The following is a 41,518-nucleotide window of genomic DNA, read 5'->3' on the forward strand; positions in this document are numbered from 1 at the left end:
AACGGGTGTAAGACCTGGCTCCGTGGGAGGTGTCTTCAGCCTAACCCCCAAGGTTCATGATATAGCGGAGAAGTTTAGTGTATTGGGCCCCGATGGTGTGCGATTGCTCGTTATGGGTACCGTTAAATCTGCCGGTTCGGGTTGTATGTGCCCCGCCAACTCGTTGCTGAGGGCACTATTTAGGCACTTGGTGATGGAGTCTAAAGATGTGGTAGTAGTCGATATGGAAGCAGGGTTGGAGCATCTGGGGCGGGGCATTGTAAAAGGTTTCGATTATATCGTGAATGTAGTCGAACCGAGTATTCAATCGGTAACTACTTCAGCGAGGATAGTGAAGTTGGCCAAAGATCTGAACGTTAAGAATGTGATCATCGTGGCTAATAAAGTTCGAAGTGAAAAGCAAAGGAAATTCTTAGAGGATGAGTTGCGAAAGAACGGTTTAAAGCTAGATTCTGTAATTCCTTACGATGAAAAGGTTCTGGAAGCGGGTATGTTGAACCTTGCGCTCATCGATTATGCTCCCACATCAGACTCGGTGAATGCGATTCGCTCACTCATGAGTCTACTAAAATAGCCTGCTAAAATAGCTATAAAGTTAGCTATAAAATCTCTCATAATTCATGTTTATCTAATTATCTAAATCTAAATTTAAGATTGGTAAAATTCAATATTGAAATCTCTTATAAAAGGTAGGCTCGGTGTATTTCAAAGAGCACTTCATAGCGCTAATATAGATAGGATGGCTCATGATCGCCAAAGATGTATAGTGTAATGCAATCATTACTTATGGAGAGAATCAAAGATATCTTCAAACTATAAACTATAAGCAATTGTGTGAAGGTTTTATAAGGAAATTTGTGATCTGAAAGGCTTAATTAGGAGTCTAAATTCGTAATTAAGAAGAAGAGGATCGGAGGATTATAAATCTCAGACCTATCGTTTGTAAGTTTGTAAAAGTAAGAACTTAGATAAATTTATCAATGAGTATATGAATATGAGAGGTGAATTGAGCTTAAACCATGATTACTTTCCTTCTCAAAATAAGTTACAATTACATCCTCCTTACAAAGGTGTTGATTCATGGATGTATTTATGGTCTATATTATAGGCATAGCCCTTTCATTTATGATTGCATGGAGCATAGGTGCGAATGATGCTGCCAACCCTACCGAGTGTGCGGTAGGGGCGGGTGTTATATCTATACGCAAGGCAGTCTATCTTTTTGCTGCTTTTACGGCTCTTGGAGCACTACTTCAAGGTTATATGGTAATGAAGACTTTGGATCGAGGTATAGTTCCTTACATCCCTGTCTCGGGAGCATTCATCATAACGCTCTCCGCAGTCATTTGGATCGGTTTATGTAGTTGGATAGGTATGCCAATCTCTACAACACATTCACTGGTAGGTGCCATAATCGGATATGGGATCGTTGCCTATGGTGTAGAGAAAATCAAGTGGGCTGTATTGGAAAAAGTATTTATCGCTATGATCGCATCACCGATCCTTTCATTGATCGTTGCAATAATTCTTTACTATATTTCGATTTCGATCTTTACAAGGTTATCATGGAGTATGCAAACTATAGATCGTGTAATCAAATGGTTATTGATAGGGGCGCTGTGTTTCTCCGCTTACTCTTTCGGTGCCAACGATGTAGCGAATGCAACGGGCGTATTCGTTACGGTAACGAAAGAAATCGGTAGAATTCCAGATAGCACGGCGATGTTCTTCATGGCTCTATTGGGCAGTATCGGAATTTTAATAGGCGGGTTGAGCTTAGGACCGAGGGTGATCAGAGTAGCAGGTATGAGGACCACTCGCTTGGTTCCAATTACAGGTTTTGCTGCAGAATTATCGAATGCGACCGTCATTTACTTATTCACCACACTACCATACCTCATCTTCGGTTATGGTATGCCAATCTCTACCACACAATCATCGATAGGGTCGATCATAGGTGTTGGTTTGGTTGGAGGTGGTGGTGTAGATAAGATGATCGTAATGAAGATCGTTTTAGCGTGGGCTTTGACGTTACCAACCACTATTATATTGAGCATAACCTTATATATCACGATGATACCATTTCTATCAGCTTGAAATTTAAGAGTTTTAGCTCTGCCATATGGTTTGGTAGGGAAAAAGAGAGGAAGATATTAAAGCTTTGTGAGGAGCATTTAAATAAGATTAAAGAAGTAGTGGTTGAATCGAGGGATTATATCTATGCTTTGCTTGAAGGTGATGAAGCTAACGCGAAGATTCATGCACAGAATATCTTTGTGAAGGAACGTGAAGGTGATGATATTAAGAAAAAGATCATGGCAGAACTCACAAAGGGCATCTTTCACCCTATAAACCGTGAAGATATCATTAAGCTATTAACTACAGCGGATGATGCAGCATCATTTGCTAAGGCTGCAGTGGGTAGATTGAAGTACATCCCGAATAGAGAGATCGATGAATCATTAAAAACCGATTTAAAAAAGCAATCAGAGATGCTTGTTGAGATGTCCAATTTAACGCTCGATGCCTTCGGTAAATTGTTCCTCGATCCTCAAGAAACTCTAAATATAGCCGATAGAGTTGAGAGGCTAGAGGAAGAGATCGATGATTTGAGGAGAGAATCCATAATACCTTCACTCATGGTTATGCTCGATGAATTGGACAAATTTAAGTATGCCTTTTTATTAAAAGATATTATTGAATTTTTGGAGAATATAGCGGATAGGTATGAAGATGTTATCGATCTAATTAGGAGCATGGCGATCGGTCAAATCAAGTAACAACCATGAATCGATGAAATGTGATCATTTCTCATTTATAATTCAAAGAAGGATGCTCACCGCTCTTTTATCCTTCCAACCTTCACATAATTCGTTATATGCTGAAGGAGGCACTAATCTTTTTTATTATCGTTGTTCAAATCAAGATGATGAAGGATCGCAACTATTCCCAACTCTGTGAGCTAATAATGAATGCTACTAATCTGGGTAGAACCGTCATCCTTCCAGACTTCTTCGTAGACCGTTTTGTAAAATTTGAATCACTGAAGGATATCTTTGAAAGGTTGAAGGTGAAGGTCGAGTATGGCGGGGGGAGTATTCACGGTATTGAACAATTTGAATGTAAAGGTGGTAATGCTGTGAATATCGCTTACGCACTCGGTAGATTGGGTGTAGAAACCACTCTGATCACGCTCGCCGACGACCAAACTTCTCCTCTACTTTTAAAGACCTTTTCGGAGTTGCAGAATGTAGAATTGAGAATTATAGATGGAAAGCCTGGCTATACGGTAGCTCTAGAGTTTAAAGAAGCGGGCCGTTTGGTGAATGTAATGTTGAGTGATTTAGGAGATATAGCTAGATTTCATCCAAGTCTATTGAGCGATTATGAGTTTAATAGGATCTGTGAAGCGAAGATGGTAGTAGTCACGAATTGGGCAGCTAATTATAACTTTGGAACCGAGCTCGCTTTAAAGGTCTTCGAATTTGGTAAGGGTGCGGGTGTAAGGACATTATTCGCTCCAGCCGACTTTACGACGAGGCTCTCTGATTTTAGAGGAGTGATAGATTCGATTCTGAAGAAAGGTTTGGTAGATGTATTAAGCATCAATGAGAATGAAGCCTCTGGACTGGCTAAGTTGATGAATATAGCACCATTACCAAGTAGATTTACAGAGCTCGATGTGGAAAGGGTTGCGAAAAACCTCTCCCTTCACTTAAATACGATTGTAGATTTACACACATCTATCTGCTCAGCTACCAGTGATGGTAAAGATGCTATTTGTGTACCTTGCTTTAAGGTCGATCAAAGGGTTTCAACCGGTGCTGGTGATGTGTGGGATGCTGGAAATATCTATGGTTACCTTGCGAATTTTAAAGCTAGAGAGCGATTGATCTTCGCGAATGCCTGTGGTGCTTTGTATGTATCTAAGGCAATACCTCCCGATAGATATATGGTGGTATCGTTCCTACGGAGTTTAAATGAGTAAAATCATTTTCGCTCTTTATCTACTCCTCGATCGTTATTCTTCATAAAACCTTCAATCATTCATCGCTTCATTTACTTTTCTTATTCATTCTTCATCTATTCTATATCTTCTCCTCACCCGGTAAAATTATATCGTGAGGCTTAAGTTCTTCCAGACCCGCTACGGTTACAGCACCGAATACCGCCTTTTCCCAGAGCTCGGGTATATTTCTTGCACCCACGTAACCAAAGGACGCTTTTAGCCCATTCACAAATTCTTCTACAACGGTTTGAACATCACCTCTATAAGGTACCACACCCTCCACACCCTCCACCACACCCTTTGCGGGATGGCTATAACGATCCAGAGCGTACCTCTTCATCCTCGCGGATAGGCTACCCATACCTCTATACGGTTTATAGTACTTTCCACCGATCTTGATCAACTCACCGGGAGACTCTGCACAGCCTGCAAATACATTGCCCATCATCACCGATGATGCACCAGCCGCCAATGCCAAGGCTGCATCCCCAGGGGTTCTTATACCACCATCGGCGATTATCGGAATATTCAGATTGTACTTCTGCAATGCTACTGAAACCTGTGCGATTGCAAAGAGTGTGGGCGCTCCAGCCTTCATCAATTCAGATGTTAGACATGATGAACCAGAGCCTATACCTACTCTTACACCATCGATTCTATCGATGGTGCTGATGGCATCTTCCATCGCTTTAGAAGTCCCTATATTACCTATAACGAAGTCTGCACTGACTTCTTTTACAAGTTTCGCAGCAGCCTTCAAAATATTACGATTGTGGAAATGGGCAACATCGGATACTAAAACATCTACATACTTATCGAGGCTCTTAGCCCTATTTATATCGATCGGTGATAGTGCAGCACCGACCAGGAGCCTACCTTCACGGTCTCTTGAGGCGAGTGAGTACTTCTCACGTGAATAAATATCCTTTATCGTGATCAATCCAAGGAGGCGTTTATCCTTACCCACTACTGGCAACTTCTCTATTCTATGCTTATGCATAATCCTCTTCGCCTCCTCTATAGTTACATTTTCATCGGCCGTTATTACATCCTTCGTCATCACATTCGATATCTTCTCATCTAGTGAAGCGAAGTTTACATCCCTCTTCGTCACGATCCCCACCAATTTATCTCCATCAACGACTGGCAGACCAGAGATGTTATGCTTCTTCATCAGATTTATCGCATCACCCACATTTTGATCTGGAGCGATCGTAACGACATCTCGAATGATGAACGACTCGGCCCTCTTCACACGCTTCACAACCTCTACCTGTTCCTCTACCGACATGTTACGATGGATGATCCCTATACCACCTTGCCTCGCCAAAGCTATTGCCATCTCAGCCTCTGTGACCGTATCCATAGGTGATGAGACTAGCGGTATGTTGAGCCTTAGATTCTTTGTGAAATTTGTAGATAGGTCTATCTGTGAAGGTTCTATCTCACTCAGACCGGGTATCAGAATGAAGTCTCTAAAAGTGTACGCAACTCCCGCTTCTTTGAGCTTCTTATAAAAGTCTATCGGCAAGGAGTATAACCCCTTGCCAAATATTTAGGATAAAGGCCAGTTATTAAGAATTTGGTTTGATCATCTCATGTACTGATTTTAAATCTCAATTGTAATTTACCAATACTACTATAACGAATAGATTGTAGTGGTCAACTATTGTGCCTTCTTCTCCAACATTCTCGTAAAGGCCCATATAGCGGTATTGATAATTTCGTTCAATCTGCCTTTATCCCGATAATTCTTTATCACGATCTTCTTTATTATACCATTTTCATCTTTCACTTCATAATTTATCACTTCATCACTACTCAACTTACCTTTATTCACATCTTCAGAATCTTTACTCTTCATACCCTCTAGAATTCTATTTATGAAGAATGATTTGAAAGGTGGTGTATCCACATTCAATAAAACGTTTTCAGCGGGCACGATCTCTACAGATTTGTTAGAGATGAATGCATGTCCCAGAAGGAAGCCATCTTTAGGTCTGATCAATGCCCTCTCTTCTTTAACTTCTTCGATAGGCTCGGCCTGTACCAACGATCTTTCTTGCTTAAAGAGATGTGGAGTGGTAATATCTATAGCACTCTTGAAACTCCCCTTTCTCAATATACTATCTACGAGTGATAAGGTCTCTTTTAATTTGGCAATTTCGCCCTCTAAATCTGCGATTCGCTTTTCTATCCATAACTTGAGCTCAGCGGCACGTTTAACCTCATCTTCTGTAAAACTCATCCCAAAGTTCTTATCCATAGCTGACTTAAAGCTTTTTCACTTCTGATAGTACCTTTCAATATAGTATCGATATACCGATGAAATCGATTTTTAATAGATGATTTCGAATGTGTCGAATTCGCCACGATACTCCTCCCAGTATACCTTTACATCTGAAACTCTCGCACCTGGAGGGCCAACTTTACACCATTCGACCATCTCTTGTACCATATCCTTACTACCCTCGAAGATAGCTTCCACCCTCCCATCGGGCAGATTCCTCACCCATCCACGCACGCCCCTTTTTAACGCCTGCTTTCGAGTGTTACTTCTAAAGAAGACCCCCTGAACTAAGCCCGAGATATACACATGTGCTCTAACATTCTCCATAAAGATCGATGTTAATTGGAGTCTAAGGGTTTTTAAAAATTGCTTCTAATAAACTAGCATCGATATGATGAGGGTTGGCCATTTTTCGAAATAGTTATATAGTATACACTATCTCGATTTATGTGATGACGAGTAGTATAGATAGAAGTGAGGTTGAGAAGGCGCTCGCCAATGTAATGGATCCCGAAATAGGTATTTCGATCATGGAGATGAATCTCGTGGAGCAGATAGATATCGATGATGGTAATATCTCAGTATACTTTAGACTTACCGCTCCCTTCTGCCCCCCGGTATTCGCTATGAAGATCGCGAAGGATATTAAGGAAACGCTGAGAAGGTTAGAGGGTGTAAAGTCCGTCAAGGTCGTATTGAGGAATCACTACATGGCGGAGCAGATAAACAAGATAATCAATGAGTTATAACCGAATTAAGACAGAGTATAGAGAGTATAGAGAGTTAAGGGGAGTTAAGATCTTCACACTCTAAAGAGGCTATAGGAGCTTTATTCATACCCGTGATTGAATTGGAGTTAAGATCTTCACACTCTAACTTCATAGGCTAATGCCATACCCTAACGATTCTTGGATAGTACTCATTTAACACTCTCTCGATACTTACTCTGGGGATGAATGTGAGTAGAGCGTTCAATGAGACTTTATAGTACTTCTCTGGGTTATTCTTGTACAATGCCACGATCTGCTGTAATTTACTTTTAAATGCATCGTAATCGAGCATATCTATTCTTTGGGCCGTCGCTGTCCCCGGCTTGCTGATATAATCCAATATGTGTAAGAAGAGCCAACCATTTATATCATCCATAATCAACTCCATAACACCACCATCTGGGGATGAAAGTGTCGGTACACCATTTACTGCAGCCTTCATGTAACTCGTTCCACACGCTTCTAAGCCGGGAGATGGTGTAAAGAGTAGAAGGTCTATCGATTTGAGTATTTCTCTTGCCGTCGCCACCGTATAATCGGGAATGTAGATTACATTCTCCCTCTCTTTATGTAATCTGTAGCATACCTTCATATTTTCTAAACCGACGATATCGTGTGGATGGGCCTTTCCACCTATAATAAAGACGGCTTCTTTATTCGATACTTCATCGATAGCTTTTATCACAAATTCGGGCCTTTTATATGAAGTAAAGCGCCTGCACCAGCCGATGATCATCCTATTACCAATATCCACATCCTTATACCGTCTGATGGAATCGATGAATCTCTCCCGAATAGATTTCCGTATCGCTATAAAATCATGCATATGCAGATCGCCCTTCCCATAACAGGCCTTTAAATCGCCATCCATCCACCTATCTATAAAGATACCGTTCGTTACGTAACGAAGCTTCTCCGAAAAGTGTGGTATGATCTTGCACATAGTCTCGTAATGCTTCGCCGAAACCGAAAAGGCCTCGCTGGAAGCTGCAAGTCCGATCTCCGTTAATGAGATGCTATCACTTATGAATGTATATCCGAATTCTTTCTCAAAGAGCTCTTTCGGGAAGATCGGATGGCCCCAAGGCCCGGCCGTATGAATCACAACTCTATACTTCCCCGGAATCTTCAAGATTAATGGTAAGATGCAGGCGTAGCTCTCTTGAAGGTCTATATAATCGATTTCATCAACGCCTATGAATCTCCTTATAAATTCGGCAGATGCCTTCGCCAAGAGTACGTACTTGAAGAATTTTTCCTCGATATCTCTTTCTATGTATAATCGATTCACTAAATGATATGCCCAGTCTGGCTCCAAAGGTCTAAAGAATACCGCCTCAGCACTACCCTTCTGGTATCTGAGCGCTTCTACCTTCACACTCTGGCCCTTTAACTCTATAGTGAAGGTATCACCTTTGGTGAATTTATCTAAAAATTCCTTCGGCTGAGGTTGAGGTTTTGGTAATGGATTGCCCTGATCATCAAACTCATAATCCACGTAGCCTTCATGGTAAAGTAAGCATAGAACTTTGTAAGGTATGCCCAACTTTGCTGCACCATAAAATTTATCACCCTCTAAAACCCCAAGACCTCCAGCATAGGTATATCCTTCATCTAAAGCCAGGTCTGGTGTTATGCTGATTATCATAACTCTATGTAACCTTCAAAAGTTAATAAACTTAATGGGTGCAGATCTCTAACTAAAGAGTATTGAATTATAGAAGGATCACGTTTCAAGGATGGTGAGTGTAAGAGGGTATGAAAACGCTTGTGGATTTAATATGATAAAAATTTTGGATGTATTGATAATAAAAGAGCTTCGTCATGAGACTCCTCCGTAACTTGCTTTCAAAATGCTTAATGAGAATATCATAATCTTATACTTAATAACGCAACACTAGTATTGTAATATCGATGGGCGAGTCTGGACCGATTAAAAATAGAGCACAATTACTAAGGAGTGAAGAAACCGATTTAGAAGCGCGCCATCTTATCCTCGGAGCGATAGAAGCTGCACTATCATCGATCGACCCCCAGAACTTGATCAAAGGGCATGTTAAAAGAGATGGTGACCGAATTCAGATCGATCATCTATCGATCGATTTAAAGGAGGTTGATAAAATCTATGTAATCGGTGGGGGTAAGGCATCGGCACCGATGGCTGAAGCATTGTACAGTATCTTAGGGGATAGAATTCATTATGGAATAGTCGCCATCCCCAAATATCAACATCGAAGGTTTTACACCGGATCGATAGAGTTGTTGAAGGCTGGCCATCCGATCCCTACGATAGAGTCTCTTTCTGCCGCATCGAAGATCTTAGAACTTACCGATGATCTGAATGAAGATGATCTTGTGTTCTGCCTTATTTCTGGTGGAGGGTCAGCATTGATGACATCACCTATAGAGGGTGTGACACTCGAGGATAAGCAGAGCATTACAAAAAGTCTGATACAATCGGGTGCGACGATCGATGAATTGAATATCGTTAGAAAGCATCTTTCAAATATCAAGGGCGGCAGATTGGCCCAGAAAATCTATCCAGCGAGGGTCATCAGCCTCATCATATCTGATGTTGTAGGTAATAGAATCGAAACTATCGCCTCAGGACCTACTGCCCCAGATCCATCTACATATAAAGATGCGGTCGAGATCCTTAAGAAGTATGATATTTGGAGTAAAGCTCCAGAATCTGTTCGTAAGGTACTCGAGAAAGGAGTAGATGGACTAATACCTGAGACCCCGAAATCTGGGGATAAGATCTTTGAAAGAGTACATAACTTTATAATAGGTAGCAATGATCTGGCATGTGAATCCGCCCTTAAGTATCTGGAATCGAACGGTTTAGATGCATGTATCTTAACTACACTCCTTGAAGGTGAGGCTAGAGAGGTCGGGAAGGTGGTATCGGCGATCGCAAGGTATATGAAGGTTAAGAAGTTGGGAGCAAGAGGTATTTCAATAGTACTGGGTGGTGAAACTACCGTGACAGTTAAGGGCAGTGGTAAGGGAGGGAGAAATCAGGAGCTCGTGCTCTCAGCCTGTAGATATATCGATAACGTAAGAGGTCTGGCCATAGCATCTGTAGGTACCGATGGTATCGATGGGTTTACAGATGCTGCAGGCGGTATCGTCGATAGCTATACTCTGAGTAGAGCGAAGAGGATGGGGTTGAATGTCGAATCTTTTTTACAGAATAACGATTCGAATACGTTCTTAGAAAGGCTTGGCGATACTATTATCACGGGCCCCACAGGGACCAACGTCAACGATATCATTATAGCAGTACGTATTTTTGAGTAATTCTTATCTCTAACGTGAATTTTAAGGACTTTAGGATGGACGATTTAAAAGACGATCTGAACTCTTATCAATATTGACAGAGAAGTTTAGAGGCAGGGATGGGATTTGAACCCATGTATAGTCGCTCTGCAGGCGACCGCGTAACCACTCCGCCACCCTGCCATTTTTAATTAAATAGCAAAGGCGTCTTATTTAATTTACTCTTTTACATTCAATATTCGAGTCGATATAATGAGTAGGGTTTTTCGCTGTTAATCTGATTATAGGCTTTACAACCAATAAGGAACGTACCAAATACCAGGATCTGAACGATTCAACAATACTATAGAGAACCGTTGATACCGAGATACCGATGTAATGATCTTTTGTATAATTTTGTGCAAAAAAATAAAGATCTATGCATGTTAATAGGATATAACTTTAGAAACTTTTCTGTGTGACTTACAAAAGATTTAAATAAAAAGAGTGTTAAGAGAAAGGTTAAGATGGTGGTGAAGAGCCTTATCATAAGGGTGGTTCGAGCTAGGGATGATTGGAGTGAACTTTGATCTCATCCTCACAGTACCGGTAATGTCTATCCTAGCGTTTGTAATAGCGGGTATCTCGCTATATCAATTGTTAAGGGCCGATGCGGGTACGGGAAGGGTGAGGGAGATAGCTGAGGCGATATGGGAAGGGGCTAACGCATACCTATCGAGGCAGTATAAGACCATATGGTTAATAGCGGTGGTCGTAGCTGTAGCCTTAGCCTTTGTCCCCGGATTTGGAGGATGGAAGGCTTCTGTGACCTATATCTTCGGTGCGGCCTGTTCGAGTGCAGCAGGCTTTATAGGGATGTATGCAGCTTTAAAGGCGAACTCTAGAACGCTACAGAGCGTGGTAAACTTTGGGATAGGCAGGTCCCTTCAATTGGCTTTCAGGAGTGGCCTTATTACGGGTATGTGTGTGGTCGGTTTTGGCCTACTCGGAGTATTTTCGTTTTATGTGATCTTTAAAGATCCTCACCTCGTACTCCCCTTCAGCTTCGGAGCCAGTACCGTGGCTCTATTTGCAAGGGTTGGTGGAGGTATATATACAAAGACCGCCGATGTAGGTGCCGACCTGGTAGGTAAGGTCGAGGCCAAGATACCCGAGGACGATCCGAGAAACCCCGCAGTTATAGCTGATAACATCGGTGATAACGTGGGTGATGTAGCGGGTATGGGTGCCGATCTTTTCGAATCTTACGTCGCGAGTATGCTGGCCGCCATGATCATAGGCTACCTACTATGGGAGAAGTTTCCAGGATTGGGTTTGGGGATAATAGTATTCCCGCTCGTGTTGAGGGGCTTTGCGATACTCGCATCGGCACTGGCCGCCCTCTCGGTAAGTTTAGGTGCACGAGTCCGTGAACCGAGCTACGTTCTAACCTTCGCCACCATACTGAGTAGCGTATTAACGGCGTTGTTCACTTACTTCATTTCACAGATCATACTGGAACCATCCTTGGGCCTTCGCATTACATGGGTTGTGGTAGTTGGTTTGATAGTCGGTATGGCTGTGGGCCTAACCTCAGATTACTTTACAAATAGAATCTATCGACCGGCCCAATCGATAGCCCATGCTTCTCAAAGCGGTCCAGCCATAACTGTGTTGACGGGTTTCTCAGTGGGTATGTTCAGCACTATCATTCCAGTAATATTCATCGCTGTAGCGATCATCGTGTCGTATTATATAGCGTACATCCCCGAGTACGGATTCTTGAGCGGGATCTATGGTATCACGATGGCCGATGTAGGGATGCTCTCCATAACCGGTATAGTTGTGGCCTCGGATGCCTACGGTCCGGTAGTCGATAATGCAGCAGGAATGGCCGAAATGTCGGAGATGCCCGAGAAGGTTAGAGACGAATTAGATATTCTAGACTCGGTCGGGAATACCACTAAAGCCATATGTAAAGGATTCGCGATAGGTTCGGCCGCTCTAACCGCTATCGTGCTCTTCGCAACGTATGCAGCCGTGACGAAGCTCGAACTCTCAGCCTTCAGCTTCCTTAACCCCCATACGTTCGCTGGGGTGTTCATCGGCTGTGCCCTTACGGTCCTCTTTATGGCGTTGGTAATACAGGCCGTCAGCAGGAACGCCTTCAGAATGGTCGAAGAGGTAAGGAGGCAATTTAGAGAGATACCGGGGATACTTGAAGGTAATGCTAAGCCCGATTATGCTAGATGTGTCGATATAAGTACGAAGGGTGCTCTGAAGGAGTTGGTAGCACCGGGTCTCTTAGCGTTGTTGAGTCCAGTGAGCTTAGGCATGATGCCAGAGGGTAAGATGATCCTGGGTGGATTCCTCGCTGGGAGTATCGTCGTAGGCCTCCTCTTCGGCCTCTTCATGGCGAATGCGGGAGGTGCATGGGATAACGCCAAAAAGTACATCGAGCTCGGCCACTTCGGAGGTAAAAGGTCACCAGCCCATGCAGCAGCTGTAATTGGCGATACGATTGGAGATCCCTTCAAGGATACCGCGGGCCCATCGTTGAACATAATGATCAAATTGATCGGTATCGTCGCCCTTCACGTAGTGCCCCTTATTACACTATAACGAATACGATGAATAGAAAGTATCGATACCGTTTACTTTAAGGTAACACTAACTTTTCGAATCGAAGATCTTCATCATCTATACCTCATTTCTTCCGAAGGCCCAACATCTCACATTTCACATTTAACATCTCATGATGAATCTTCACGAATACGAAGGCGCCCTCCACATCTTTCATGTACCTTTTCTATCTTTTCTATCTTTGAAGTATCGCTGCGATCATAAATGGTAGAAGGACGGTGGCATCCCCATAGATCGTAACTCTATTCGCCCTAGGCTTTACCTTACCCCACGAAACCGCTTCTCTAACACGTGCACCGCTCAGACTACCATCGTACTCCACCGCCGTGGTAATCTCTACTACATAATCCAAACCACCTTTGAATTGATTCCACCACAACGTATGATGTTTACTTATACCTCCACCTATGATGAGTGCTCCAGACCTTTTCGCTGAAAAGATGATATCTGCCAAGGTCTGCTCATCCTTAAGGATACTCACTTGCAGATCCCTTCTTTGTGAAAAGAGCCATATCTGACTCCCTATGGCTCCATCCATCAGACCGGGTATTATTACGGGGATTCTATTCTTGTATGCCCAGTAAAGTATCGATGATTCGTTATTCACGTAACTACCGAGGAGTTCACAAAGTTTTACCGATGAGATCTCTTTAATACCTTTGTTATAAAGCTCTTCAAAGAATGGTTGTAACTTCTTCTCTAACAGTATCCCATAGTTATCACGTGGAATAAGGATATTACCGAGGCGATGAAAGCCCCTTCGAAGGAGTTTCACATCATCGAGGTCCCAGCTACCTTCATAGTAATCTCCCCAGGAACGTGCTAGATCATGATCTATACTACCTGCAGTGGTTATTATAACATCGACCATTCTGCGCTTCACCATTTCTTTCAATACCCCTCTAACACCGGTGGCCACGATCGCTGCAGGGAAGGATAAGAATTTGACACAGATCGGGTCATTCATCATATTCATCAGTATATTTACGCCTTCAGCAAAATGCCTCGCTACAAAACCCCCACATTCGCTCATCTCATCTATTATACTTCTAACTGAAGATGGTTCTTTTAGTGAGATATCTCTTACCGGTTTTAATGTACGATCCATCTTATCAACGAGTTAAAGTGTATTGGTAGGAAATAAGGATTGCAGTTTTTGTAGAGATTCGCAGATCTTCCGCATCTTTCAGTTGTACTTTTAAGTCTTTATTTATAAATCAATTACGAATTGGGAGGGTCGATCTTGGAGGGATCTTGGATTACGATCGATGATATTTCGAGAATATTTAAGCCAAGGATAGTTACACAGAGGAAGGGTGAGAATGGTATCGTATGTGTAGTCGGAGGGAGCAAATTTCACCACGGAGCGCCCTTTCTGACTGCCTCAGCAGCCCTTCGAAGTGGTGTCGATCTTGTATACATAGCAGTCCCTCAGGTAATTTCATTGGCAATACGGGCACTATCACCAAACTTCATCGTTATACCTTATCCTGACGCAAAGTTAACAGTAGGTTGTGCCAACCGATTGTTAAAGTGGTTACCGAAGGTAGATTCATTGGCCCTAGGATCTGGTATGAGTAGGCAGAAGGCTACAGGCATGTGTATTCTGGTACGTGAGTTACTGTGGAAAGGTGTAAAGGTTTTACTCGATGGAGAAGCTTTGGTACATGATGTTGTTAAAGAGATCATCAATAAACCTTCGATAGTAACTCTTCACACCGACGAGTTTGAAAGGCTCTTCGGTGCTAAGTTGGGCGACTCGATCGATGAAAGGGTCGAAGTTGTGAAGAAGAAGGCCCTTGAATATGGTATAACGATTCTATTGAAAGGGGTTGTAGATATCATTTCGAATGGTGATAAGGTTACTTTGAATCGTAGGAGGAGCCCATTGTTAAGTGTAATCGGTACAGATAACGTACTTTCAGGTTTGGTAGTTGGGCTCATGGCGCGTGGTTATTCACCCTTTGATGCAGCCGTTATAGGAGCATTCGTAAATGGTTTAGTTGAGGAGAGGGTTGTAGAGAAATTCGGTCTTCATGTAGCTGCGACAGATCTGATCGATGAATTGCCAAACATTTTGAAGACCTTTGATAAGTAATATTTGAATGGTAATATAGTAATATCTGGTGCATAGATTTGAAGGTAGGGCTCGATAAAAGATGGCGAGAAGTGATCGATGTTTTAGATAGGCTCGTATCGATCTACGATAAAGGTAATTTTATAATCTCATTGGGCCGAGATATGCATTATCGGAAGGAAGGTGTGTTATTAGCGATTCGGGAAGGTGATTTACTACTCGATCTGGGTTGCGGCCCCGGTACGATGAGTAGAATCGTGAAGCAGAACTTCGATGTGAATGGAATCGTGATGTACGATGCTCTAAGATCGATGTTGAAAGAGGCGAAGAGGAGGTTTTCGGGTGAAGATGATGTATCATTCATTCAAGGCGTCTTCGAATATTTGCCATTCAGAGATCGTACATTTGATAGCGTAACGTGCGGATTTGCCCTTAGAGATGCTAAAGATTTGATCGCTACTATAAGTGAGATCTCCCGCATCTTAAAGGATGGCGGCAGGGTCTTGATCGTCGACCTAGGCAAACCGAACACCTATATAATTAGGGTCTTTATCGGCCTATACTGGAGGTTCATCGCACCTATCCTTGCATCTTTATTCCTCGGTAGTGTGGGCAGATACTACTCTGCACTTTATTTAACTTATAAGAGCCTTCAGATCAATAAGATGTTAGAATCTTTACTGAAGAGGGTATTTGATGAAGTTGATCTTCGTACTCGAATGATGGGTGGCGTGGTAATCATAATTGCGAAGAAGCTAAATACACCATAGGATACATGAAAGATATTCCGAGGGCTTTGAGGGCTTAGAGCCTTGAGAAAGCACAACCGTAGAAGATTTTTGGAAAGATTGATGAGGATGTACCCGAATTGCTCTCAAAGAGATGTCATGGATTTGGTAAATGCGATCGATGGTGATAAGTATTGGTATGTATATCCTAAGTTTAAAGATGCTATATATGTGGTAGCCTTGAGCCGTGCGAAGATCCCTTTAGCCAAGGGCTTTCAAGCCAGAGCTACGTACGTAGGAAAGATCAGTGTCGATGCAAGGGCATCAAGATTCTGTAGAAGAGGCAGGGTTTTAATAGCGATCAGAGAGGGTTCGAAATTCAGGGCTGTGAGTGTTGTAACTTGGCCCGCATTTATAAAGTTGATGCGTGAGAGGGCGGAGCGAGTGTACGATCTATTGATTCGTGGAGGATTACCCCCATTCATCGGTTTGAAGCAGATCTCTCGATTGAATATGGATGTAGAAAATGTAGAATAGGTATTTTAGGTATTTAAAAGGTTGATGTGAGAGTGTAATTTTGAATTTAATTCTTAATCACGGCTCTATGTTTCTAAACCCTATATAGATTAACTTTAAGAGTTGATATTGCACATTCTAACGATAAGATTATGATAAGGATCGTAAGATCGTTAACTTCAGAATTTATTTCATGAACATCTCATTCCATTTTTTGCAGATGTAGTACGCATTCCTCCAAAAACCGATCGCGGGTGGCTTCTGAGGTATATCGAAGATATTCCGTGAATAGACGTACAAAGTCCTCTTTCTTTTACTATCCCATACCGGAACATTTCTACTTATAAAGCCTAGATCGATCAATGTCTTCAATATAGTTAGATAGAAATTCCTCCGACTGTACTTGAAAGGGATACCATTTACTTGAAAGTTGCCTTCTTGCAGTTGGTTCGCAAAATGGCTGATGGCACTCTTTGTAGCCTGACCACCACGTTCATTGAGCCATTGAATGAAGATTGTAGCCGCGGTCCTTGTCTTACCCTTCGGGAATAGTATCTCAAGGGCGTTCGATGCGGAGCGAATCGTATCCTCTGAGAATCTTATCTTCAGACTTCGATGATCAGAGGATTTTTTAACGGCCAAAACCGATCGACCAAGGACTTACTGAAAGATATTAAAGTCCTTTGGCTTAAAATTACTTTCAACCAGATAAAGATTTTGTTGATTTTGTTAATTAGTTAATTAAGTAGATGTTAATACCAAATTAAGACCACTTTAACCTCGGCTGCACACTCCTCAACCTATTTAATTTTGATAATACAGAACTTCGAATCTCATCGATCCCCTTAAAGTTACGTACGATCTTACCATTCTCGATAAGTGGTGTGAGTAATGGCTTCCCCTTCTCTGGGGGTTGTTTTAAGGCCAATGTAACCGTATCCTCGAATGACTCCTCATCTCTATACACCTGTTTCTTTCCTCCCAGATCTCCACGCTTCGCTCTAAAGCTAACTTTCCCATCCAACTCTACTTGTACGATCTTCATGCTGAAGTCTATCACGGGTGGATTGCTAACGGTAGTGCCTATGCCGAAGCCATCTACAAGGTCACGAACCTTCATAATCGTATCTTCATCGATCGCACCAGAAGCGAATATCTTTACACTTTCACCTCCCCTTATATTCAATTCCCACCGAACCTCCTCTATGATCTTTCTAAAGTCACCCCTCCTCGACCTCGGTGTATCCAATCTGACACCGTACAACCTTTTGCCTAGGGCTTCGAGTGCCATAATTGCCTCTATCTTTTCATCGAATAGGGTATCGATCAGGGCGATTCGGGGCAGATCTTCGGGGAGTGTTCGATCGAAGGCCTTCCACGCTTCCCTCTGATCTTCGAATGATAGGATAAAGGCGTGAGGCATCGTACCGACCGGCCGTCTACCTATCAATCTAGCACCCAGCACATTGGAAACACCATCGAAGCCTGCAATATAGGTGGCCCGTTCGATCATCGGAGCTAGAGCTGGATGTGCCCTCCTTGTACCAAAGCTGAATAATAGTTTATCACCAGCGATCAGCCTCAACCTTGCGGCCTTCGTCGAAACACTCGTCGATGAGGTGATCAGACCGAGGATTACAGTTTCAAATATAGCTATATCGGTATACTTTCCCTCGATCTGCAGTATCGGTTCGTATACTGCCGATCCTCGAGATGCCAAGAATACCTCTCCTTCATCCATGGCCATTACATTCACAGGAAGACCTTCGAGAAGTTTGGCAACTTCATAGATCCCCGTAGCGATGGCCCAATTCTCCTGGTATGGCAACTCCCTCGCAAAGACCTCCATTACAACGTGAGGATCGGTACCACTTTTGCGAAGTGCATTTACAGTATGAATAAAGTAGACATCTGTAGTCTCAGCCTTCTTGATTTCATCTTCTTTGGCGATCCAAAATAACCTATCCTTTAAATCCATCGATTACACCTTAATCCTCATAGATGTTAAGAAGGTTAAAAATTTTTAATTGAGAGCTTCGCATAGAGCTTTATCAATCTTTATAAAGGTCGAAAAGGCCATCTTCGATCAGTGTAGAGCGATCTTAACATTGCTGAGTATAAGTTTAAAGTTAAAGTTACCATCTCCCTCGAACGTTACAGCGATCCACCCGCCTCCCTCTTGAATACTAATATTAATACCTCGTGGAGCGCTCGTTTTAAGAATATCGATGAGCTGAATATGGGCATTCTTTATCTTGAAAGTATGTGTAAAGTTCAGACTGAGTTTGGAGAAGCTGGATGTGATAGTCATGGTATCATCTTCGATGAGGTTTATCTTCACATTACCTACTCCACCGACCGAGCCCTTCATCCCCGTCATATTGAGTAAAGTAAAGGTCAATGTACCATTTATCCAGAATATCTGTGGAGATGTAGAGATGGAGGAGTTCCTTTCATCGAATGTGATTAAAGACCACGGTGTTGCCATATACGATAGTGAATAACCGCTCGACCGATAGATGATCGCACCTCTGATCGTGTAGATCCTATCTAAACGTATCTGCTCGAAGTATTTCAAGTAGAGCTTCGGAGAGTTCGTAGTGAAGTATAATGTAGATTTTGTGAGGAATTGGGATGGGATATGGATTAAATCCTTGAGGTTTAGTATCAACGACTCTCCTTGATTCGTCATAAAGTTGTAAATCTGGATGGTCGAGTCATGTATTATTTCCAATCGAAGTCGAACCATGGGGATTATATAATTCGTAGGTGCAAGGGTCGTTCTATTCAATATGGTAGTGTAAAAGTCTTCAGAAGTTAGGTGAATCGTGAGTTTTGATCCCCCTCGGACGATCGTAATATTCGTTATCATACCACTTTGGACGGTTTGGCAGTGTAGATAAATCTCCTCCAACCTTTCAATATTAACCACGTGTGAAGTATCGAGCCATCTTTCGATGAGAGTATCTTCAGTCATATTAAAGATTTCGATCCTCAATTCGGGCTTAGGGCTATATCTTAATGTACCATCGAACGAAATGGGTGCGAAGAGAGGAATGCCAAAGTACGATAATGTAATAACACTACTCCTTTTAGTATACAACTCCTGTAGGCTTCTCATAACTTCCTGTGAATGGTTATACGCCCTCTCCTTTAATAACTCTGGAACTACAAATACTTGGAACATCGTGACGATAGTTACGATCGTAGCGAGTATGATTGAAGCTGAGATGATCAAAGAAATACCCTTCGATCTCCGTGTATTGCTCAAACCTCTTCGGACACCCTCAATATCACAGAATCTTGTGAGGAGATGATGAGCTGGACCATTGCATCGTCAATCCCATTTAATCTTACACAGACCTTGAATGCCTCGCCGAACTTGAACATACTTAATGTAAACCTCCCATCGATCAGAAGGATCCCTTCTCTCACTATGTATGCACTCAAATGCTTCGATGTACCATTTTTAAATATAGCATAAACATGGCCGAAGATATCGATGGTATCGCCCCCAGAATGAATGACCGTAAAGTTGACCCAATTTTCATTCTTTACAGAGAATGTGTAGATCGATGCGAGCTTCTTCATCTGGGCATAGTATATGAAGTAAGAATTGGTAGCGACTACGAAGCCTATCGCAAGACTCACCGTTATAGCGAGTATTAGGAGCTCTGCGATTATCGTCGATTGGGCCTTCATGGATTTGCACCTAACCAGATTATGAGGATTAGACTCATCATCGAGCTATGTTTTAAGCCCGAAAGGATGCTACCTTCGAGCATTACACCAGCTATTAGACCGAGTGTTATACTGAGAAAGAGGGCCACATAGTAGCCCTCTATCAACACCCATCTGATCGCATCATTTATTGTGAAGCCTCTTATCGATGTGAGGGTTGTGATGAATTGGTTCTTCAACGTCGAATAGATATAAAAGTATACTCCGAGGCATATGTATGATGAAATCACGTATCCCAACATACTTAAAGCCCTCTCTCTTCTCAATTTTATATAACTCTCCACATCTTCGGCCACCATCAGAAGAATATCTCTCAGATTCTTCGTGGACTCTAGAGCCTTCGCAAGCAAACTCAATACCTTCTTAAGGATCAACGATGCCGTTCTATACTCGATGATGAGTAAGGACTGTTTTAAAGAAAGGCCGAACCTTGCCATCTTTATATCCTTGATCTCCTTCCCTAGTAATCCGAGACCACTCTCGAGAACCGCATCGATCGCATTTATAATAGAGCCCCCTCCCTTTATGCTCTCAGCCAAGCCTCTAAGAAAGTCGGGCGTCCTCTTCTCGATGGACATTACGTACCTGAATCGAACTTCATGAAATATGGCTCCAATCATACACGCACCCACAACCGTGTATGTGAGTAATGCGTAAGGATTATAGTTTGAGATGTAAAGAAGGGTTATTACAGATGTGAGTATAAGGGATGCGATAAGAAGGATGATCCACGGGTAGATGAAGAATAGTAGCAATGGCCTCTTAAATGCGTACTTTAACAGAAATAGACGGTCCCTCTTTACGAATGATCTTTCATTCATACCCTCTCCAACCTTCAGTGGAATATTCTCGATCACCGGTGATTGTAGAGTAAACTTAATCGTCGAGACCGCTTCACCAAGAGGGCAAAAAATCCTTATGAGGATAAGGAGTATTGAGGCGAGTATAGGTGTAGCTATAACCATGTAGATGTTAGACCAATGGATAGCATTAGGGTTAACGATTCCGAGCGATAATCCAATCGTCAACATCAGACTCGGTGTTAGAGCGATTAAGACGATGGTCAGTTCGCCGAGTAAGCCGAACATCCTTACGGTAGCTTCTTTACTCACCTTCTCCAACTCAAAGAATTCTCTGAACTTCTTTTGAAAGTATGCTTCGATCGTTAGAGACTGTTTCGTCTTTACTATAAAACCCTCTATAAACTCTCTTAACCTCTTTGAACTCGTTGTAGAGGCTACATAATGTAGAGAGGTGTAGAGATTCTCGCCCAGATACTTAACCCTTCTAACAGCTATTCCAAACTCTTCGGCGATCGCCCCATATATGTGCTTACGCTCTACAAGGTGCTGGAAGGCTTCCAGTGGTTGTATACCCGCCTTCGTTACTGCGTAGAGGAAGGCGCATGTGTGGTGTAGGTTGGAATCTATTCTACTCCTTCTCGATGCGATAGTATAGTATGGCTTTATTACAAAGAATGTTGGTACAGATAAAATCATCAGCACGATGATTATGAGGTGAAGTGGCGAAGGTATCCTAAGGTAAGAAAGGGTATAGTGATACGTGAGGGTTGTGAATATCATCATAATAAGTGAGTAAAGGAGGGCCTTACACAAGTATTCATACCCAGATATCGGGAGTCTCGCCTTTATCAATAGATCATCATACCGCTCGATCGATCTCATCAATATACTGGATGAAGTTATTCGATTGAGGATCCTCTGAGTTATCTGGGTGAAGTACAATTAAAACCCCGCCTTAATCTTCAGCCTCTACTGATCTTAATTCACTCCTAACACCTTCGGCTATGGCACTTTCTATAATCCTCCTCCGCTCCTCGATCTTGCGCACGATCTCATCGTCACTCCAACCTATAAAATGCTTAACCTTCCCAAATACCCTATCTGGTGTGGATGATAGCATAAGAGCATCTTTATCTCGATGCCATTGTGCTATGGTGTGAAGCTCAACCCTCTTATTCTCTACATCGACAGAACTTACCTCTCCTATATAGGTACACCTTCTTACTGTATGGTCTCCAAGCTTGACCAAGGATTGGACGATGATGATATCGAGAGGGAGTATAGTAGCGGGTGGGACTAAGATTGGGGGGTTGAAGAGCCTCGTAAAGGCTTCATGTGCATTACCTGCATGCATCGTCGAGTATACGATGTGACCAGTATTCATCGCCTGAAATAGTATGCGTGCTTCTTCGCCCCTTACCTCACCTACGATCAGGTATTCGGGCCTCATCCTCAAGGCCCTCTTTAGCAAATACATCGCATCGAGTTTGATATTCGAACCATCGACCCTCTTCTCCTCCCTCGTGACCAAAGGTACCCAATTCTTATGGTTGAGCATCAACTCTCTCGTATCCTCGATGCTGATCACCCTCTTATTCTTCGGTATGAAGGAGCAGAGCGCATTGAGGGTCGTCGTTTTACCAGAGGCCGTCCCGCCTATGATCATCATATTCACACCGAACTCTACGCATAGCCAGAGCAACGCCATGACGTTAGAGCTGAACGTATTCAGCCTCACCAGATCGAAAGGTGTTAAAGGTTCGATCTTAACTCTACGAATGGAGAAGCCGCTCCCTCTATCACTCACTTCTCTCATCCAGAATGCCGTAAGTCGAGAGCCATCGGGTAGAGTAGCCTCTATCACGGGAAATCCTATCGAAATATGTTTATCCGCGACCTCCGCCAGATGTGAAACAAAATCATTCAGATAATTTCGGGTGAATGAGATATTCGTTGGGATGAAGCCGTAGCCCACATGGTAGACATAGATCGGTAGATCGGGGCCATTACATGAAATATCTTCTACCAAGGGATCCTTGAAGATGGGATCGATGCTATCATAACCTAAACACCTCCTCCTTAAATAGTAGATGATCTTCGCTTCCCCGATGCTGTTCAGATTCGAATAGAAGCGGATGAGCTTCGATGCTTCTCTATCGAAGATCGATGATGGATCCCCATCTATGAGGCTGAGCCTATCGATCAGTTTGTAATGGACTTTATTTAAAATCGTATATTCAAGAGTGGTTAAACGTGGGCTTACAATCTGATAGCATACATTACCGCTCTCAACATCCTTCGTAATAGCCACGGCGGCCCATGGTCTATCGACCCAGTACCATTCGACCAACCCTTTCAGATCTTTAATCTCATTCTCGACCTCTCTCGCGATATTCCTCAAGACTTCTTCGTGAGGTGCTCCATCCCTTCCTATGTGTCTTTCTACACGTGGTCTTCTAGAGAAGAGCCTTTTAATCTTCGCCAACATGATGACAAAGAATGAGAAGGGTTATCAATTCATAGTTATGGTGCAACTGCTTATGACCTGACCTCTATAGTATACTTCGACCACGAACTTTTCACCGGGTTTCGGTGCCATCAGACCGAAGGGTGATCGTGCGAACGATCTATCTATTGGTATAGTGAGTGTGTCACCAACACCCCAGCTCTTCCAGCTCCACGATTCGTAGACCGCTCCACCATTTATCTTCGCATAACTTTGTAGATCACTTATAGGAATCTCGTAGACCGCTCCAGCGTATATACCCGCGGGTATGTATGTCTTTATCACTATACTTCCTAGATTCACCGAATCTCCACCTATATGGGTTAATATGATCTGGTTGTTCGAAACTTTGCCATTCATCAAGAATTGAATCGGTTTTTCTATAGTTGGTACAGAACCGATGAGTGCTAAAAGGGCTACGCCAATCACTAAGGTCAAGGCTACTAGAATGCTCGCAGAGAGCAGTATCGAGATGCCCTTTTTATTGCCCTTCACCTTACTTCACCTCGACCATACTCTGCCAGATTACCTGATTGGTCGGTAGATAAATGGCAATGACCTCTACAGTATCGCCACGCTCCAAATCATCCCAATTACGAATCATCGTATGCACATCGTCCCACAAATATGTCACACCCCAATCGGATAAACCATTGCCTGCACTCACAGTCCCTGGAGTGTATGTGAAGTTCCCAAACCAAAATGATGGATTGGCACTGGGCATCTGACCAGGGACGAACTTCCACGGTACACCATAGTAATAGCCCCAATCGCCCGATTTTATGACAATATCTACTTTGATATTTGGTGTACTACTGTTGAATGTGAACTCATGATTCGTTCCCTTTACCATTTTATTATTTGCTAACTTACCATTCGCATCGATGGAGACTAAGGTCACATTATACTCTGTGCCACTACGCATAGAGAGAGACCATGTTAACATTCCTTCGGTGTTTGTATACCCTTCTTTGAGGAGTTTATTACCAGTGATATTGTACAACCTTATTAGAATATTGGGCATCGGGATTCTTTTACCTCCCTTCTCATATACACAGTTGATTGTAATCTTAGCTGGACCTGTTGAATGAGTGATAGAGATATCTATATCCCCATATGCAACGAACATATAGTTTGCATTAGGCATGATTATACTTCTCACACCCTTCACATCAAAGATGAATTTTAAATCACTAGACTTCACAGCATCTCCCGCCTTTTGTCTAATGTGTATATAACCATAACCCATCGAACCCGTCTTGCTAATATCTACCTCAAAGATCGCTTGTGGTGACCTTTTAGGCACAGTTACCAAACCCGTAGCCGTATAAGCGAGTATGGCAAGTATAGCGATCGATATCACGAGCAATAATGCGGTGGCTATGACCGGGGTTACACCCGATTTAATTCGAACCATCTTCATCAATTGGATGGATAATCCATCCAATTTAAAAACTTTATGGTAGAATCGTTAATATTTATGAATTAAATTTATGAATACTCGTTCCCAATCAGACTAAACTTTATATCGATCAGGTCACGAAGTACCGCACTTGCAGTCTCTAAACCTCCTGCGCCCCTGCCGATGATCGTTTCATCCCCAGCGTACTTCGAGCTAAAAGTTACCGCATTTAATGTACCTTTGATATTTAAAGGATCGTCCAACGAAATTTGAGTCGGAGACACCTCGATTTTATCATTCGCCGATGCGATCAACCTAATCGTTTTACCTTGCTTTAATAATGTGATCAGATCTTCACGATTCACTTCTCTCAATCCTTTTATTAGCACATCCTTTAAAGTCACCCTTCTCTTCATCACCCAATTCGCTAAAATCACCAACTTCGCCGCAGAGTCGATACCATCGATATCTAGGCTAGGATCGGTTTCTGCGATGCCGAGCCTCTGGGCTTCCTTCAACGCCTGATCGAATGGATAGCCCTCTTCCATCCTCGTGAGAATATAATTCGTCGTACCATTCAATACCCCTCTTATAGAAATTATTTCATCCCCTCTCAAACACTTCTTTGCGAATTGGAGAATAGGTGTACCACCACCGACTGTGCCGCTAAATCTTAATTGAACACCATTGTGCTCAGCCAATTCATGGATGATCGGGAATGCCAGGGCGAAGGGCCCCTTATTCGTCGAAATCACATGCATGCCCATTCTAATAGCCTTTATGATATGTGAGAGGGCTGGCTCCCCATCCTTGATATTCGTGGGCGTGGCTTCTATTACTACATCAGCCTCCACATCCTCTATTATATCTAAAGGTGATAAGCCCAAACGCCCATACTCGGGAATAAACCCAACACTCCCCTTCTCAGCCTTATATATGAGTAATTGATCGAGGTCGAGCCCTTGAGGATTTACAGCTACACCACCCCGATCGGCTACGGCCACAACCCTAGGATTGATCCCAAAACCTTTGATGAGGTCCTTCTGCCTAACCTTGATGAGTCTTATGAAGTTTTGATTTACGACCCCGAAACCTATCAGAAAGAGCCTCATACCAACCTTTAGTTCTTCTACCGAAGAATTACTATTAAATTTTATTTTCTGGCCCTAGTTTATCTTTTAACGAATAGCTCGGAGAATCCGTAAATCACCTATGTGATAAAGTTTTTAGACTCGGCTTACCATTAAAGGGTGGATGGGTTGGAAGAAGAACCTCTCCATATATCTTACCCTGATCCTTCTACTCCTTCTAACCTCCTACCTAGCTTATCCAGTTCGAATGTTGGAAGTGAGGAACCTTTCAAAGGGGAGGCTCATCCTCTCCATTCCAGTATCTCCGGGAGAAACCTTCACCGTGAGCTTTATACACAGTTTAGAAAGAACACCAGTGAAGGATCTATTCATCGTACAGGAGGATAATAGGCTCAGAATATTTGAGTCACACTTCAAATCGTGCTACAGTGCTCATTATTCAGATGGGGGAATATTGATCAAAGAGGGAGGATGGTTCATTATGAAGAATATAACAAGGCCGGCGATGGATAAGCTCCTTTTGATAGTCGCATCCATAAATAATTACACGATCTCCACAGCTGGTTTCAACGTATCGCTGAATCTTCATTCCGATGATGGGGATCTTGTGGAGATCAAAGTTATAGTAAGACCAGCATTATTTCACATATTCTCTCATCAAAAAGTCCTAACTTTAAGATGTATGATGCACGGTGAACCGAATATTTCTCAATATTTGAATACTCTAAAGGTTTGATGACCGATGAGCCAAAATTACATATGAAAAGAAAAAATGGATGGAGTGATTTTACTTTATCAGACCTACTTCCTTGTAGTACTTCTCAGCTCCAGGATGTAACGGGATGGGCATGGCGGTCAACGCTTTCTCTCGAGCGATGTACCTCGCCCTTGCATGGGCATCATGAAGTGTCTTCACATTCTCGAATATCGCTTTGGTGAATACATATACATCATCTGTACTCAACTCACTTCTACATACCAATGTAGCGAATACAGCCACCGTAGTCACATCTTTATCAATACCTTTATACGAGCCTGCAGGCACGACTTCCTTAAAGTAGTAGGGATACTTCTTCCTCAAGGCCTCTATCTTATCATCTTCCAACGGAACGATGACGATCGGTCTGATGAGCGCTACATCCGCTATGGCAGCTGCACCTATGCCCGTTGTGAAGAATGCTGCATCTATACGACCATCCTTCAAGTGATCACTCGCTTCAGCTGCACCTAACCTTTCAGCCCTTAGGTCGTCGAAGGTTAATCCATAGACCTCCAGTATCTGTCTTGCATTGACTTCAGTTCCACTACCCAGAGGACCCACGGCGACCTTCTTACCCTTTAAATCACTCACCGACTTGATACCCGCCTCTGCCCTAGCAACGATCTGTACATGCTCCGGATAGAGTATTGCAATACCTCTTATATTTCTAACTTGATCATCCTTGAACATATGAAGCCCTTCATAAGCATAGTAGGCAATATCGTTTTGTACTATTGCAAAGTCTGCCGCACCAGTCTTTATATGCTTGCAGTTAGCTACAGATGCACCAGAAGACTCCACAGTTAAGCTCATACCCGGTACCTTATCGTAGATTATTCGTGAGATCGCTCCCGCTACCGGATAGTAAACCCCTACAACCCAACCTGAAGCTATTGTGAAACGCTTAACTGTGGGAGTGGGTGTAGGCGTAGGAGTGGGCGTAGGAGTAGGGGTTGGTGTAGGTTTAGGTGTGGGAGTTGGTGGCTGTAGAGTAGCGTAGTATGCAGCGACACCAGCCACGACTACTAAAAGTACTACAAGGACTCCAATAACCGTATAAAATGTTTTCTTAGATATTTGTGAAGCCATTTTACTATCAGACTTATAAAGATTGTATCCAATTAATTAAGTTTTCCATTAAGAGAAGGATTGCTTTCAAACCACACATGTATTCTCCAAAAGTAAATAAAACAAATTATGATATGATGTAACCATTAAAACTTTTTTAATCATACCTTTACCTAAGTATGGTGTGAGCGAAAGACTAAGGCATGTAACAGGGCGAGTAGGCTATTTAGTAAGTTTTATCGCTATAATGATGTCCCTCTTTCACTTATATACGGCTATCTTCGGAATACTTCCGGCATCTTTGCAGAGAGCTACCCATTTAATGTTCGCGTTGGGGCTCTGCTTTCTACTTTATCCTGCAACCCGTAAGTCTCCATACGATAGAATCCCTGTAATAGATATAGTCCTCGCCATTCTCGGAGCCTTAGGTGGTGCTTACATCCTAATCTATTACGAGGAGCTCGTCTATCGTGTTGGAGCACCGACACAGCTCGATGTTATCTTTGGAGCAATAACCCTCATTATGATTATAGAGGCGACGAGGCGTTCTGTGGGACTGCCATTGGCAACTATTGCTTCCGTTTTTATTTTATACACCTTTTTAGGCCCCTACATGCCCGGCTTCCTCGCATATAGGGGATATTCACTCATGAGAGTTATCGATCACTTATATCTTACCATGGAGGGGATCTTCGGAATACCTTTGGGCGTATCATCGACCTTCGTCTTCCTCTTCATACTACTTGGATCATTTCTAGAGAAGGTTGGAGTGGGTACATTCTTCATCGACTTGGCACGTGCCCTCCTCGGCCATACAAGGGGTGGGCCTGCCAAGATCGCTGTATTTTCTAGTGCACTCTTTGGGACTATCAGTGGAAGTTCTGTTGCAAATGTCTTTAGTACGGGGGTATTCACGATACCGATGATGAAGAGGCTCGGTTATAAGCCTCACTTTGCCGGGGCTGTAGAAGCTACTTCATCCACCGGTGGGCAACTTATGCCACCGATCATGGGTGCGGCAGCATTCATCATGAGTGAGTGGATTGGAGTGCCTTACATTTCGATAGCGGCTTCTGCGGCCATTCCCGCAATTCTATACTTCTTAGCTGTAGGTATCATGGTCCACATAGAGGCTGTAAAGACCGGGCTCAAAGGGTTGCCAAGGGAGGAATTACCGAAACTTAGAGAGGTCTTGAAGAGGTCCTATCTGATTACACCTCTTATCGTTATCATACTACTTTTGGTGATGGGTTACACACCCTTAACAGCGGCCCTTGGGGGCATATTTTCAACGATAGCTGTATCATTTGTAAAGAAAGAGACACGTTTAACCCCCCTTAACCTCTTGATGGTCCTTGAAGATGGAGCACGTAAAGCCGTTATGATAGCTGTTGCATGTGCCTGCGCAGGTATAATAGTGGGAACATTAACCCTGACTGGCCTTGGGCTTACCTTTGCATACCTTGTTGTAGCACTCGCGGCCGATTTCCTTCCTTTCGCACTCCTTCTCTCCATGATCACATGTTTGATCCTGGGTATGGGTGTACCTACGACCGCAAATTATGTCATAACGGCAACTATGGTAGCTCCCGCTTTACTGAAGATAGGGGTCCCAATGCTTGTCGCACACTTCTTCGTATTCTACTTTGGTATAATTGCCGATATAACACCACCCGTCGCATTGGCTGCGTATGCGGGTGCGAGCATCGCCCGTGCCGATCCTATAAGGACTGGGTTGACAGCGACCCGTTTAGGCATCGCAGCATACCTTGTACCTTACGTGTTCGTCTACTCTCCGACCATACTCCTCATAGGTGCTACAGCTGAAAATCTCTTATGGGTCACATCGACAGCGATTACAGGTGTCGTCGCGTTAGCAGGAGGTTTACAGGGATACTTCCTTCGCAAAACATACATCTATGAGAGGATTCCTTTAGTGATAGCGGGCGTAATGTTGATCAACCCCGAACCATTGACCGATATGATCGGTATTGGAATATTCCTAATCATCCTTCTACTACAAAAGTTAAAAAGGTAGATTCAAATCAAGAAGGCCATTCACTTCAAAGCTTTTTATTTACGTATACCTCGCTTTATTGCCTATTCAGTGTCAGATTTTTTAAAAATTAAAAATTTTTTTCTGCACACTTGACACCAAATTCGGCACTAACCCTTGTAGAGTCTGATCATAATCGTAAGGTAAATGCCAATTGTCCTTTTGATTCACTGTTGCAAGGATAAACCTCTTTTGGATGAAAGATGGGCAAGATCGATAGCAGATCGTTGAGGAATTTGTGGAATCTTAGCTCTATGGATGTGGAGGCAAGATTAAAAGATTTTACGATTACTTTTAGAGCATCGATAGCATAGCAACAGGTTCCTATCTGTTGATTATGCTTAGCTGAGGTTGCCATCTTAAGGATCCTTGCGATTCGACGTCAAACTTTTTATACCCTCCCAATATAACTGTTGGAGGAGATCATGGATGAGTGAGGAGAAAAAGTTCCTCATATATATAAATGGTACATTCTATAAGGAGGATGAAGCGAAGATCTCCGTCTTCGACCATGGCCTGCTCTACGGCGATGGTATATTTGAAGGTATAAGGGTATACGACGGTCGCATCTTCATGCTCGATGAGCATCTCGATAGACTTTACGAATCTGCGAAGACGATAAACCTTCAGATACCACTATCGAAGGAAGAGTTTAGGAAGGCGATAATCGAAACGGCACGTAAGAATGGTGTAAGGGATGCGTACATTCGGCCCATTGTAACTAGAGGTTACGGTGGGTTAGGGTTGGATCCTAGGAATTGTAAAGCACCGACGGTGATAATAATCGTACAATCGGCACCACCGATGCTCACCAAAGGTAAAGCGGTAAGGGCGATCGTATCATCTATTAGGAAGAATCCTCCCTTCTGCCTCCCACCGATGGTCAAGTCTTTAAATTACCTCAACAACATCCTTGCGAAGATCGAAGCTATAAATGCAGGTGTGGATGAAGCCATCATGCTCGATTGGAGAGGTTATATAAGCGAGGGGACCGCCACCAACATATTCATAGTTAAGGATAGAGTGTTGAATACCCCTCCTCTATATGCGAGTATACTCGCCGGTATCACGCGTAGAGTTGTGATAGAGTTGGCAAAGGAATTGAAGATCGATGTTATCGAACGGGATATCACTCTACATGAGCTTTACAACGCTGATGAAGCATTTCTCACAGGAACGGGGCCTGAGATTCAACCGATTATCGAGGTCGATAAAAGGAAGATCGGGACAGGGGAGCCCGGCCCGATCACCTTAAAGCTCACAGATGCATTTAGAAATAAGGTGCAGACGAGCGGTGTTGATATTTATAGCTGATATGTTACATTGGTATTAGCATACAGAAAATTTTATCATTGATAGAAACTCGTAATCCGATTTTGGATTTATATCTATATAAACAAAGATCGTTTGTATTCTTATCTTTTGAACGCTCCTGAGAAAAGCTAAAGTTTTTAGCTTTTAATCATCAATACTAATATGTGAAGCTTATGAAGGTTGTTAAAATGGATGAAGTTTTAGAGTATGAGCCACCTGGCCAGCCTTTTAGAAGGGTTAGATTGTTAGCGACCCCCGAAGATGCTGGGACTAGTGTAACGGTCGGTATGTCCATTTATGGGCGTGGTATGTTCGCACCGGCTCATACACACAGTGGTGAAGAGATCATCGTAGTGACTCATGGGAGAGGGATCTTCAGAGGTAAAGAAGGAGAAGTGGTCGCAACGCCCGGTACTGTACTAATCTTCTCTCCCGGCGAAGAACACTCTTTAGAGAATAGAGAGAGCCCCACACTCGAGTTTATCTTCATCTATCCGAAACCTGAGGATGCCAAACCTATCAAAGAGAAGTGGAAACCTCATCAACCACAAAAATTTTAAATAATGAGATGAGAAGGAGGAATAAATGAGAGAACGTATTTAAATCTGTCCATTATACATTAAACTTCCGTTCATCATCATAGATGGTTGTAGATATGGTGCATAGAGTAGCGACCGTCGATATGGATTATTGTAACCCCAAGAAGTGTGGATTGGAGTGTATCAAGTTCTGCCCCGTCAATAAGATGGGTGGCGAGTGTATCATATTAGGTGAGCATGGTAAAGCGCTCATCAATGAAAATCTTTGCACAGGATGTGGCGTATGTATTCACAAATGCCCTTTCAAAGCGATAAATATAATCAACCTTCCGGAGGAATTGAAGAAGGATAAAGTCCATCAGTACGGTGCGAATACCTTTCGACTCTATCGATTACCACGATTAAAGAAGGGCGCGGTGATAGGCCTTGTAGGTAGGAATGGCATAGGCAAGACCACAGCTCTGAATATACTTTCAGGCAATCTAAAGCCCAATCTAGGTAGGTTCGAGAACCCTCCTAACTGGGATGAGATAATCGATAACTTTGGAGGGACTGAGTTAAAGGAGCATTTTCAAAGGATCGCCAATGGTGATTTAAAGGTATCGATCAAACCTCAAGCCGTATACGATATTCCAAAGGTTTGGAATGGCGATGCACGCTCTCTACTCGAAAGGTACGATGAGAGGGGTATAAGTAGCAAGTTGGAAAAGAGGCTGGGCCTCGATAAATCTCTCGATAAACCCGTACCAGAATTGAGTGGTGGTGAATTACAAAGGTTGGCTGTAGCGGTAGCGGTATCGAGAGATGCTGAGCTATACCTTTTTGATGAGCCTTCATCTTACAACGACGTGTATCAGAGGCTTGAAGTGGCAAGGGTCATACATGAGTTGGCCCAAGAGAATAAGTACGTTCTGATCGTCGAGCACGATCTCACCCTCCTCGATTATCTGAGTGATTTTATTCATATCTTATACGGTGAGCCTGGAGCCTACGGTATTGTATCGAATATTCAACCATCGAGAACCGGGATCAATACACTCCTCGATGGCTACTTGCCCGGTGAGAATGTGAGGTTTAGAGATAAACCGGTCAGATTCGATGTATACGCACCTATCGCTAAGGAGATCGATACACCCATCGTAGCGGAGTATACCGATATTGTAAAGAATTATCCGGGATTTGAGTTAAAGGTTAAGGCGGGTAGGCTAAGGCAGGGCGAAGTCGTTGGAATATTAGGAGCGAATGCGTTAGGAAAGACGACCTTTATGAAGATCGTAGCGGGTTTGGAGAAGGCCGATGTAGGTGAAGTTCGTTTAGGGGCTAAGATTTCATATAAACCACAATACCTATCTGGAGATTTCGAAGGGAGCGTCTTCGAAATTTTGAAGGAAGTGGCTGGTGACCGTTTAAATAATAGCTTGGTACAGGAGCAGATCATCCTACCTCTAGGATTACACCGCCTTATGGATCGTAAGGTAAAGAATTTGAGTGGTGGTGAATTACAGAAGTTGGCGATAGCCACATGCTTATTGAGAGAAGCAGATATATATGCTCTCGATGAACCATCGGCCTTCATCGATGTAGAGGATCGAATCGCTTTAGCGAAGATCATTCAAAGGTTCGTTAAATCTCAAGGTAAATCGGCCCTGATCGTAGATCACGATATTCAGATCATCGATATAGTCTCCGATACATTGATGATCTTTTCCGGGTCATCGGGAGTTTATGGTGAAGCTACCCCTCCATTACCGAAAGGCGAAGGGATGAATGTATTCTTGGAGAGTCTGGGCATCACGTATAGGCGTGATACAGATACGGGCAGACCACGGGTCAATAAACCGGGAAGTAAACTCGATAAGAAGCAGAAAGAGCTCAAAGAGTTCTACTATATGAAGATAATTAAAGAGGGAGGGTGAGAATCATATCGAGAATGTTAAAGCGCGCATTGATGGGCATTTTAAACTCGGATGAAATTTCACAGCTTTACAGTAGTTTTGATATCGTTGGCGATGTAGCGATTATAAAGATACCGGATCGATTGATCGATAAGAAGGATATCATAGCGAAGGCCATATTGGATAATCTGAAATCTGTTAAGACCGTTTTGAGGCAGGCATCTCCCATCTCAGGAACTTATCGAACAAGGGAATTGGAGTATTTGATGGGCGAGAAGAAGACCCTTACATTCTACAGAGAGCATGGGTGTACCTTCAAGGTCGATCTGGCCAAGGTCTACTTCTCGCCTCGATTATCCTATGAGAGGTTAAGGGTAGCCGAGCAGGTGAATCCTAACGAAAGGGTCGTGAATATGTTTGGAGGTGTTGGGACCTTTTCAATACTCATCGCTAAAAAACATCCTAGTGTTACAGTATACAATATTGATATCAATCCCGATGCCCACCTCTTGGCAGTAGAAAATGCGATCATCAATAAAGTCTCGGATAGAGTTATATGCATATTGGGAGATTCACGTAAAGTAATTCATGAGATGCTCGTTGGTATAGCGGACAGGGTGTTGATGCCTCTACCAGAAAAGGCATGTGAATACCTTGATGTTGCGATCGAAGCGCTCAAACCTCAAGGTGGTATAATTCACTATTACACAGAGGTTCATGGTTCAAGAGTTACGGATGTAATTCAAGAAGCTGAATCACAGCTTCATAAATCCTTAACCGTACCCCATCGCATCAGATTCAGCAGGGTAGTGAGGGAGGTTGGGCCGAGATGGAGCCAGATCGTTTTAGATGTAGAAGTTTGGAAGTAATGGGTAAAATCAGAAAAGTGAAGATTAGAGATGTTGTTTTTCATATATTTCCTTTACTTTATCGAGCGTATCGATCTCCTCCACACCCTTATCATACCTTATCCTTTTGATTCGAGGAAAGCGTAACGCGTAACCGCTATCGTACCTATCACTCTTTTGAATACTATCAAATGCCACTTCTAAGACAATTTCGGGCAGGACCGATACTCTAAATCCATAATCTTTCACCGTAATCCTCTTCAATCTCTCCGTCATCTCCTGTATCTCTTCATCGGTCAATCCCGAATACGCCTTACCTATGATCCTCAATCGGCCTTCACCATCTCTTACAGCGAATGTATAATCTGATAGGAGGCCCGCCCTCTTACCATGGCCATATTCAGCCATCACGACCACCACATCCAACGTGTCCAACTCTCTCTTCAACTTCGTCCATAGTTTACCTCGCTTACCTAAACTATAAAGTGAAGAAGGGTCTTTTAAGACCAGACCTTCGTAACCCAACTTCTTACTCTCGTTAAATAACTCTTGAATTTCTTGAACCGTTTTCACTCGAAATATCTGTGAAGGTTTGACAGGATCGTAGAACTTCAAAGATTCTAACAACCTTCTTCTCAGATCGAGAGGTTCATCGATCAAAGCCTTCCCATTAAGGTAGATTACATCGTACACAAAGTAGATTAAAGGGATTTCATGGATTAATTGGGGCCCGATATCTTTACGCCTCAATCTATGTTGCAACCTCTGAAAGGGTAATGGCCTATCATCTTTGAATGGTACTATCTCCCCATCGAGGATACATTCACAATTCATCTTACTTAATGCATCGACGACTTCTGGAAAGCTCTTCGATACATCTTCGAGCCTTCGCGAAAATATCTTCACACAATCCTTTCCACAATGGGCCTGAGCCCTTATACCATCATACTTAAACTCTGCATACAATTCCTTATTGTAATATTTGACGATCTCCTCGGCAGACTGCATCGTATCTGCGAGCATGAAGCCTATAGGATGGAATAGTGTGATCTGCAATTCATGAAGTTTACCATGGTAGGCTTTTAATGCAACCTCACCTACATCACTGAATGCCAATACTGCATCTCTGATATCTTGAAGTTCATAATTGAAAGCTTTTGCTATACCCTCTTCGACGAGTCCACTTACCAATCCTATACGTAACTCATTCGTTAAAATTTTAACAAGATACTTCGCTTCTAATGGTGTACAATTTAAGAATAGACCTTTGAGTAGATTCTTCCTTTCTAAAAACGATCCATCACCCTTCATCAGACTCATTCTATCGAGTGTACTCTGGATCGAGTTGAGAGTGAGTTCTTCTCTAATTAGAGGGATCAGCCTCCTTTTATTGAAGAGCGCCTCTGCCACCATTCCAAGATCGCCATACTTAACGTATGAGGATCTGAACTCTTCATCGGTCGCGCCACATATATCTACGATCAACTCTACCAAGCTCGAATAACCGATATTGACCTCTTTACCACTCCACGGAGCGAATATGTAGCCTGATAATACTCTGCAGACGAATGGTAGATTCTGTGGATCGAGGGCCTTCAGATAATCTGCTAAGATCTTGACCTTGTGTAACTTACTTCTGGTAGACCTTATCGCTTCACAGGTTTCACAAAAGGATCTAAAGTCAGACATACCCTGCTAACCGTTTGGGATGGGTAAACTCATCTGGTAGGCAGCTTCACCATCATTATAGTATCCTTCATGCCTTGCCGTAATGACAAAACCCAATTTTTCGTAGAGGCGTATCGCAGGTATATTCGAGACTCTCACTTCAAGGAAGACCTCTTTACAACCTCGTTGGGCGAAACCTTTGATCGCCTCTTCCATCAACGCTGAACCCAGACCCTTCCTTCGATGGCCCTCCAGAACGGCGATAGAGACTATATGCCCCTTTTTAGCGAAACCGAACTTGATGTTAGAAAAGCCAAATTCGATCCTACCCATTACGTAACCGACTATCTGGTTATCGATTTCAGCAACGATAAATGCTTCTGGTGCATCTTCTAAAAGCTCTTCATAAAAGTATGTTGAATAATGTTCGGGGAGGGTGGTGAGATTGATCGATATAACTTGCTCTAAATCATCCTTTACACAACGCCTTATCACGTACTCCCCTATCCTTTTAATGATGACCTTCTGCAAGATAGCTCTCACTATATAGAAAATATGTAAGTTTTTAAAGGTTAATGGTCAATGGAGATGGATTCAGATAAAGGGTGAGATTTTAACCCCTAAAGATCTTGATTTAGTAAATTTAGTAAATTTGGTAAATGATGCTACTTGTATCGAGGATTTTCGCGATCTACTTTTAAAGAAATGGTCTTTTGCAATTGAGAAAAGAATAGCTTCGTCTCCCCCAATGTTATAAGGTCGATCGGTGCTACCTGTATCACGATTGGAAGGTTATTGACCGCTCTGCCCAAAGCCAATAGGCTCTTTGGTGGTAGAGTTCTAACGATCGATTTGATCGTCTCTGAATCGGTCGATGAAGTGCGCGAAACCATTTCTAGATCGTTATCGTTGGTAAAGTTAAAGAGGAATATATTATCCGCCTGCCGATATATGCTATCCTTTATCGCATCGGGTTGATTGGTAATTAATGTAGTAAATACACCGTAATGCCTCATCCTCGTTATTAAATCATCCCAATAGGTCTCCCTTAAGTATAGATGGGCTTCTTCGGCGAATAAAAATAATGGAGGGATTAGATTCTTCTCCAACAACTGTGTAATCTTACTCAAGATGATCTCCACGGCCATCCTTCGAGTCAAAGGATAGACTTTATTGAGTGATATGATGATCAGACCACCATTCACCATCTTCGCTATGAGATCTTCGATCCTCAGACCCTCCTCCTCACTATCTGTAAAGAGTTTCGAGTCTGCCAATGTGTAGTACCTTGAGATAAGCGCATCACGAACCAACTCATTACACTTTACATTCTGTATCACTTCATATAAAGATTGAAGTGTGAGAGAGTTTTGAGAATGAAGAAACTCCCATATTCGAATAAATTCACGGAGTGATGCACCGGGGAGATCGAGTATATGATGGAGGATGTTGATGAACGTCCCTAAACCCAGATACTTTAAGTTAAACTTAAGTGTAAAGCCCGGTATTAAACGAATTACCTTATTCGCGATTTCACTCGGTTCACCATTTCTCTTCCATGCCAATCCAGCATATTCATCATTCAGATCGAAGACTATTACATATGCACCATACTCTACAAGTTTACTTGCCAGTAATTTTGCAAAGTAAGATTTACCCGATCCCTTTCTACCGGTCACGATATTGAGTTGGCCATCGAAACTCTCTGCGTACAGGTTGATAGCCTCACCATCCCTTGCCCTACCTACATAAATGGCCCGCTCACCTAACTTTCCATTGATCGAAATCAGTTCAGAGATCGATACTTTCTTGATCTTAGAAGAGGTGCGTGAAGGGAGCCAAGAGACGGACGTAGTAAAATACCCTCCCTCTATACTCCCTCTAATTTTACATTTGAGCACCCTCATATCTCTGATAGCATAAGAGATGCTCTTCATCTGCAAAGGGTCATGCTCGATCCCATCACCCGAAGCACTCGCAACCTCATCTCTTACGATCTCTTCTAAAATGCCCCTCACATCCAAGTAAGTTTCATCGTAGACCTGAACGACCAACTTTTTATCACGAGTTGCATCTTCAATCATAATATAATCTCCTTTAGCGATATCTTCATTCGGTAAGGCAAGGAGTGTTATTTCATCATTATGCTTTCCTAAAATCCTCATCACATCACCTAGCCATATGCCTCGTAAAACTGATATGGCCCAAGAGGGTCTGGCGATGGTCATCACAGGTATTGAGCTTCGAATTTTTCATTACATAACTACACATACCAACATACTCGGTCTCGCTGAAGACCGAGAAGTGGTGGGCCAGACGTAGAGATTCTGGATACCCTCTACAGAACAGATCATTCGAGTATACTTTAGATAAGATCTCTTCACAGATGTGCAATTCAGAGTTAGCGACATCTACCCGAAGGGGATAGCTACCTTCCATGAACTTCGTTAAAAGGACCTTTCCAGCCAATCCTCTGATAAGACCACTTGTCAATTCACTCACATCAAGATACAATGGAGCCCCTTGTGAAAGGGCAAGTAGATCTGCAAACCTATTGAGGATGGTTATCCTCGATGATTTACAGATACCTACACAGATATTTTTATTATTCAGAGATGTCTCGAGGATCTTATTTAGACTTATTTCATCACATTCGAAGATGGATGGTTTGAGGGAGCCATCTATCAGAATCAAAGCTTTTGATAGATGCTTTGCCAACTCAAGTTGAATAGAGCGTTCAAGTCTGATTCTGATCAAACGTTGAATGAACTCTACATCGTTCAGAACGGTCGAGTATAACCTGATTTCATTCACATTCAATAGATCGTGTATATTCGATTCATTGATGTAGAGTATTATGGGGCCGATCTTTAGATACCCATGAATCTTCTTACTCTTAAAGAAGACGACGGTAGCACGGGCAGCGATCGCCATCCCTCTGTCGGAGTTCGCTATAGGTATAGAAGATGAATCTATCGAAGCGATGAGTATCGGTTCACCTTCTTTCGGAATTTTACGAACCGATGCATTTAAAGAATTAAGGTTAAAGTTATTCGTATTATAATTCGCTTCACTCTGATAGAGTTTAAAATTTTGCATTATACGATCGCTGATATGATTATTGAGCGATGTAAGAAGTGCATTGGTATCGAACTCTTCGCCTGAAATAGGAAGGCTTAATTGTTGGTTCATCTTGATCAACAATAGGTGAAGGGTTAGATATAAATGTTGTGCAACTTGTTCAACAAAAAACAACAAAAAAGTGATGAATTATGAGTGGTGAACGTAATGAAGTTAAGATTCGGCTCAAGAAGGGTGCATGGGAGGTTGAAATTACATGCTCTGAGGATAAGATAAAGCAGGCTGTAGAGAGTGTATTGGCCGGTATGAGCTCCGTAGTCGAAGCCTCTCCCACTCTGCGTGAAGAAGTTAAGAGAAGTTCGTTAACATGTCGTGGCCTAATCGAATCATTGTGGAGTGAAGGGTGGTTTAGTGTAGAGAGGAGTTTAAGTGAAGTTTATGAAGAGTTGGCAAGGCGTGGATACCACTATGATAAGACTGCGGTCTCACATTCTTTAACCGATCTTGTTAGAGAGAATATTTTGACTAGGTTGGGGACTATGAGAAACTATCGGTACGTTCAGAAGAAGCCACCCCCAACTCATTAAATCATCATTATGAAAAGATGAATCTCGCCTAGATAGCTAGATAGCTTGTTATAGTGTGATAGATCGTTTGAACATTATCGATTTACGAATTATGAAACCTTCTAAATAACTCTTGTATATCGACTTTCTCACCCTTTTCCAACCTCTTCACCATATCGGTTAAAGCATCGTTAATTGGAGTAGGTATACCATAGATTTGCCCCAACTTTACAATAGCTCCATTGAGCGAATCGATCTCTGTCCTAGAACCTCTCTCAATATCTTGAAGCATCGATGATTTATTCGATCCTGTCCTCTCCGCTACACTCAACATGAGCTCTATTGGATCGTCATCTTCTAACTTAACCCTCAATAAGAGAAGAAACTTCAGCTTCAGAAACATTATAACAACGTATCGTTAAACTATTGATAAGCATATATATCGCTATGAACACCTTTGTAATCCTTGTTATCAAATCATTGATGACAATATCTTTTATATCTATTTTGACGATCCTACCTTAAATGAGTAAGTTTTGAGACTAAATTTTTTCAAAATACTTAAACTGCTAAATACCTTTTAACTATCTCTTCATTCTCCCATAATGTCTTCATTTCCCCTTGATACACTATAGCTCCTTTATCTATAATGTAAGCTCGGTCAACGATCTTTTTAGCGAACTTTACATTTTGATCTGCAAGAAGTATCGTAACTCCTTGACTACGAATCTCTTTAATGATCTCAATGAGGTTACGCACGACTATCGGGCTTAACCCTTCAGATGGTTCATCCAATAAGAGTAAATCTGGACTCAACATTAAAGCTCTCCCTATAGATAACATCTTTTGCTCTCCACCACTTAGGTGAATTCCTCTATGAGAAGATAGCTCTTTGAGTCTAGGGAAAAGATTGAAGATTTTGTCGATATTCCATCTGCGGCGTGAATCAGCGTATCTACTTATCTCTAAATTCTCACGTACAGTTAAATCTGGGAAGATTCTTCTATCATCTGGTACAAAACCAATCCCTAATCTAGCTCTTTTATAAGGATCCATCCTCGTTATATCTTCTCCCTTAAACTTTATACTCCCTTTACGTGGATAGTTTAACCCAGCGATAGTCCTTAAAGTAGTTGTTTTACCAGCACCATTCCTCCCTAAAAGGCCGACGATTTCACCTTCATTTACTACTAATGAGATCCCATGGAGTATATGAGAGTCACCATAGTATACGTGAATATCTTCAACCTGAAGGATCAAAATTCCTCACCTAAATAAACTTCTCTCACAACCCTATCTCTCCTAATCTCTTCAGGCTTACCATCAGATATTATCTTACCTCTATGCATCACGACGATTCGATCAGAGATCGAAAATACCACATCCATATCATGTTCAACTACCACAAAGGTTGCACGTTTCTCAGATGATAGTCGCTTGATAGGTTCCAATACGTAAGGCTTCTCCACAGGACTCAAACCAGCTGTAGGTTCGTCTAAAAATAAGAGTTGAGGATCGGTCGCCATAGCCATACCTAACTCCAAAAGCCTTTGATCTCCGTGAGAAAGGGCTTTGGCTGGCAAATCCTTTTTATCCAATAAGTTAATATCACTCAAAATCTTCTCTACTTTCTCTTTCACATCAGATAACTCCTTAAAATTTGAACGAATATCTAAGCTTTTGTGCATAAGAGATAGAGTAGGTATAGCAATATTTTCAAAGACGGAGAGTGCTGGAAAGAAGTTAATTATTTGAAAAGATCTGTTAATCCCTTTCCAAACCCTTTTATGAGCTGGTAGCTTGGTAATATCCTCACCTTTAAATATTATCGATCCAGAATCTGGGCGTAACTTACCTGTCAAAAGGTTGATCAATGTTGTTTTACC

The 41,518-nt window shown here is 42.5% G+C and carries 39 protein-coding genes and 1 tRNA gene; 17 read left to right on the top strand and 23 right to left on the bottom strand.

Going from position 1 to position 41,518, the window contains the following annotated elements:
• From NZ896_00975 to NZ896_00990, 4 genes are all read left to right on the top strand, one after another.
• The coding region (locus NZ896_00975; protein ID MCS7116028.1) for a hypothetical protein at positions 1 to 574 on the top strand (574 nt) is incomplete at its 5' end.
• A gap of 506 nt (positions 575 to 1,080) precedes the next feature.
• Positions 1,081 to 2,097 (top strand): inorganic phosphate transporter, encoded by a 1,017-nt coding sequence (locus NZ896_00980; protein ID MCS7116029.1) that lies wholly within the window; start codon positions 1,081 to 1,083, stop codon positions 2,095 to 2,097.
• Positions 2,094 to 2,780, top strand: coding sequence for a DUF47 family protein (locus NZ896_00985; GenBank protein MCS7116030.1), 687 nt, complete (start codon positions 2,094 to 2,096; stop codon positions 2,778 to 2,780). Before NZ896_00980 ends, NZ896_00985 begins: the two co-directional genes overlap by 4 nt.
• Before the next feature lie 149 nt (positions 2,781 to 2,929).
• Positions 2,930 to 3,988, top strand: coding sequence for a PfkB family carbohydrate kinase (locus tag NZ896_00990; GenBank protein MCS7116031.1), 1,059 nt, complete (start codon positions 2,930 to 2,932; stop codon positions 3,986 to 3,988).
• A gap of 100 nt (positions 3,989 to 4,088) precedes the next feature.
• Here the strand turns inward: NZ896_00990 and guaB are convergent, their stop codons facing one another.
• The 3 genes from guaB to NZ896_01005 form a co-directional block, all read right to left on the bottom strand.
• Positions 4,089 to 5,540 (bottom strand): IMP dehydrogenase, encoded by a 1,452-nt coding sequence (gene guaB / locus NZ896_00995; protein ID MCS7116032.1) that lies wholly within the window; start codon positions 5,538 to 5,540, stop codon positions 4,089 to 4,091.
• A 135-nt stretch (positions 5,541 to 5,675) separates the two neighbouring features.
• The gene (locus NZ896_01000; protein MCS7116033.1) at positions 5,676 to 6,275 is read right to left on the bottom strand and encodes a hypothetical protein; all 600 of its coding nucleotides are present in this window, start codon (positions 6,273 to 6,275) and stop codon (positions 5,676 to 5,678) included.
• Positions 6,276 to 6,347: 72 nt separating this feature from the next.
• Positions 6,348 to 6,626 carry an acylphosphatase gene (locus tag NZ896_01005; protein MCS7116034.1) on the bottom strand — a complete coding sequence of 93 codons (279 nt, stop codon included), beginning with the start codon at positions 6,624 to 6,626 and terminating at the stop codon, positions 6,348 to 6,350.
• Between the two features lie 125 nt (positions 6,627 to 6,751).
• Here NZ896_01005 and NZ896_01010 point away from each other — a divergent pair, with 125 nt between their 5' ends.
• Positions 6,752 to 7,048, top strand: a complete 297-nt coding sequence (locus NZ896_01010) for an iron-sulfur cluster assembly protein (GenBank protein MCS7116035.1) — start codon at positions 6,752 to 6,754, stop codon at positions 7,046 to 7,048.
• Positions 7,049 to 7,184: 136 nt separating this feature from the next.
• Here NZ896_01010 and NZ896_01015 read toward each other — a convergent pair whose 3' ends face one another.
• A complete protein-coding gene (locus NZ896_01015; protein MCS7116036.1) occupies positions 7,185 to 8,717 on the bottom strand; it encodes a glycogen/starch/alpha-glucan phosphorylase in 1,533 nt (510 codons plus the stop codon).
• A gap of 266 nt (positions 8,718 to 8,983) precedes the next feature.
• Here NZ896_01015 and NZ896_01020 point away from each other — a divergent pair, with 266 nt between their 5' ends.
• Complete coding sequence (locus NZ896_01020; GenBank protein MCS7116037.1) at positions 8,984 to 10,372, top strand: glycerate kinase; 1,389 nt, start codon at positions 8,984 to 8,986, stop codon at positions 10,370 to 10,372.
• Between the two features lie 90 nt (positions 10,373 to 10,462).
• Here NZ896_01020 and NZ896_01025 read toward each other — a convergent pair.
• Positions 10,463 to 10,534: transfer RNA gene (locus NZ896_01025), tRNA-Cys, on the bottom strand.
• A gap of 375 nt (positions 10,535 to 10,909) precedes the next feature.
• On the opposite strand from NZ896_01025, the gene NZ896_01030 reads away from it, so the two are divergent.
• The gene (locus NZ896_01030; GenBank protein MCS7116038.1) at positions 10,910 to 12,952 is read left to right on the top strand and encodes a sodium-translocating pyrophosphatase; all 2,043 of its coding nucleotides are present in this window, start codon (positions 10,910 to 10,912) and stop codon (positions 12,950 to 12,952) included.
• A gap of 196 nt (positions 12,953 to 13,148) precedes the next feature.
• Here NZ896_01030 and NZ896_01035 read toward each other — a convergent pair whose 3' ends face one another.
• A complete protein-coding gene (locus tag NZ896_01035; GenBank protein MCS7116039.1) occupies positions 13,149 to 14,081 on the bottom strand; it encodes a deoxyhypusine synthase in 933 nt (310 codons plus the stop codon).
• A 135-nt stretch (positions 14,082 to 14,216) separates the two neighbouring features.
• Between NZ896_01035 and NZ896_01040 the strand changes: the two genes are divergently transcribed.
• The 3 genes from NZ896_01040 (at position 14,217) to NZ896_01050 (ending at position 16,315) form a co-directional block, all read left to right on the top strand.
• Positions 14,217 to 15,071, top strand: a complete 855-nt coding sequence (locus NZ896_01040) for an NAD(P)H-hydrate dehydratase (protein MCS7116040.1) — start codon at positions 14,217 to 14,219, stop codon at positions 15,069 to 15,071.
• Between the two features lie 38 nt (positions 15,072 to 15,109).
• Entirely contained in the window at positions 15,110 to 15,820 is a 711-nt protein-coding gene (locus NZ896_01045; protein MCS7116041.1) for a class I SAM-dependent methyltransferase, read from the top strand.
• Positions 15,821 to 15,907: 87 nt separating this feature from the next.
• Positions 15,908 to 16,315 (top strand): hypothetical protein, encoded by a 408-nt coding sequence (locus tag NZ896_01050; protein ID MCS7116042.1) that lies wholly within the window; start codon positions 15,908 to 15,910, stop codon positions 16,313 to 16,315.
• Between the two features lie 165 nt (positions 16,316 to 16,480).
• Here the strand turns inward: NZ896_01050 and NZ896_01055 are convergent, their stop codons facing one another.
• The 9 genes from NZ896_01055 to NZ896_01095 form a co-directional block, all read right to left on the bottom strand.
• Positions 16,481 to 16,936 carry a hypothetical protein gene (locus NZ896_01055; protein MCS7116043.1) on the bottom strand — a complete coding sequence of 152 codons (456 nt, stop codon included), beginning with the start codon at positions 16,934 to 16,936 and terminating at the stop codon, positions 16,481 to 16,483.
• A 121-nt stretch (positions 16,937 to 17,057) separates the two neighbouring features.
• A complete protein-coding gene (locus NZ896_01060) occupies positions 17,058 to 18,272 on the bottom strand; it encodes a nicotinate phosphoribosyltransferase (GenBank protein ID MCS7116044.1) in 1,215 nt (404 codons plus the stop codon).
• A 108-nt stretch (positions 18,273 to 18,380) separates the two neighbouring features.
• Positions 18,381 to 19,565 carry a hypothetical protein gene (locus NZ896_01065; protein MCS7116045.1) on the bottom strand — a complete coding sequence of 395 codons (1,185 nt, stop codon included), beginning with the start codon at positions 19,563 to 19,565 and terminating at the stop codon, positions 18,381 to 18,383.
• A complete protein-coding gene (locus tag NZ896_01070; protein ID MCS7116046.1) occupies positions 19,562 to 19,996 on the bottom strand; it encodes a hypothetical protein in 435 nt (144 codons plus the stop codon). The genes NZ896_01065 and NZ896_01070 overlap by 4 nt, the downstream gene beginning before the upstream one ends.
• The gene (locus tag NZ896_01075; GenBank protein MCS7116047.1) at positions 19,993 to 21,780 is read right to left on the bottom strand and encodes a type II secretion system F family protein; all 1,788 of its coding nucleotides are present in this window, start codon (positions 21,778 to 21,780) and stop codon (positions 19,993 to 19,995) included. Before NZ896_01075 ends, NZ896_01070 begins: the two co-directional genes overlap by 4 nt.
• A 13-nt stretch (positions 21,781 to 21,793) precedes the next feature.
• The gene (locus NZ896_01080) at positions 21,794 to 23,323 is read right to left on the bottom strand and encodes a type II/IV secretion system ATPase subunit (protein MCS7116048.1); all 1,530 of its coding nucleotides are present in this window, start codon (positions 23,321 to 23,323) and stop codon (positions 21,794 to 21,796) included.
• Between the two features lie 27 nt (positions 23,324 to 23,350).
• On the bottom strand, positions 23,351 to 23,839 hold the full coding sequence (locus tag NZ896_01085; GenBank protein ID MCS7116049.1) for a hypothetical protein: 489 nt from the start codon (positions 23,837 to 23,839) through the stop codon (positions 23,351 to 23,353).
• A 1-nt stretch (position 23,840) separates the two neighbouring features.
• Positions 23,841 to 24,761 carry a type IV pilin N-terminal domain-containing protein gene (locus tag NZ896_01090; protein ID MCS7116050.1) on the bottom strand — a complete coding sequence of 307 codons (921 nt, stop codon included), beginning with the start codon at positions 24,759 to 24,761 and terminating at the stop codon, positions 23,841 to 23,843.
• 74 nt (positions 24,762 to 24,835) lie between these two features.
• Complete coding sequence (locus tag NZ896_01095; protein MCS7116051.1) at positions 24,836 to 25,858, bottom strand: homoserine dehydrogenase; 1,023 nt, start codon at positions 25,856 to 25,858, stop codon at positions 24,836 to 24,838.
• A gap of 142 nt (positions 25,859 to 26,000) precedes the next feature.
• Between NZ896_01095 and NZ896_01100 the strand changes: the two genes are divergently transcribed.
• Positions 26,001 to 26,573 (top strand): DUF1850 domain-containing protein, encoded by a 573-nt coding sequence (locus tag NZ896_01100; GenBank protein MCS7116052.1) that lies wholly within the window; start codon positions 26,001 to 26,003, stop codon positions 26,571 to 26,573.
• Between the two features lie 51 nt (positions 26,574 to 26,624).
• Here NZ896_01100 and NZ896_01105 read toward each other — a convergent pair whose 3' ends face one another.
• On the bottom strand, positions 26,625 to 27,686 hold the full coding sequence (locus NZ896_01105; protein ID MCS7116053.1) for a TAXI family TRAP transporter solute-binding subunit: 1,062 nt from the start codon (positions 27,684 to 27,686) through the stop codon (positions 26,625 to 26,627).
• Positions 27,687 to 27,849: 163 nt separating this feature from the next.
• On the opposite strand from NZ896_01105, the gene NZ896_01110 reads away from it, so the two are divergent.
• From NZ896_01110 to NZ896_01130, 5 genes are all read left to right on the top strand, one after another.
• Positions 27,850 to 29,703, top strand: coding sequence for a TRAP transporter permease (locus NZ896_01110; GenBank protein MCS7116054.1), 1,854 nt, complete (start codon positions 27,850 to 27,852; stop codon positions 29,701 to 29,703).
• A 447-nt stretch (positions 29,704 to 30,150) separates the two neighbouring features.
• Positions 30,151 to 31,035 (top strand): branched-chain-amino-acid transaminase, encoded by an 885-nt coding sequence (gene ilvE / locus NZ896_01115; protein ID MCS7116055.1) that lies wholly within the window; start codon positions 30,151 to 30,153, stop codon positions 31,033 to 31,035.
• 173 nt (positions 31,036 to 31,208) lie between these two features.
• Entirely contained in the window at positions 31,209 to 31,595 is a 387-nt protein-coding gene (locus tag NZ896_01120) for an AraC family ligand binding domain-containing protein (GenBank protein MCS7116056.1), read from the top strand.
• Between the two features lie 95 nt (positions 31,596 to 31,690).
• On the top strand, positions 31,691 to 33,490 hold the full coding sequence (locus tag NZ896_01125) for a ribosome biogenesis/translation initiation ATPase RLI (protein ID MCS7116057.1): 1,800 nt from the start codon (positions 31,691 to 31,693) through the stop codon (positions 33,488 to 33,490).
• Positions 33,487 to 34,338, top strand: a complete 852-nt coding sequence (locus tag NZ896_01130) for a class I SAM-dependent methyltransferase family protein (GenBank protein MCS7116058.1) — start codon at positions 33,487 to 33,489, stop codon at positions 34,336 to 34,338. Before NZ896_01125 ends, NZ896_01130 begins: the two co-directional genes overlap by 4 nt.
• Before the next feature lie 24 nt (positions 34,339 to 34,362).
• Here NZ896_01130 and NZ896_01135 read toward each other — a convergent pair whose 3' ends face one another.
• The 4 genes from NZ896_01135 to NZ896_01150 form a co-directional block, all read right to left on the bottom strand.
• Positions 34,363 to 36,006, bottom strand: coding sequence for an ATP-dependent DNA ligase (locus NZ896_01135; GenBank protein ID MCS7116059.1), 1,644 nt, complete (start codon positions 36,004 to 36,006; stop codon positions 34,363 to 34,365).
• A gap of 6 nt (positions 36,007 to 36,012) precedes the next feature.
• Positions 36,013 to 36,516, bottom strand: coding sequence for a ribosomal protein S18-alanine N-acetyltransferase (gene rimI, locus NZ896_01140; GenBank protein MCS7116060.1), 504 nt, complete (start codon positions 36,514 to 36,516; stop codon positions 36,013 to 36,015).
• A gap of 134 nt (positions 36,517 to 36,650) precedes the next feature.
• Complete coding sequence (locus NZ896_01145; protein MCS7116061.1) at positions 36,651 to 38,150, bottom strand: ATP-binding protein; 1,500 nt, start codon at positions 38,148 to 38,150, stop codon at positions 36,651 to 36,653.
• Between the two features lie 4 nt (positions 38,151 to 38,154).
• Positions 38,155 to 39,177 (bottom strand): DNA double-strand break repair nuclease NurA, encoded by a 1,023-nt coding sequence (locus NZ896_01150; GenBank protein MCS7116062.1) that lies wholly within the window; start codon positions 39,175 to 39,177, stop codon positions 38,155 to 38,157.
• 80 nt (positions 39,178 to 39,257) lie between these two features.
• Here NZ896_01150 and NZ896_01155 point away from each other — a divergent pair, with 80 nt between their 5' ends.
• Entirely contained in the window at positions 39,258 to 39,653 is a 396-nt protein-coding gene (locus NZ896_01155; protein MCS7116063.1) for a hypothetical protein, read from the top strand.
• Positions 39,654 to 39,735: 82 nt separating this feature from the next.
• On the opposite strand, the gene NZ896_01160 is transcribed toward NZ896_01155, so the two are convergent.
• From NZ896_01160 to NZ896_01170, 3 genes are all read right to left on the bottom strand, one after another.
• Positions 39,736 to 40,005, bottom strand: a complete 270-nt coding sequence (locus NZ896_01160) for a hypothetical protein (protein MCS7116064.1) — start codon at positions 40,003 to 40,005, stop codon at positions 39,736 to 39,738.
• Between the two features lie 188 nt (positions 40,006 to 40,193).
• On the bottom strand, positions 40,194 to 40,892 hold the full coding sequence (locus NZ896_01165) for an ABC transporter ATP-binding protein (GenBank protein ID MCS7116065.1): 699 nt from the start codon (positions 40,890 to 40,892) through the stop codon (positions 40,194 to 40,196).
• On the bottom strand, positions 40,889 to 41,518 hold a 630-nt coding region (locus NZ896_01170; protein ID MCS7116066.1), incomplete at its 5' end, for an ABC transporter ATP-binding protein. The genes NZ896_01165 and NZ896_01170, both read right to left, overlap by 4 nt.

The sequence above is a fragment of the Nitrososphaerales archaeon genome (assembly GCA_025058425.1).
Taxonomy (GTDB): domain Archaea; phylum Thermoproteota; class Nitrososphaeria; order Nitrososphaerales; family JANXEG01; genus JANXEG01.

Bases quoted from the DNA above. Each gene is read 5' to 3' on its own strand.
- NZ896_00980 (MCS7116029.1), top strand. From the start codon at position 1,081: ATGGATGTATTTATGGTCTATATTATAGGCATAGCCCTTTCATTTATG.
- NZ896_00990 (MCS7116031.1), top strand. From the start codon at position 2,930: ATGAAGGATCGCAACTATTCCCAACTCTGTGAGCTAATAATGAATGCT.
- NZ896_01000 (MCS7116033.1), bottom strand. From the start codon at position 6,275: ATGGATAAGAACTTTGGGATGAGTTTTACAGAAGATGAGGTTAAACGT.
- NZ896_01005 (MCS7116034.1), bottom strand. From the start codon at position 6,626: ATGGAGAATGTTAGAGCACATGTGTATATCTCGGGCTTAGTTCAGGGG.
- NZ896_01010 (MCS7116035.1), top strand. From the start codon at position 6,752: ATGACGAGTAGTATAGATAGAAGTGAGGTTGAGAAGGCGCTCGCCAAT.
- NZ896_01015 (MCS7116036.1), bottom strand. From the start codon at position 8,717: ATGATAATCAGCATAACACCAGACCTGGCTTTAGATGAAGGATATACC.
- NZ896_01020 (MCS7116037.1), top strand. From the start codon at position 8,984: ATGGGCGAGTCTGGACCGATTAAAAATAGAGCACAATTACTAAGGAGT.
- NZ896_01035 (MCS7116039.1), bottom strand. From the start codon at position 14,081: ATGGATCGTACATTAAAACCGGTAAGAGATATCTCACTAAAAGAACCA.
- NZ896_01050 (MCS7116042.1), top strand. From the start codon at position 15,908: ATGTACCCGAATTGCTCTCAAAGAGATGTCATGGATTTGGTAAATGCG.
- NZ896_01060 (MCS7116044.1), bottom strand. From the start codon at position 18,272: ATGGATTTAAAGGATAGGTTATTTTGGATCGCCAAAGAAGATGAAATC.
- NZ896_01070 (MCS7116046.1), bottom strand. From the start codon at position 19,996: ATGAAGGCCCAATCGACGATAATCGCAGAGCTCCTAATACTCGCTATA.
- NZ896_01090 (MCS7116050.1), bottom strand. From the start codon at position 24,761: ATGGTTCGAATTAAATCGGGTGTAACCCCGGTCATAGCCACCGCATTA.
- NZ896_01095 (MCS7116051.1), bottom strand. From the start codon at position 25,858: ATGAGGCTCTTTCTGATAGGTTTCGGGGTCGTAAATCAAAACTTCATA.
- NZ896_01100 (MCS7116052.1), top strand. From the start codon at position 26,001: ATGGGTTGGAAGAAGAACCTCTCCATATATCTTACCCTGATCCTTCTA.
- NZ896_01105 (MCS7116053.1), bottom strand. From the start codon at position 27,686: ATGGCTTCACAAATATCTAAGAAAACATTTTATACGGTTATTGGAGTC.
- ilvE (MCS7116055.1), top strand. From the start codon at position 30,151: ATGAGTGAGGAGAAAAAGTTCCTCATATATATAAATGGTACATTCTAT.
- NZ896_01120 (MCS7116056.1), top strand. From the start codon at position 31,209: ATGAAGGTTGTTAAAATGGATGAAGTTTTAGAGTATGAGCCACCTGGC.
- NZ896_01125 (MCS7116057.1), top strand. From the start codon at position 31,691: ATGGTGCATAGAGTAGCGACCGTCGATATGGATTATTGTAACCCCAAG.
- NZ896_01135 (MCS7116059.1), bottom strand. From the start codon at position 36,006: ATGTCTGACTTTAGATCCTTTTGTGAAACCTGTGAAGCGATAAGGTCT.
- NZ896_01145 (MCS7116061.1), bottom strand. From the start codon at position 38,150: ATGAGGATTTTAGGAAAGCATAATGATGAAATAACACTCCTTGCCTTA.
- NZ896_01150 (MCS7116062.1), bottom strand. From the start codon at position 39,177: ATGAACCAACAATTAAGCCTTCCTATTTCAGGCGAAGAGTTCGATACC.
- NZ896_01155 (MCS7116063.1), top strand. From the start codon at position 39,258: ATGAGTGGTGAACGTAATGAAGTTAAGATTCGGCTCAAGAAGGGTGCA.